Origin of the sequence: Pedobacter sp. ASV1-7 (assembly GCF_040203335.1) — a bacterium.
Lineage (GTDB): Bacteria > Bacteroidota > Bacteroidia > Sphingobacteriales > Sphingobacteriaceae > Pedobacter.
This window is the reverse complement of record NZ_JBEHBV010000001.1, coordinates 173015-230685: the sequence shown is the minus strand read 5'-3', so window position 1 is coordinate 230685 and position 57671 is coordinate 173015. Positions and strand designations below refer to the sequence as shown.

At 37.0% G+C, this 57671-nt stretch carries 53 protein-coding genes and 1 tRNA gene (2 of these 54 running past the window's edge); 23 read left to right on the top strand and 31 right to left on the bottom strand.

Going from position 1 to position 57671, the window contains the following annotated elements:
- Together ABDJ41_RS01070 and ABDJ41_RS01065 are read left to right on the top strand one after the other, a co-directional pair.
- Positions 1–884, top strand: the 3' portion of a protein-coding gene (locus ABDJ41_RS01070) for a DUF4407 domain-containing protein (RefSeq protein WP_349783881.1). The gene continues 199 nt to the left of window position 1, outside the view; 884 of the gene's 1083 nt are visible here — the last part of the coding sequence; the start codon falls outside the window, past its left edge; its stop codon occupies positions 882–884.
- Positions 884–1834 (top strand): M20/M25/M40 family metallo-hydrolase, encoded by a 951-nt coding sequence (locus tag ABDJ41_RS01065; RefSeq protein ID WP_349783880.1) that lies wholly within the window; start codon positions 884–886, stop codon positions 1832–1834. Before ABDJ41_RS01070 ends, ABDJ41_RS01065 begins: the two co-directional genes overlap by 1 nt.
- On the opposite strand, the gene ABDJ41_RS01060 is transcribed toward ABDJ41_RS01065, so the two are convergent.
- Together ABDJ41_RS01060 and ABDJ41_RS01055 are read right to left on the bottom strand one after the other, a co-directional pair.
- Positions 1831–2325: a GNAT family N-acetyltransferase gene (locus tag ABDJ41_RS01060; RefSeq protein ID WP_349783879.1), complete on the bottom strand. Its 495-nt coding sequence runs from the start codon at positions 2323–2325 to the stop codon at positions 1831–1833. The two genes, ABDJ41_RS01065 and ABDJ41_RS01060, sit on opposite strands and share 4 nt — an antisense overlap.
- Positions 2322–2885 carry a thiamine pyrophosphokinase gene (locus ABDJ41_RS01055; RefSeq protein ID WP_349783878.1) on the bottom strand — a complete coding sequence of 188 codons (564 nt, stop codon included), beginning with the start codon at positions 2883–2885 and terminating at the stop codon, positions 2322–2324. The genes ABDJ41_RS01060 and ABDJ41_RS01055 overlap by 4 nt, the downstream gene beginning before the upstream one ends.
- 219 nt (positions 2886–3104) lie before the next feature.
- Here ABDJ41_RS01055 and ABDJ41_RS01050 point away from each other — a divergent pair, with 219 nt between their 5' ends.
- The gene (locus tag ABDJ41_RS01050) at positions 3105–3854 is read left to right on the top strand and encodes a methyltransferase domain-containing protein (protein WP_349783877.1); all 750 of its coding nucleotides are present in this window, start codon (positions 3105–3107) and stop codon (positions 3852–3854) included.
- Entirely contained in the window at positions 3851–4813 is a 963-nt protein-coding gene (locus tag ABDJ41_RS01045) for a polysaccharide deacetylase family protein (RefSeq protein WP_349783876.1), read from the top strand. The genes ABDJ41_RS01050 and ABDJ41_RS01045 overlap by 4 nt, the downstream gene beginning before the upstream one ends.
- A gap of 7 nt (positions 4814–4820) precedes the next feature.
- Here the strand turns inward: ABDJ41_RS01045 and ABDJ41_RS01040 are convergent, their stop codons facing one another.
- Positions 4821–5729 (bottom strand): glycosyltransferase family 2 protein, encoded by a 909-nt coding sequence (locus ABDJ41_RS01040; RefSeq protein ID WP_349783875.1) that lies wholly within the window; start codon positions 5727–5729, stop codon positions 4821–4823.
- Between the two features lie 183 nt (positions 5730–5912).
- Between ABDJ41_RS01040 and ABDJ41_RS01035 the strand changes: the two genes are divergently transcribed.
- A complete protein-coding gene (locus ABDJ41_RS01035; RefSeq protein WP_349783874.1) occupies positions 5913–6896 on the top strand; it encodes a glycosyltransferase family 2 protein in 984 nt (327 codons plus the stop codon).
- 14 nt (positions 6897–6910) lie between these two features.
- On the opposite strand, the gene ABDJ41_RS01030 is transcribed toward ABDJ41_RS01035, so the two are convergent.
- Positions 6911–7102, bottom strand: a complete 192-nt coding sequence (locus ABDJ41_RS01030; RefSeq protein ID WP_349783873.1) for an MFS transporter — start codon at positions 7100–7102, stop codon at positions 6911–6913.
- Positions 7103–7109: 7 nt separating this feature from the next.
- Entirely contained in the window at positions 7110–8135 is a 1026-nt protein-coding gene (locus ABDJ41_RS01025; RefSeq protein ID WP_349783872.1) for an acyltransferase family protein, read from the bottom strand.
- A gap of 166 nt (positions 8136–8301) precedes the next feature.
- Between ABDJ41_RS01025 and ABDJ41_RS01020 the strand changes: the two genes are divergently transcribed.
- The gene (locus ABDJ41_RS01020; protein ID WP_349783871.1) at positions 8302–9336 is read left to right on the top strand and encodes an MAC/perforin domain-containing protein; all 1035 of its coding nucleotides are present in this window, start codon (positions 8302–8304) and stop codon (positions 9334–9336) included.
- Positions 9337–9395: 59 nt separating this feature from the next.
- On the opposite strand, the gene ABDJ41_RS01015 is transcribed toward ABDJ41_RS01020, so the two are convergent.
- A tRNA-Arg gene (locus ABDJ41_RS01015) sits at positions 9396–9467 on the bottom strand.
- A gap of 174 nt (positions 9468–9641) precedes the next feature.
- Here ABDJ41_RS01015 and ABDJ41_RS01010 point away from each other — a divergent pair.
- Positions 9642–11060 (top strand): DHA2 family efflux MFS transporter permease subunit, encoded by a 1419-nt coding sequence (locus tag ABDJ41_RS01010; protein WP_349783870.1) that lies wholly within the window; start codon positions 9642–9644, stop codon positions 11058–11060.
- Here the strand turns inward: ABDJ41_RS01010 and metG are convergent.
- A complete protein-coding gene (gene metG / locus ABDJ41_RS01005; RefSeq protein ID WP_349783869.1) occupies positions 11053–13161 on the bottom strand; it encodes a methionine--tRNA ligase in 2109 nt (702 codons plus the stop codon). The genes ABDJ41_RS01010 and metG overlap by 8 nt on opposite strands.
- 97 nt (positions 13162–13258) lie before the next feature.
- Here metG and ABDJ41_RS01000 point away from each other — a divergent pair, with 97 nt between their 5' ends.
- Positions 13259–14158 (top strand): S66 peptidase family protein, encoded by a 900-nt coding sequence (locus ABDJ41_RS01000; RefSeq protein ID WP_349783868.1) that lies wholly within the window; start codon positions 13259–13261, stop codon positions 14156–14158.
- 73 nt (positions 14159–14231) lie between these two features.
- Here ABDJ41_RS01000 and ABDJ41_RS00995 read toward each other — a convergent pair whose 3' ends face one another.
- The 7 genes from ABDJ41_RS00995 to ABDJ41_RS00965 all read right to left on the bottom strand — a co-directional run bounded on the left by ABDJ41_RS00995 (position 14232) and on the right by ABDJ41_RS00965 (position 28448).
- Positions 14232–14783, bottom strand: coding sequence for a lipid-binding protein (locus tag ABDJ41_RS00995; protein WP_349783867.1), 552 nt, complete (start codon positions 14781–14783; stop codon positions 14232–14234).
- A gap of 33 nt (positions 14784–14816) precedes the next feature.
- Positions 14817–16286, bottom strand: a complete 1470-nt coding sequence (locus tag ABDJ41_RS00990; RefSeq protein ID WP_349783866.1) for a SusD/RagB family nutrient-binding outer membrane lipoprotein — start codon at positions 16284–16286, stop codon at positions 14817–14819.
- Positions 16287–16298: 12 nt separating this feature from the next.
- The gene (locus ABDJ41_RS00985) at positions 16299–19520 is read right to left on the bottom strand and encodes a SusC/RagA family TonB-linked outer membrane protein (protein WP_349783865.1); all 3222 of its coding nucleotides are present in this window, start codon (positions 19518–19520) and stop codon (positions 16299–16301) included.
- 343 nt (positions 19521–19863) lie between these two features.
- Positions 19864–20964 carry a Calx-beta domain-containing protein gene (locus tag ABDJ41_RS00980; RefSeq protein WP_349783864.1) on the bottom strand — a complete coding sequence of 367 codons (1101 nt, stop codon included), beginning with the start codon at positions 20962–20964 and terminating at the stop codon, positions 19864–19866.
- Between the two features lie 7 nt (positions 20965–20971).
- Positions 20972–22468, bottom strand: coding sequence for a SusD/RagB family nutrient-binding outer membrane lipoprotein (locus ABDJ41_RS00975; RefSeq protein WP_349783863.1), 1497 nt, complete (start codon positions 22466–22468; stop codon positions 20972–20974).
- Between the two features lie 5 nt (positions 22469–22473).
- A complete protein-coding gene (locus ABDJ41_RS00970) occupies positions 22474–25632 on the bottom strand; it encodes a SusC/RagA family TonB-linked outer membrane protein (protein WP_349783862.1) in 3159 nt (1052 codons plus the stop codon).
- Positions 25633–25961: 329 nt separating this feature from the next.
- Positions 25962–28448, bottom strand: coding sequence for a M14 metallopeptidase family protein (locus ABDJ41_RS00965; protein ID WP_349783861.1), 2487 nt, complete (start codon positions 28446–28448; stop codon positions 25962–25964).
- 92 nt (positions 28449–28540) lie between these two features.
- Here ABDJ41_RS00965 and ABDJ41_RS00960 point away from each other — a divergent pair, with 92 nt between their 5' ends.
- Positions 28541–29842 (top strand): UDP-N-acetylmuramoyl-tripeptide--D-alanyl-D-alanine ligase, encoded by a 1302-nt coding sequence (locus ABDJ41_RS00960; protein WP_349783860.1) that lies wholly within the window; start codon positions 28541–28543, stop codon positions 29840–29842.
- A gap of 1 nt (position 29843) precedes the next feature.
- On the opposite strand, the gene ABDJ41_RS00955 is transcribed toward ABDJ41_RS00960, so the two are convergent.
- The 3 genes from ABDJ41_RS00955 to ABDJ41_RS00945 are packed head-to-tail and all read right to left on the bottom strand — an operon-like array spanning position 29844 to position 32912.
- Positions 29844–30317 carry a gliding motility lipoprotein GldH gene (locus tag ABDJ41_RS00955; protein WP_349783859.1) on the bottom strand — a complete coding sequence of 158 codons (474 nt, stop codon included), beginning with the start codon at positions 30315–30317 and terminating at the stop codon, positions 29844–29846.
- The gene (locus ABDJ41_RS00950) at positions 30304–31761 is read right to left on the bottom strand and encodes a PSP1 domain-containing protein (RefSeq protein WP_349783858.1); all 1458 of its coding nucleotides are present in this window, start codon (positions 31759–31761) and stop codon (positions 30304–30306) included. Before ABDJ41_RS00950 ends, ABDJ41_RS00955 begins: the two co-directional genes overlap by 14 nt.
- 2 nt (positions 31762–31763) lie before the next feature.
- Positions 31764–32912, bottom strand: coding sequence for a DNA polymerase III subunit (locus ABDJ41_RS00945; RefSeq protein ID WP_349783857.1), 1149 nt, complete (start codon positions 32910–32912; stop codon positions 31764–31766).
- Between the two features lie 164 nt (positions 32913–33076).
- Between ABDJ41_RS00945 and ruvX the strand changes: the two genes are divergently transcribed.
- The 8 genes from ruvX to ABDJ41_RS00905 all read left to right on the top strand — a co-directional run bounded on the left by ruvX (position 33077) and on the right by ABDJ41_RS00905 (position 41079).
- A complete protein-coding gene (gene ruvX / locus ABDJ41_RS00940; protein ID WP_349783856.1) occupies positions 33077–33490 on the top strand; it encodes a Holliday junction resolvase RuvX in 414 nt (137 codons plus the stop codon).
- Between the two features lie 30 nt (positions 33491–33520).
- Positions 33521–34156, top strand: a complete 636-nt coding sequence (locus ABDJ41_RS00935; RefSeq protein ID WP_349783855.1) for an O-methyltransferase — start codon at positions 33521–33523, stop codon at positions 34154–34156.
- Between the two features lie 2 nt (positions 34157–34158).
- The gene (locus ABDJ41_RS00930) at positions 34159–34839 is read left to right on the top strand and encodes a glucosaminidase domain-containing protein (protein WP_349783854.1); all 681 of its coding nucleotides are present in this window, start codon (positions 34159–34161) and stop codon (positions 34837–34839) included.
- Positions 34839–35750, top strand: coding sequence for a glucosaminidase domain-containing protein (locus ABDJ41_RS00925; RefSeq protein WP_349783853.1), 912 nt, complete (start codon positions 34839–34841; stop codon positions 35748–35750). Before ABDJ41_RS00930 ends, ABDJ41_RS00925 begins: the two co-directional genes overlap by 1 nt.
- A gap of 48 nt (positions 35751–35798) precedes the next feature.
- The gene (locus ABDJ41_RS00920) at positions 35799–36551 is read left to right on the top strand and encodes a hypothetical protein (RefSeq protein ID WP_349783852.1); all 753 of its coding nucleotides are present in this window, start codon (positions 35799–35801) and stop codon (positions 36549–36551) included.
- A 402-nt stretch (positions 36552–36953) separates the two neighbouring features.
- Positions 36954–37985 (top strand): DUF3078 domain-containing protein, encoded by a 1032-nt coding sequence (locus tag ABDJ41_RS00915; RefSeq protein WP_349783851.1) that lies wholly within the window; start codon positions 36954–36956, stop codon positions 37983–37985.
- Positions 37986–38067: 82 nt separating this feature from the next.
- A complete protein-coding gene (gene ffh / locus ABDJ41_RS00910; protein WP_349783850.1) occupies positions 38068–39402 on the top strand; it encodes a signal recognition particle protein in 1335 nt (444 codons plus the stop codon).
- A 138-nt stretch (positions 39403–39540) separates the two neighbouring features.
- Positions 39541–41079 carry a YifB family Mg chelatase-like AAA ATPase gene (locus ABDJ41_RS00905; RefSeq protein ID WP_349783849.1) on the top strand — a complete coding sequence of 513 codons (1539 nt, stop codon included), beginning with the start codon at positions 39541–39543 and terminating at the stop codon, positions 41077–41079.
- On the opposite strand, the gene ABDJ41_RS00900 is transcribed toward ABDJ41_RS00905, so the two are convergent.
- The 5 genes from ABDJ41_RS00900 to ABDJ41_RS00880 are packed head-to-tail and all read right to left on the bottom strand — an operon-like array spanning position 41076 to position 44502.
- Positions 41076–41345: a hypothetical protein gene (locus ABDJ41_RS00900; protein WP_349783848.1), complete on the bottom strand. Its 270-nt coding sequence runs from the start codon at positions 41343–41345 to the stop codon at positions 41076–41078. The genes ABDJ41_RS00905 and ABDJ41_RS00900 overlap by 4 nt on opposite strands.
- A 30-nt stretch (positions 41346–41375) precedes the next feature.
- Positions 41376–42809, bottom strand: a complete 1434-nt coding sequence (locus tag ABDJ41_RS00895; protein ID WP_349783847.1) for a COG3014 family protein — start codon at positions 42807–42809, stop codon at positions 41376–41378.
- 26 nt (positions 42810–42835) lie between these two features.
- Positions 42836–43429: a penicillin-binding protein activator LpoB gene (locus tag ABDJ41_RS00890; RefSeq protein WP_349783846.1), complete on the bottom strand. Its 594-nt coding sequence runs from the start codon at positions 43427–43429 to the stop codon at positions 42836–42838.
- Positions 43430–43456: 27 nt separating this feature from the next.
- On the bottom strand, positions 43457–43852 hold the full coding sequence (locus ABDJ41_RS00885; RefSeq protein WP_349783845.1) for a hypothetical protein: 396 nt from the start codon (positions 43850–43852) through the stop codon (positions 43457–43459).
- A 56-nt stretch (positions 43853–43908) separates the two neighbouring features.
- Complete coding sequence (locus tag ABDJ41_RS00880; protein ID WP_349783844.1) at positions 43909–44502, bottom strand: TlpA family protein disulfide reductase; 594 nt, start codon at positions 44500–44502, stop codon at positions 43909–43911.
- A gap of 179 nt (positions 44503–44681) precedes the next feature.
- Between ABDJ41_RS00880 and ABDJ41_RS00875 the strand changes: the two genes are divergently transcribed.
- Genes ABDJ41_RS00875 through ABDJ41_RS00865 form a run of 3 tightly spaced genes read left to right on the top strand, consistent with a single transcriptional unit; the run spans position 44682 to position 46665 of the window.
- Entirely contained in the window at positions 44682–45548 is an 867-nt protein-coding gene (locus tag ABDJ41_RS00875; RefSeq protein WP_349783843.1) for a TraB/GumN family protein, read from the top strand.
- 3 nt (positions 45549–45551) lie between these two features.
- On the top strand, positions 45552–46055 hold the full coding sequence (locus tag ABDJ41_RS00870; protein WP_349783842.1) for an RNA polymerase sigma factor: 504 nt from the start codon (positions 45552–45554) through the stop codon (positions 46053–46055).
- Positions 46045–46665 carry a hypothetical protein gene (locus tag ABDJ41_RS00865; protein WP_349783841.1) on the top strand — a complete coding sequence of 207 codons (621 nt, stop codon included), beginning with the start codon at positions 46045–46047 and terminating at the stop codon, positions 46663–46665. Before ABDJ41_RS00870 ends, ABDJ41_RS00865 begins: the two co-directional genes overlap by 11 nt.
- 3 nt (positions 46666–46668) lie before the next feature.
- Here ABDJ41_RS00865 and ABDJ41_RS00860 read toward each other — a convergent pair whose 3' ends face one another.
- The 3 genes from ABDJ41_RS00860 to ABDJ41_RS00850 all read right to left on the bottom strand — a co-directional run bounded on the left by ABDJ41_RS00860 (position 46669) and on the right by ABDJ41_RS00850 (position 49398).
- The gene (locus tag ABDJ41_RS00860; protein ID WP_349783840.1) at positions 46669–47973 is read right to left on the bottom strand and encodes a hypothetical protein; all 1305 of its coding nucleotides are present in this window, start codon (positions 47971–47973) and stop codon (positions 46669–46671) included.
- Positions 47970–48563 (bottom strand): RNA polymerase sigma factor, encoded by a 594-nt coding sequence (locus ABDJ41_RS00855; RefSeq protein WP_349783839.1) that lies wholly within the window; start codon positions 48561–48563, stop codon positions 47970–47972. Before ABDJ41_RS00855 ends, ABDJ41_RS00860 begins: the two co-directional genes overlap by 4 nt.
- 115 nt (positions 48564–48678) lie before the next feature.
- Positions 48679–49398 carry a DUF4397 domain-containing protein gene (locus ABDJ41_RS00850; RefSeq protein WP_349783838.1) on the bottom strand — a complete coding sequence of 240 codons (720 nt, stop codon included), beginning with the start codon at positions 49396–49398 and terminating at the stop codon, positions 48679–48681.
- 243 nt (positions 49399–49641) lie between these two features.
- Here ABDJ41_RS00850 and ABDJ41_RS00845 point away from each other — a divergent pair, with 243 nt between their 5' ends.
- Positions 49642–50106 (top strand): pyrophosphohydrolase domain-containing protein, encoded by a 465-nt coding sequence (locus ABDJ41_RS00845; RefSeq protein WP_349783837.1) that lies wholly within the window; start codon positions 49642–49644, stop codon positions 50104–50106.
- A gap of 92 nt (positions 50107–50198) precedes the next feature.
- Here ABDJ41_RS00845 and htpG read toward each other — a convergent pair whose 3' ends face one another.
- The 3 genes from htpG to ABDJ41_RS00830 form a co-directional block, all read right to left on the bottom strand.
- The gene (htpG, locus tag ABDJ41_RS00840) at positions 50199–52088 is read right to left on the bottom strand and encodes a molecular chaperone HtpG (RefSeq protein ID WP_349783836.1); all 1890 of its coding nucleotides are present in this window, start codon (positions 52086–52088) and stop codon (positions 50199–50201) included.
- 169 nt (positions 52089–52257) lie between these two features.
- A complete protein-coding gene (locus ABDJ41_RS00835; RefSeq protein ID WP_349783835.1) occupies positions 52258–53331 on the bottom strand; it encodes a class I SAM-dependent methyltransferase in 1074 nt (357 codons plus the stop codon).
- Positions 53332–53427: 96 nt separating this feature from the next.
- Positions 53428–54282: a helix-turn-helix domain-containing protein gene (locus ABDJ41_RS00830; RefSeq protein ID WP_349783834.1), complete on the bottom strand. Its 855-nt coding sequence runs from the start codon at positions 54280–54282 to the stop codon at positions 53428–53430.
- A 66-nt stretch (positions 54283–54348) separates the two neighbouring features.
- Here ABDJ41_RS00830 and ABDJ41_RS00825 point away from each other — a divergent pair, with 66 nt between their 5' ends.
- The gene (locus ABDJ41_RS00825) at positions 54349–55578 is read left to right on the top strand and encodes a M16 family metallopeptidase (RefSeq protein WP_349783833.1); all 1230 of its coding nucleotides are present in this window, start codon (positions 54349–54351) and stop codon (positions 55576–55578) included.
- 18 nt (positions 55579–55596) lie between these two features.
- Positions 55597–56157 carry a peptide deformylase gene (def, locus tag ABDJ41_RS00820; protein WP_349783832.1) on the top strand — a complete coding sequence of 187 codons (561 nt, stop codon included), beginning with the start codon at positions 55597–55599 and terminating at the stop codon, positions 56155–56157.
- Here def and ABDJ41_RS00815 read toward each other — a convergent pair.
- The 3 genes in view from ABDJ41_RS00815 to ABDJ41_RS00805 are tightly spaced (at most 55 nt apart) and all read right to left on the bottom strand, a layout consistent with a single transcriptional unit that may run on beyond the window.
- Positions 56154–56792 (bottom strand): peptidase associated/transthyretin-like domain-containing protein, encoded by a 639-nt coding sequence (locus tag ABDJ41_RS00815; protein WP_349783831.1) that lies wholly within the window; start codon positions 56790–56792, stop codon positions 56154–56156. The two genes, def and ABDJ41_RS00815, sit on opposite strands and share 4 nt — an antisense overlap.
- 55 nt (positions 56793–56847) lie before the next feature.
- Positions 56848–57093, bottom strand: a complete 246-nt coding sequence (locus ABDJ41_RS00810) for a NifU family protein (RefSeq protein ID WP_349783830.1) — start codon at positions 57091–57093, stop codon at positions 56848–56850.
- Between the two features lie 54 nt (positions 57094–57147).
- A protein-coding gene (locus ABDJ41_RS00805) for an Mrp/NBP35 family ATP-binding protein (protein WP_349783829.1) crosses the window boundary here: on the bottom strand, positions 57148–57671 show its final stretch. Its footprint extends 568 nt past the window's final position; the window shows 524 of its 1092 coding nt (coding positions 569–1092); its start codon lies beyond the right edge, outside the window — the gene reads right to left on this strand; its stop codon occupies positions 57148–57150.

Genomic DNA, 57671 nt, shown 5'->3' with positions numbered 1-57671 from the left:
TCTTTGGAATAATATGGGGACTGGCCATCTTCAACATGGATAGGTATATCGTTTCAAGTATTAACAAAAGCGCAAGTACAGGCAAACAGATCTTACAAGCTACACCGCGTATTCTATTAGCAATCATGATTGGAATAGTCATATCCCGCCCACTGGAACTTAAAATATTTGATAAGGAAATTAAAGAACGTCTTAAGGTTAGCTATCTCAATAATCAACGCTCAAATATCGACACACTCAATGCGGCTTTTGAAAACAAATACGCTATAGAAATAGGCAAGCTAAATGATGCTAAAGCACAAAGGGATTCAATGACTAGTGGCATAAAAGCTGACCGGCAAAAGCTGAACTTTGAAATATTTGGTAATAAAACCACAGAGACTTCGGGTATAATGGGCTATGGTCCATATGCTAAAAGAAAAGAAGCGGAATTAAAACAACGTGAAAATGATCTGGACACCTTAATTTCATATGTCCGTAACCTTGAGAAGTTTGTTGATGGCCGTAAAGAGTTTGATGGGCTGATGACAGAAAAATTATATACAGGAAAGCAACTGGACAGCTTAACCAATATAGCCGGTTTTGCTGACCGAAACTGGGGATTAGGGCAGCTCAAATATAATAGAGACGGCAGCAGAGATACAAGCACTGCATTGGCAGTAACATTTATAGGCCTTCTATTTATATTCTTTGAATGTTTACCTGTTTTTGTTAAATTGATGAGCAGCAGAGGTCCATACGATCATTCTGTTTTAAATATTGAAACGGCACAGATCTACGAATCTGATAAAGACAAAGACTTTGAAATCGCGGTGATCGATGGTGTACATGATACCCGTGTAAGTACTGAAATTGAAAAACGAAAAAATAAATTATACGAATAATGAAGAAAACCCTTTACACATTAGTTGCCTTACTTTTTACTCAGCTAACCTTTGCCCAGGACATCAATAAAATCATCACCAAAGAGTATGTGGATCGGTTAATTAAAACCTTGAGCAGTGATGAAATGGAAGGAAGAGGGCTATACAGTCCTGGAATAGAAAAAGCCGCTTCTTTTATTGAATCAGAGTTTAAAGCTATTGGATTAAAGCCCCTTGATGGCGAAACTGGATTCAGACAATCATTCGAAATAGAAGGAAAACCAGCATTTAATGTAGCTGGTATGATCCCCGGCAAATCCAAAGCTGCTGAACTGGTAATATTTTCGGGTCATTACGACCACCTAGGAATTGTAAAAGGTGACCTACAGGACAGCATCGCCAATGGTGCAGACGATGACGCTTCTGGCATTACAGCAATGATTGCTCTGGCTAAATATTACAAGAAATTAAATAACAATGAGCGTACACTGATTTTTGTGGCCTTTACAGCTGAAGAGATTGGTGGTTTTGGATCAAAGCATTTTTCTAAAAAACTAAACCCAGATCATGTAGTTGCTATGTTTAACATAGAAATGATTGGAAAAGAAAGTAAGTTCGGAAAGAATACAGCCTTCATTACAGGCTTCGATAAATCTGACTTTGGTAAAATATTGCAAAAGAATCTTGTCGGGACAGAATTCACTTTTCACCCAGATCCCTACATCCGCCAAAACTTATTTTATAGAAGCGATAATGCTACACTCGCAGCATTAGGTGTTCCTGCTCATACTATTAGCACTGATCAGATTGATACTGATGCATTTTATCATACTGTAAAAGACGAGTATAGTACACTAGACACTCAGAATATCTTGGCTACAATTAAAGCCATTGCTAAGAGTGCAATTACTATTATTAAAGGAACAGATACGCCAGGCAGAATACCGAGACTTGTAGAAAGCCACGACTAAAGTCGCTTGTGCATCACATAATCATTCATCAGGAAGCCGTTACCTATATCAAGGTCTACGGTTTCCTTTACGGTAAAACCTGCACCCTTATAAAATGTCACAGCTTTATTTTCCCGGTTCACATTCAACTCCAGTGACACACCTCCAGCTCTTTTGGCAAGATTCACTACCTCATTAATCAGCAGTTTTCCTACCCCCATGCCGTGAGTTTCAGGCAATACATATAATTTGTGAAGTTTGTAAATATGACTTGCCGAATCTATGATAGAAAAAACAGCAAAGCCTAGATCTTTCTCATCTTCCTCGGCCATTAAAAACGTATACCCCTGCTGAAGTTGCGACAACAACTCACCTCTATTATACATCTTTTTGAGCATATAATCAATCTGCTCCTGACTAATCAGGCTGCTATATGCATGAGGCCAGGTTCTGTAAGCAATATCCTGAATGCTTTCTATATCCTCTTCCTTTCCCTTTCTCAATAAGATCATAAAACTTCACTGATAAATAAATACGATGTGGTAAAAATAAACTCAACAAAACCATCATTAATAACCACAAAATCACCACTTTCTTCCTGCATCAGATTACTGGTTTCAAAGTAAGACATCACTTCAATTTTAAAGATGCTTCCTTTAGGCTTCCAAACCTTAAAACCAGATTTAATGGCATAAGCTTTTTCTGTCTCTGTAAAAACGACAATATTGATCTCATCAATATAGCTCCCCAGTTCTCTTAAATTGCTTTTGGTATCAATAACGTTTACTGCCTGATATTTTTCAGCAATAAGAAAATCAAGCACCGCATCCAATGGCTCAGTCTTCACATGAATTACTTTTGTGTTTTCCTGAATGCTATTTAAGTCAGAAGAATTTACAATAGCATCTACTTTTAACCCCATGCTGATTACCTTTTCATATTCTGCATCATTAACAATTAAAGTAGGACTCCATTCCAATAACTGGCCTAAGTACTCTTCATTAAATGCAGCTAACTCGTGAATATAAAGTGCTGGTTCTTGTTTCTCTCTGATGATATGGTGTGACGACATGAAACAAATATATTCTAATATAATTTTAATCAGAATTAAAATAAGGATTTATACGATTCCCTCTTGCATGTATCACATTTGAGATAATCTTGTTACAGTCTGAGATTCCATTTGAATAACTTCTTTTAATCAAAAAAAAATGAATAGTTTCACAGACTTAAACCCTATTGTTAATTGAAACGCTAACATTATTGCCTCTGACTAATAAATTATCAATTAATGAAAAGCAACTTAAAAGCTACATTAAAGAAATACGCACCTAATTTTATTAATAGGTTTGCGAACCGCTTAAATATGTATCCTGATTTTACTCCTGCAGAAGGTAAGATTAACTGGGGCGATTTTAAGTCAGTGAAACCCTTTAGCAATTATTTTGGGTTTGATCGTGGTGGCCCTATAGACCGCTACTATATTGAAAACTTTTTAGAAGCAGAAAAAGGTATCATTAAGGGTAATGTTTTAGAAATTGCAAATAATGCTTATACACTAAAATATGGCGGCGACAAAGTTACCAAAAGCGACGTATTACATGTCCACGAAGGAACAATAGGAGCCACCTATATCGCGGATTTAAGTAAGGCTGACCACTTACCGTCAACTCATTTTGATTGTATTATACTTACACAAACTTTACAATACATTTACGACTATACATCAGCATTAAAACATTGTTACAGGATGCTAAAAAAAGGTGGCACCCTGTTAATGACAGTTCCAGGCATCAGCCCAATTGAAAGGGGCGACTGGCATAAAAGCTGGTTATGGTCATTTAACGAAACTTTAATTAACAAGATTTTCACGGAACTATTTCCCTCTGAAAATTTTAAAATCCAAGGATATGGCAATGTATATGCCGCAATGTCATTTTTACATGGTATTGGGCTTGTTGAAGCAGATCAGGCAAAGCTTGATATCAGAGACACTTCATATGACATTGTAATTTCAGTCCGATTAAATAAAAATTCATGACTTTAAGCTCTTTATTCCCATCTATTAAAAAAAAATATGGTCGTCGCGGTATTGCATTAATGTATCATCGAATAGCTGATCTTGCATCTGATCCCTGGGATCTTGCCGTTAGTCCAGAGAACTTTGAAGCGCATTTAAAAGTATTAAAAGACCATAATGTAATTTCCATAAATGAATTGGCAGACATCCTTACCAAAAAGAAAAAAATGCCTGCAAATGCTATAACTATTACTTTTGACGATGGCTATCGCGACAATTATTTAGTTGCTAAGCCATTGCTTGAAAAATATAATACCCCGGCATGTTTCTTTATGACAACCGATTCCATTGGAAAACAAAAGGAGTTTTGGTGGGATGCTTTGGAACGCATTTGTTTGCAATCGCCTAATCTACCAAACAAACTAGTTCTTGAACAACCTATTAATATTTCATGGGATATTGGAAGCTCTGACAACAGTAATGTCCTTAGCCCATTTGATCTATATTTAAAACTTTGTGGAATTGTCAGGAAAATGCCTTCTAAAAAGCATCCGGCTTTTATCAAAACTCTCGAAGTTTGGGCAAACAACCCCCATGAAAGGCCTGAAAATTTTGCAATGGATAAAAAAGAGTTGCTAGATATGCAATCAAACAAGCTGTTTACCATTGGCGCCCATACCATGACACACCCTTTCTTACCATATTTCTCTTTACAGTATCAGAAAAAAGAAATACTGGGAAGCATTAAATATTTAGAAGAATTAACTGGCAACCCAATTAATTTTTTTGCATATCCGCATGGTGGCCACAACCAAAACACTTTAGAAATTTTGCCTGATTTGGGTATAACACTTGGATTCACTACCCATGCTGATCATTTCATCGCTGACGTTGATAAACATGCAATCCCACGTTTCCAGGTTAATAACTGGGATGGGGAAACATTTGCTTTTCACCTGAACAGCTGGATAAAAAATTAATGATACATTAGGATTTCTTTATTCTAAAAAATAATAGAACTGTTTTAATGATCAACTGAATATACAATCGTATATCATATTTTCTTAATGCCTGAAGCATGATTTTATTTGACTCAAGGGTTTCATGTAAAACCTTGGCCATTTCATTATACATAATACGGCAATACCATTTTCGCCAAAAAACCTGCCCCTGATTAAACCAATGTCTCTCTTTGGCATTCCTTAATCCACTTTTCTGTGTATCTAATATTTGTAAAGCAGTACTCAACATCAGTGCTGAGCCCTTAGAAACATTTGAATCATGGATAAAATAGGAGGCAATTAATTCAGTATGATGGGCGATAGGATAATTGCGCGCAACTTTTAAATATAAATCATAATCTTCACAAACCTTCAATGAGGTATCATATCGAATGGAATCGAATACCCAACGCTGAAACATTACAGCGGCAATCATAGCTATAAAGTTCTTTTGCAAAAGGTGGCAATAATGATCTGTCTCAACTTTACTCGTAACATCACTAGTCATCTGATCTTTATCATAGAAAAATCGAAATCCACCAGATACAAATGCCAGCTGCGGGTTCATTTGAATATAGTTTAGATTTATCATCAACGCATCTTTTAGCAACCAGTCATCAGCATCCAGAAAAATCAGGTACTGACCGCTACTTTCATTAATCCCGGTATTCCGTGCTGCAGAAAGACCTTGATTGTTTTGATATACATACTTAACATCTTTGTAACTTTGAGCTATTTCTTTAGTATTATCCTTAGAACCATCATCTACAACCACAATTTCGAAATGAGGATAAGTTTGTGCCAACACACTTTCTATTGCCTTGGACAAATATCTACCATGATTATAACAAGGAATGATGATACTAACCAGCGCTTCATTTTTTAAATTGATCATAGTTTACCACATTTGTTAATTGAAATCTTTAATTTGAAAGTTTTTGTATTGCGCATAGGGCAAAAGTAAAATAATCTTTTACTTTTACATACAAGAAGTATTCTACTACTAAAATATAACTATTTTGGTACTTAGACTATTGATATTGATAAATGTTGATACAAATCGATATATTAATAAATTATGCTTGAACGTACACCACAAGTACCTCCCCATATTGCTCCATTGTCTCCCGCTCTTAATCAGCCTAAATGGTCGGTTATGATCCCTTCTTACAATTGCATCCATTATTTGCGCAAAACTATTGAAAGTGTTTTGGAGCAGGCACCGGATGAGAATCAGATGCAGATCGAAGTAATAGATGATTTTAGCACAGATGGAGATGTTGAAGCTTTGGTAAATGAGATTGGTAAAGGCCGCATTGGATTTTATAAACAACCGCGCAATGTAGGTAGCTTAAGAAATTTCGAAACTTGTATCAACAGATCAAAAGGGAAGTTTGTACAGATTCTGCATGGTGATGATTTAGTTAAGCCAGGATTTTATGACCAAATTGGTAAGTTATTCGAAATGTATCCTGAAGCGGGGGCCGCATTTACGAGATCTTCTGACATTGATGAAAATGACAAATGGCTTTGGGACAGTAAGCAAATATTAAAAGAACCCGGAATCATTGACAACTGGGTCTTGAGACTTGCTGAAGAGCAATCTCTTCAAACACCTTGTATAGTAGTAAAACGCGAAGTTTATGAAAATTTAGGCAGCTTTTTTGCAGTGCATTACGGTGAAGATTGGGAAATGTGGACCCGGATTGCCGCAAATTACCCAGTTGCTTATTCCCCTGAAAAATTAGCCCTTTACAGAGTGCATTCCAGTAATATTACAAGTAATTCTTTAACTACTGGCCAAAATATTAAAGACATGTCCGCCGTAATTGATATCATTCAGAATTATTTGCCTGAAAATAAACGAAAAGAGCTAAAAAGAAAGGCAAGAATGAATTATGCGAACTATGTAGGCTTATTGTCTGACCGCATTTATCATACACAAAACAATCCTAAAGCGGCTCTTAAACAAGTAACAGAGGCCTTTAAACTACATCCAAGCAAAGATACATTATATAGAGTTTTTAAAATTTTATTCAAGAAGATAATACGATATAAATAAAACCAAATGGACTTCTAATGCCTGGCAAGATCAGTTTCCAACTGCTCCAGAGTACGTCCTTTCGTTTCTTTTACTTTACTCTTTACAAACAGGAAACCTAGAAAACAAATACCTGCATACAAGTAGAAGGGACCATATGTGCCCATAATTTCTGCTAAAATTGGAAAAGTGAAAACAAGGATAAAGTAAGCAATCCACAAAGACACTATAAATTTAGTTAGGTTGATAAACAGCTTCGGCAATTACTCCTTTTATTGGCGCCTCTTTCATGGCTACAGGATTTAATATTTGATTCTTAACTAATTTAGCTGCTTTGAGCGAATAAATAATGGGCACATGAACTAGATAAATCGAAAATGACCAGTCGCCTAATCTTTGTAGTATTTTGATATCCAAAACACTTTTAACCTTGGTTTGATTATAGGCGGCAGCAATTAGAATAAATGGAAAGAATGCAGCAATGATGATATCCATAGCTCCAAAATGCATCGCCAAAACTAAACCAGTTACTACAACGATAAAGAACCAATCTCTTTTAAACAAGTCTATGCCAGCACCTTGTTTGTAAAATGTAAAGAGCAACATTCCTACAAAAAAACCTGCCAGACACCGTAAAAAACCAAAATCTGTCATCACGGCTAATGTTGGTTCTCCATGGTTGATTGGGCCTAAAATGTATCGGATAAAAATGTAAAACAAAATGACTCCAAGGCCTGCAAGAATTTGTCCATTATGTCTTAGTCTAAAGAACAATGGTACTAAAAATGGAAAGATAACATACACCCACCACTCGGTGCTTAAAGACCAGGAGGGATTATTTAATGGTGGCTCTGGAAAAAAGGCAAACATACTTTGTACCAATAAGAGACAAGCTGGAAGTGCATTTAAGTTAAGGAGGTCATTTGCCTTACCTGTTAAATGTATAATCACCACAGCACAACCAAACATCCACATAGTCGTAATAAAATGCAAAGGATATATCCTGGCAAAACGCGCAGCCATGTATTTTGTATAGGTTCCCAGGGTGAAACTTCCTTTAAAAGATTTCCCGTATGCATAACAAATGATAAATCCACTTAAAATAAAAAAGAAATCGACCCAAAGCCATGAATTCGAAATAAACTCAGTATAACCAACAGGTAAAAATGGATTCAAAAAATTGCAATGAAAAAGAACAACAAGTAACGCTGCAATGCCCCTTAAAGGAGTTAAAGTAGTTATATATGATTTTGTTTTCAAGAGCTTAATTTGCCTATACATTATTGATAATCAATATTATCAAAAAAAAGTCATTATAGAAAGATAAATATATGTTTTGCCCCTTATCTAGCATAATGGGTAACATAAAGGATTGGTTTTCTAATAGTTTTCCATTAAGTTTGGAATGCACAGACAAAACACATCTATGAACAAAGCAATCCTGGCCTTTATCCTGCTGGCTTCCATAAGCGGATGCAAAAAAACTAGTGAAAACAATTTAAAAGAAGAAATCGGTGAGGTACCTAAAGTTGAAATTTCCGTAGCTAGGTTTGAAGACATTTCTAATGTAGCTGAACCTCAAGGTGATGCTATTTACAATTTATTAGGCTATGGGTATGATATTACAAACAAATATGCCAGTACAAGCTCGGTTAGGGCACAAGTAATTGATCTTCCTTTGTTTATTGCCAATAATGACAAAGAAGCATTTAGCCCAAGTAATGGCACTCAAAACTTTTCAATGTCATTTTACGGAACTAATGCCGAGGACCTTTCGGCCCAACTGTCCGAAAGATATGACGTCTCTAATGGATTAAATGTATTTAAATCAACTTTTGTATCTTCTTTTCCAGGAAGTAATGCCCTGTCAAAAAAATATGGTTATGGTTATTTTTCCTGGATTTTTATACGCAGAAAGTTAAGAATACAAGCGACTAAAGGAAGCAATAGCTTAACTACTATATTTACAGAAGATGTTAAAACTCTAAATGCGGAACAACTTGTAAAGAAGTATGGAACTCATATTTTGCAACGGATTCATATAGGCACTAGGATCAATATCCTTTATCAATCGGAAGTACCAGACAATTCCGAAAGAATATTGGCCATAAAAGAAGGGATGAACTATGCTATTAATAAAGTATTTGGCTTTTTTCAAAGTAATGGAGGCTTAATTAATGTTAAAGCTCTAAATACTAACTCTTCTATTAAATTAAGGTATGATATGATAGGTGGAGACATTAGTAAAGTAAAAGAACTCGATATAGTAGGAGTCAAAAGAATTGATTTTAATGAATGGAACAAAAGTCTTTCTGAATCTGACTACAGGTTCATTGACTTTGATAGTAATGGGCTGATTCCTTTATATGACTTAATTGCTGACAATACGAAAAAGAGAGTGGTAAAAGAATTTATTGTGAAGTATATATTAGAGAACCAAACGAAAACTTCTCTCCATTAATGCACAGATTAACATGAATACAAACAAAAAAAGAGAGCGTATTTGTTCTCTTTTTTATGTAGTCCCGAGCAGAATCGAACTGCTATCTAAAGTTTAGGAAACTTCTATTCTATCCGTTGAACTACGGGACCAAGGCGATCTTAACCTTTTTAAGATAGCAGCCGCAAATATAGGAATAAAATACTTGAGCCATAATCATTTTTTTATAATGGCTCATACAAAACAGATAGTATATAAAATAGCCTAACATTCTTTCTTTTTCTGTGTTTATTTAATAAACAACACACAAATTAATACGTTTGTGAATGCCCCATACCATTAACACTTACGAGAAAAATCTGCCTTGGATAGCCGCATTGGCAATTTTCATGCAATCTCTGGATGGGACTATTTTAAATACAGCATTACCTTCTATAGCGAATAATTTAAATCGTTCGCCAACTCAAATGCAATCTATTGTAGTTTGTTATACCCTAACACTTGCTCTGTTGGTTCCTTTAAGTGGATGGATATCAGATAAATACGGATCGAAAAAGATATTCATTTGGGCCATTGGCTTGTTTGCGCTGGGCTCCTTAGCCTGTGCAATTTCACAAACTTTACCACAGCTTATTGCTGCTCGAATGCTACAAGCTGTAGGTGGCTCGATGATGGTACCAGTGGCCAGATTAGCCATATTATACACTTATTCAAAAGATAAGTTATTAGGAATAATCAATTTTATTACCATTCCTGGTATGGTAGGCCCGATCATTGGACCAACTTTAGGCGGCTGGTTGGTAGATATTGCCTCATGGCATTGGATTTTCATTATCAATATTCCCATTGGCATTCTGGGAATCATTTGGGCACGTAAAACAATGCCAGACTATAAACACCTTACCAAAGGCTTCGACTTTATTGGCATGATTCTTTTTGGAGGTTCATTGGTCGTGCTCACCATTGGAATAGAACTAGGCTCAGAAAGTGTAATAGGGGGCTGGACACTAGCAGGAGTCTTTTTATTAGGATTTTTAATGATGAACGGCTACTACCGGCACTACAAAAGATCAAGTAATCCCATCATCGATCTGGAGCTGATCAAAATCAGAACTCTCAGGATCGGTGTTTTTGGAAACCTGTTTACTCGTTTGGGGATCGGAGGAATGCCTTTGCTTTTACCCTTGCTTTTTCAGGTCGGGCTCGGACATTCGGCCATGGCATCTGGAATGATGTTGATTCCAGTAGCTTTATCATCAGTACTGGTAAAGCCATGGGTAGTGCCAATAGTAAAGAAGCTGGGGTATAAAAAAACATTGATTACAAATACCTTAATTATTGCATTGGTAATTGGCCTGTTTGCACTCATTTCAAAAGACACTCCCTTACCAAACCTTATTCCGTTATTAGTAATTTTTGGGGCGGTGAACTCTATTCAGATGGCCTCTATGAATACATTGTCGTTGTCTGATCTGAACACAGAAACTGCCAGTGGAGGAAATAGTTTACTAATGGTGATGCAGCAGCTATCCATGAGTTTGGGTATCTCTGTTGCCGCCTTTTTATTATCTAAATATCAAAGTGAAATAACAGATATGTCAGCTTCCATAGTGACGGCCTTTAAGTATACTTTCCTAACTATGTCTGGATTAACAGCCATCGCCAGCCTGTTATTTTTACGATTACAGGCTGACGATGGCAATGCATTAGCGAATAAAGATACCGGTCCAGGTGAAATTACCTGATTACACTGCCATTATTATGTTTGTCTATTGGAGCGACAAAAGCAAGTTTGCCATCTGCATCTTCTGACATTAAGATCATACCCTGTGATACAATCCCTTTAATCTCACGAGGAGCAAGGTTAACGACTAAGCTAACCTGCTGACCGATCACTTCTTCAGGCTTATAGTATTCAGCAATACCAGAAACCACAGTACGCTGATCTATTCCTGTGTCGAGTGTCAACTTTAACAACTTCTTAGTTTTTTCAACCTTCTCTGCTGCAACAATAGTCGCCACACGAATATCAACAGCTGTAAATTGCTCAAATTGGATATTTTCTTTTGCAGGAGCAGCAACAGCCGAAGCGGCAGTATTATCTACTTTACTCTGATTCAATTTATCTATTTGTGCCTGTACCTCTTCATCCTCGATTTTTTCGAACAATAAAACAGGCTCATTCAACTGGTGACCTCTGTGTAAAAGGTTCATTTTACCAGCCGCTTCCCAAGTATGCCCGCCATAATTCAACATCTTCATCAGTTTATCTGCTGTGAAAGGTAAAAATGGTTCGATTAATATTTCAAGGTTGGCTGCAATCTGTAAACTGATATTCAGAATAGTACGCACTCTATCTTCATCTGTCTTAATTACTTTCCATGGCTCTGTATCTGCCAGGTATTTATTACCTAAACGTGCAACATTCATCACTTCAGTTAAAGCTTCTCTGAAACGATAGTTTTCAATAGAAGCACTAACTTTTGCTGGTGCAGCAGCTAATTCATCAATTACCAACTGATCTTCAGGAGTAATATGCATGCACATCGGTACTTTCCCATCAAAATACTTGTGAGTTAATACCACAACGCGGTTAATGAAATTACCTAATACCGCTACCAACTCATTATTATTTCTAGCTTGAAAATCTTTCCAGGTGAAGTCATTATCTTTAGTCTCTGGTGCTGTAGCCGTTAAAACATAACGTAATACATCCTGCTTATCTTTAAACTCAACAAGGTATTCATTTAACCACACTGCCCAGTTTTTGGAAGTAGAGATTTTTTGTCCTTCAAGGTTTAAGAATTCGTTTGCAGGAACATTATCAGCAAGGATATAATCTCCATGAGCCATTAACATCGCAGGGAAAATTATACAGTGGAAAACGATATTATCCTTTCCGATAAAATGTACCAGTTTAGTCTCTTCATCTTTCCAATAGTCTTCCCAATTACCTTCAATTGCCTCTTTTTGATTGATATAGTACTCCTCAGCTTTTGGATTCCAAATACCAAGTTTAGCATATTCGAATAACTCTTTAGTAGAAGATATATAACCTATTGGTGCATCAAACCATACATAAAGCACTTTGCCTTCAGCATCCTTAACCGGTACTTTTACTCCCCAGTCAAGATCCCTGGTCATCGCACGAGGCTGCAAACCTGCATTTAACCACGATTGACATTGGCCAAAAACATTTGGTTTCCACTCCTTATGGCTATCAATATATTTTCTTAACTGATCTTCATACTTATCAAGAGGTAAAAACCAGTTTTTTGTTTCTTTTCTTACTGGAGGTTCACCAGATAATGTAGACTTCGGATTGATTAAATCTGTAGCATTTAATGTACTGCCACAGTTCTCGCATTGATCTCCATAAGCATTCTCATTACCACATTTAGGGCAAGTTCCAGTGATATAGCGATCAGCTAAAAATGTTTGCGCTTTTTCATCGAAATACTGCTCTGTTATCTCCTCAGTAAAAACTCCTTTTTTATATAATGTTTCGAAAAAATCAGAAGCCGTTTGATGGTGCATTAAAGAAGATGTCCTGTGATAAATATCAAAAGAAACGCCAAATTCTTTAAAAGAATCGCCAATTATTTTGTGATATTTATCCACTACAACCTGTGGACTTACACCTTCCTTCTTAGCTTTCAGTGTAATAGGAACACCGTTTTCGTCAGAGCCACAAATAAATTTAACATCCCTTTTATTAGAGCGCAAGTATCTTACATAAGTATCTGCCGGCAAGTAAACGCCTGCCAAATGTCCTATATGTACTGGTCCGTTAGTATAGGGCAATGCCGCTGTAACGGTATATCTTTTTATCTTACTGTTATCCAAAACTATTTCTATTATTTTGGCAAAGATAAGTGTTTTACACAGGAATGGAATTAGCCTATAGTTATTTTGATTATTTTAGCTAAAATTAGATTTGCCAATGATTACCCAACCCCCATATTTAAAAAAAGGAGATAAAATTGCGATAGTTTGCCCAGCTAAGAAATTGCCGAGCAGTATTGATAAGGCGATAGACGTTCTTAAAACATGGGGACTGGAAGTTATCATAGGAGAAACTGTAAATGCTTCACACCATCAGTTTGCCGGTGACGATGCATTAAGGGCTGCGGACTTACAGAGATTTCTAGACGATCCAGAAATTAAGGCCATCATTGCTGGAAGAGGGGGATATGGTACCATCAGGATAATTGACGAGCTGGATTTTACCGGATTTAAAGCCAATCCGAAATGGATTGTTGGTTTTAGTGACATTACAGTATTGCTTTCACATATACTAGCCACATTAAATATACAAAGCATCCACGGACAAATGCCTTATACTTTTGATGATGCAACACCTGAATCATTAGCTTCACTACGTGGAGCCCTCTTTGGAGATCCACTTAATTATGAATACACACCTACATTACCTGGCAGAACAGGTAAGGCTAAAGGGGTTTTAATTGGTGGAAATTTAACGTTGATAGTGATGATGCAGGGCTCAGTTTCGGAAATAGATTATACTGATAAGATTTTGTTTATTGAAGATGTTGGAGAGCATGAATACGCCATAGACCGCATGATGCGAATGCTAAAGCGTGCAGGGAAACTTGCCAAATTGAAAGGCTTGATTGTTGGCGCTTTTAATGAACAATCTCCCGAGACTATTCCTTTTGGAGTCAGCACTGAGCAAGTGATATGGGATTTAGTAAAGGAATATGATTTTCCGGTATGTTTTAACTTTCCAGTGGGGCATATAGACGACAATATGAGTATGGCAGTTGGTAAGACTGCAAGATTAATCGTTGACAATAAAAAAGTAGAACTAACCCAATATTAAAGGTGAGACCTTCTTATAAACAAAAAAGGAGCTGCTTTTAAGCAACTCCTTTTAAAATTATCCATTTACCTCACTAAGGCCTTTCTGACGGGGGGAGGTCTTCCAGATAGCCGGTTCGATGATAGCCGCTAACCTTATAGGTAACCCCATTTACAATTAAATCAAATGTTATTAAATCTGCAGGACTATCTGATCCTGGACCAACAGTTCCATTGCTGGTTACTTTCCCATTAGCGATGCTGAATGTAGGGACATTAGTTGCATTGCTATTTATGTTTGTAATGTTTGATCCTGAAAAAGTCTGATTTGCTACATCCACATTCACTTTTCCCTTAACTCCGATCGGCAGTCCTGGCATTGAAGCCGATCCTCCCGGATTAGGTATATGAATATTATTTGAAGTTAAACCATTAGCCTGAAGCCACATTTGTGTGGACGAATCGTCCGAGGTATTAAACGTATACATGGTTATATAATAACCTGAGTTGTCATTTACTTTCACATGCCAATCGCCAGCCATAACCTGTACAGCTGTTCCCCCTGGTGGTACATCCTTTTTACAGGAGGATGCAATTGCAATCAATATAAAAACAACAATTGTATTTCTAAAAATATTCCTTTTCATCTTTAATGTTCTAAAATTCATGAATCTATTGAACTATTTTCCCCACCAAACCTTGGTTGTGGTTGGCACTTCTGCAGGTGTATTAGAGTTTCTGCTTTTTTCATCATCAGGAAATACAAATCTTCTAGGAAAATTCCCTGCACCCGTTACTCCATTTACTGAATAAACTAATCTACCTGCATAAAGAGTAGCATAGGTAGCGTCTGTAGAGTATACTGGACTTATTAAAGGATATCCAGTTCTATTCTGCTCAAAGAACGCTTCCAAAGCATGAGAACCAAACAGAGAAGCCCATTTCTGTACAATAATAGCTTCAATTTTTCCGTCTAAAGAAGCCCCGGATGGATACACATATGGACCCACGGTTATCAATGTCCCAGGTTCTAATCCAACTTGCTCAAAAGCAGCAGCAACCCCATTATCATACCTTGTTTTTGCACCTGCACCTCCGAAATAACGCTCTAGTGCTTCTGCCTGCATAAAATAAGATTCAGCTTTGCTAATTAACCAGGCAGGATCAGTAGCCTTTACTATGGGATTCGAAGCTCCATTCGTAACCGTATTATAATCTCCCTGGTGTGCTGCAACAACATCTTCACCGTAATAAGCAGTTTTTCTAGGGTCATTGTTTTTATTTAACCAGCTAATTAATGTTATGCTGGCTTTCAAGTTATCAGGTGTATTTAAACGCCTGAAATTATATTCAAAGAATGGATTACTTTTATTTGGAACGTCAACAAACACATCTGCTCCTGCGTTTAAATCCAGGAACTTCGCATTTGCCGAATACAAGGCTCTAATTCCAGCCTCAGCTTCGGTAGGCTTAGCATTCACCATCCGAAGGTACATTTTAAGCTTTAGGGTATTAGCTAACTTTTCCCAACTATCCATATCGCCGCCAAATATAAGATCTGTTTTGGCTTGCGATGCCGTTAAAGACCCCGATTTATAATCCTTGGCCAATGCTGCATCAATTTCGGCAATCAGAGATATATAAATCGTATATCCGTCATCAAACTTTGGCTGTATTATAACATCGGGCTGTAAAGCCTCTGAATATGGCACCTTATCAAAAAGGTCTACTAAAACCTGGAAGGTATAGGCTTTCATTACTGTAGCCATTAAATTATAGTGCCATTCCTGTGATTTAACAGCAAGTTCCAACGTTAACCTATAATCGTTTAATGCACCACTATACAATTCAGCATATGGTCTATTTATTAAAGTTGAAGTATTGCTTAAATCGTACGAGTCCACTGTACGGAACTGACTTGAGCCACTATTTTGAGTCCAAAATTGAGCCCACATCCCTCCTATAATAGATAAATCACCATTAACACGACCTATAGTTGACATCACTCCTGACGGAAACAAGGTTTCCATAGTTGCTTCTTCAATTCCAGGATTATTTGGACTACGATTGATGTCAAGTTTATTACAACTTGCAGCCACGAATAAAGCCGAGAGAATTAATATTTTCTTATAATCAAATATCTTTTTCATAATTGCAGACCGTTAAAATGTTACATTTAATGCAAGACCAAAGTTTCTTGTCGATGGCCCCGTTCTAAACTCCCCAAGTTCACTTGACAAATCATTTCCAAAGTTCGAAACCTCAGGATCAATGATTCTATTTTCTTTTGGCAACCAGGTAAGCAAATTTCTACCATAAGCACTGATTGAGGCTCTATCTGCCCCAATTTTGCGACTCACAGAAGCAGGAAGACTATAGCTCAGTGTGATTTCTCTAACCTTTAAAAAGGTTTTATCTAATATCCGATCCTTGTATGCTCTTGCCTTGCCTTGATTAGTGTAGAAGTAAGCGTAAAAATTATTTTCGCTAATTGCTGTAGTATTCTCGGCATAACCCGTAACATCTCCAGATGCATCTATAATCTCTATGACTGAATTTGGAACGATGAATGTTCTTCTATCATTATACAATGTATTCGGTGAATTCCCCACAAAATTCAACAAGTCGGCAGTACCAGAATAAAATACACCTCCTTTTTTGTAATCAAGTGCTATTCCTAGAGTAAAGTCCTTATATCTGAAACTGTTGTTTAAGCCCATGACAAAATCTCTTTGAGTACTACCATAAGAAGCATTATTCGGATCGACAAGTGGCATACCTGTAGAACTTACTATGACTCTACCATCGGGAGTAAGTTTTTCGACAGGAGCTTCTATCAATCCCAAAGGCTGACCAACTTTTGCAACAAGTTGAGCATCATAAGCTGTGTTGATTACTATTTTATCCAAACCATCAGGAAGTTCCAGTACCTGATTTCTGTTTCTGGTGAATGTATATAAGATATCCCAGGTAATATCCTCAGTTTTAACAGGTGTTCCATTTAGAGCAATCTCAATCCCTCTATTTCTTACCTTACCAAAGTTAACCACTCTAAAAGTAACACCTGTAGACGGTGCAGTTACAATAGGTAAAATCTGATCTTTCGTAACACGACTGTAGTAGGATACATCAATCCCTAAACGATTCTCAAAGAGTCTCAATTCACCACCAAACTCAGCTTCCGTGCTGATCTCTGGTTTTAAGAAAGTATTATTCAATGTATTTGATACCGAATATGCTGGCACACCATTTATAGGAAATGTAATGTTCCCAAAACCAAGAGCAACATCCGTTTTTGTCAATGTATTATAGACTCTATATGGATCGGTATCACTACCTGTTTTACCATAAGCAGCCCTTAATTTTAGTAAGCTTATTTTAGAATTTGAAAGATCTAAAGCCTGCGATAGTAAAATTGAAAGGTTTGCTCCCGGATAAAAATAACTTCTATTATCTGGTGGCAATGTAGAACTCCAATCGTTCCGGGCATTTAAAGTCAGATAAGCAAAGCTTTTATAGCCTAATGTTGCTGATCCATATAGACCAAATAACCTTCTTTCGCTACTAGTTTGAGTGGAGACCGGACTATTTGCTGAATTTTCAATCTGATAGAACCCTGGAATTGCCAAGTCTTCGACACCTGTATATAATACACGGGCTCCGCGATCATTAAAGTTTAAACCAATCAATCCATCAATATCAAAATCTGAACTAATCTTCTTATTAAACAACGCATTCACTTTAGAATCATACTCGAAGTACTTTTCAGAGCCTTCAATTACATTACCAACGCTTGCCTGTCTAACAACCTCCTCATCATTACCCCCACCAGCCCAGCTACCTGGCGTAGGGGCATTTTTGGCATTCCATATTTTATCAGTAATGTTATTTACATCAACCCCCTGCTGCAATTGAAAACTAAGCCAATCGGTTGCTTTTATTTTTAAATCAACATTCCCGTAAAAACGATCCCCCTTAAATGTAGAGCCATTTTCATATATAGAGTAATATGGATTTTGAGAAAATGGGCTAAAGAAACCATCTACATTATAGAATTTATTGTTGTAATCTTCAAATGCTTTAATTGGGAAATCTACAGGTATTTGTAGTATATCTTCATAAAAAGAAGATCCAATACCTGAGTTAGCCTGCCCCGTTTGCACGGCTCTTGTATTCTTACCTATATAATTTGCTGATGCAGATAAAGAAATAGCCTTATTAAATTTTGTTGAGCCATTAACACTAACTGAGTTTCTCTTATAGGTATCATTTGCTCCGGGCAAAATACCATTGCTATAGACGTTTCCATAAGAGAAGTGGAAAGTAGATGTTTCATTACCTCCACTCAATGAGATGTTATTGTTAAATTCCTGACCAGTATCAAAGGCATCTCTGAAATTATTTTTTATGGCAGAGAAGGGTTTCTCTTGCCTTACACCATCAATCTCAGAACCCCATGGCCTTATTTTGCCATCAAATTTAGCACCCCAACTACCATTTTCTGCGATATAAGCAAACTTGCTGAATCCTTGTCCGTATTGATCCTGAAGATCAGGAACAATAGAAACCTGCGTAAATGAGGCCGCAGTCGAGAAATCTACTTTAACTTTCCCTGCTTTACCCTTTTTAGTGGTAATCAAAATAACACCAGCAGAAGCTCTTGAGCCGTAGAGAGAGCTTGCCGCAGCACCTTTTAATATACTGATACTTTCAATATCATTGGGGTTGATATCATTCGCCGCATTACCAAAGTCGTAATTCTCTTTTAAGTCCCCAATACTGTTTAATGGTGATACCTCTCCTGGTCGGGAGTTATTAATGGGCACTCCATCTACAACGTACAGGGGTTGATTATTCCCGGCAATTGAGGAGAATCCTCTTAGGATAACCTTGCTAGAGCCACCAGGCTGACCTGCTGTTGTCGAGATGTCAACTCCTGCGACTTTACCCTGCAACCCCGAAACGATATTCGTTGGAGAAGCCCGATTAATTTCCTCCGATCCAACTTGAGTGGCAGAATATCCAAGTGTCTTTTTCTCTCTTGAAATACCTAAAGCCGTAACAACAACCTCGCCCAACTGCTTGGCATCAGTCGCAAGTGCCACATTAATAATATTAGAGGCTCCTAAAGCTACTATCTGCTGCAGGTAACCAATGGAAGAAAATTCGAGTGAAGCGGTTTGCCCTGATGGGATTTTAAGAGCATATTTACCATTTGCATCTGTTGAAGTCCCATTCTGGGTACCTGCAACCTTTACGGAAACACCAGGGATTGGCAAGCCGTCATCTTTCCCTGTAACCGAACCTGAGATTGTTCTATCCTGTGCCATTGCCGCTCCTGCAAGAAACATCAAGATGAACAAACTTTGTAAAAGTTTTTTCATTGGAATAGAAATTAGGTTAGTTAATAAAAAACCAACTTTAACGGGATGTCGTTTAGATAGGAATCAATGAGCGAGCAGCATTTCGCAAAAGCGGCTGACAAATAAACATTTGTTATATTAAAATGTTTTGTGACGGGGGATATTATTGATCTTTCCAGAAGAAAAAACTATTTTTAAGTTTAGAATTGAGCCCATTTATCATCAAAAATAAACTCATTTAAACTTTCCATAAGACACACTACACAACCTCTCAGAAAGGAGAAGCTGTTATAATTATAAAATAAATAAGGGTGCCATTTCTGGCACCCTTATTTATTAAAAACATTCGTAATTTATTTAGAAGTTACTTCAAATTAATAAGTAATTCATTTGCTGTGCCTAAACTAGTCTCAGCATTTCCGGAAACAGCCCCTAAAGTTATCTTTAAGGTTTTATTAATTCCATATCCTACTGGAATATCAAGATTTATATTAGTAGACGTAGAACCTGGACTGAAAGTTAGTGTTCCTGCTGTACGCAAAATATAATCCGTCCCGACATTTCCACCTGATATCGTAAAAGGTACAGTAACTGTAGTTGCACTTCGACCAGAAAGTTTAACTTCAAAATTTTTGTTTTCTGCTACAGTTACATCAACCGCTGTAGTATTTACAAAATCGACCTTTTTTAAATCATCTGAGACAGTAATTGTATAAGTAGCTTTATCTGCATCTATTGATGCTTCAGAGCCTGCCGGAGCAGAAGCCCCAGTAAGTTTAACTTCATAGATATTATCTACATTTACAGTAGAGTTATCATTTACTTTTATTTCAATAAAAGCGGTCTTTTCACCTGCTGCAATTATTAAAGGATTTGCAGATAGAACAGTTAAACTGTTAGCAGCATTTCCTGCCTTTGGAGTAACTGTATAAGACAATGTTGTTTGTGCTTTTAAAGGCGATGCAATTGTAATTGGCACTTTAATAATTTGCTCACTAACCGTTTCATTAATTGCAAGAGTTGCGTTTGTGAAACTAATTAAATTTTTCGTAATTAAAAGGCTCCTTACCTCATTGCTATTAACTCCCTTAGCCCCAATAGTGAGTTTTGTACTTCCTTTAGTTGCTTCAGTTATTTTAAAAGTCGCATTCCCAGAGGAATTAGCAGGAACGGCTATAGTAACATTAGCTGTAAGTGCATCTCTTGGAATAGTAACTGTGCCCGAAGTTGAGAAAGTCCCAGTTACATTATAGTTAACAGTTACGGGTTCTTGCACGGCTGTTTTTAAACGAACCTGAACAACAGCATTAGTTCCCTCCACGACTTTCAACTGAGCTTTATCAGAAATTTCCACATAAGGCGGCAACGAATTACTAAAATCATAATTATCACCTGGCCCTTTTTTTTCACATGCTTGCAACAAAAATGCAGCTGTTATAGAGAGTAAAACTATTATCTTTTTCATATACATATTATAAATCAAACCACATTTTTTCGTTATACTTGATTGTCGTTTTAGGGGCATTTGGATTTCTAGATATCTCATTTACGATAGGATATTCATAACGTCTAAATATTGGCCCCGCAGGAGCTCCAATAGGCAACGTCAACAATGGCACTTCACTTCCATCTGCTCCAGATCTTCTCCATTGAGTAAAAGCATCTAAACCTCTATCCATTTTGTCAACCCACTGTTGAGCGTGGATAGCTCTTACTGCTTCAGCCTGTGAGCTAAAATTACCCGTAGGATATTGATTTGAGAAGTTCTCTGCTAAAGTCGCCTCTACTCCAAAGAATAAGCAAGATGTTTTGATTGCTTTTTTGTACAACTCACTTGCTTTTGCAAGATTTACGCCAACTCCTAATCCTCTTGCATAAACTTCAGCCTCATTAAACAGTTGCTCTTGGTAAGTATACATAACTTCCGGTGCTGCCGGCGAGTGTAAGCTTTTAGCTATTCTAGGATTTACTGCATCAATTCCATCAGCTCCAGGTAAAACGCCTACATACCTCGTTGCCCCCGCAGGTTTATCAAAAAACTTAGGTAATCTAGGATCCGAAATTGCAAGTACAGGAGTAGGATCCATTATATCCGTTACAGGTTTAGTCGCAAAGAAAAAGTTATTTCCCCCGTTATACTGTAAACCAATTGCATATTTCGGGTTTCTCTTATTCGCAATATCCTGATATGGAATTAAAGCATTATCACTTGCGATATTTACCACACTAGTAGATCCGTCATTTATAATTGTTCCGATTGCCGTCGCTTTAGTAGGATCTTTATCCACCATTGTAAGTAAAGTCCGTAACTTGAGTGATTTTGCCAATTTTTTCCATTTAGCAATATCACCTTTATAAAACAAATCATACCCATCACCATTGGCTCCGATTTTCAAAGGGCTAGCTTCATCAAATTGTGCAAGGGCTTCATCAAGAATTGTTATTGTTCCTTCAAGAACAGTTTTTTGATCATCAAACTTTGGATAAATAATATTTTCATTCCAAGCCTCGGTAAAAGGAACATCTCCAAAAGTTGTTGTAATATCATAAACAACCATTGCTAATAAAACCTTACATTGCGCGGCCGCATTATTATTAGCCGGGCTTGATGTCTCAGATAACTTAATTGCCTGTTTTAAATTAGCCCCTGCTCTCACGTAAAGTGAAACCCACGTATTATTTAAAAAATTTGCTGAAAAAGTATATGTATCTGGACTTGGATCTCCTCCAGACCAGCCTGTAGGATTATTCCCTCCGCCGCCTAAAGATTGACTAGCAAGGCCTACTGGAATATATAAATCTCCGCTAGACCTTAAATTGGTATAAGCTACTGTTGCATATGAGAACAATAGTTTAGGGTCAACAGTTGGCGCAGTATTCGGACTTGTGTTGATGTCCAAATATTTTTTGCAAGATGATAGTGTTAACAACATTGTTAATACACTAAAAGTATATATAATTTTTTTCATAGTTATTAGATTCTAAATCTTAGATTAAAACCGAAAGTCCTTGTCGATGGAACTGAGTTAAACTCAACACCCTCGGCAACACTTTCTGTTCCGAAAAAGTTTGCTTCTGGATCTATATGGGGAACATTATCATGAATGATCCATAAGTTTCTGCCTTCTAATCCAATCTCAGCAGACTTTATAAACTTCGCATTTCTTTGCAGGAATTTTGAAGGTAATTGATAAGACAACCTAACCTCCCTAAGTTTAACATATGAAGCATCAAAAATATTCGCCTCCGTATTTGTAGTACTATACTGAGCCCAATATTCTTGCATACTTGTTACAGGAACAGTATTAGGAACAAATCCACCGCCAGCAGCTACCACACCTTTATCGATAAATATATTGCCCCTGTTCAAAAGCGTCTCTTCAGAAAGACCATTCGTTCTTAACGTAGATACAGAGTTAGAGAATATTACTCCCCCTTTTCTGATATCAACCAAAAAACTCAAGGATGCGCCTTTGTAAGAAAAACTATTATTAATACCACCCAACCAATCAGGGCTCATGTTTCCTAATCTCTTATCACTAACAGTTTTTCTTAATCCGTTAGCAGCGTCAATAATGGTATTCCCTGAAGGATCTCGGTTCCAGGCAACACCATATATACCGAATGATTTACCAGATTCAGCCTTAATAGACAATCCACTCCAGCCACTAGCTAATGAATACGATGCCAATTCTGTTGGCAACTCAACGGTTTGAACATTTCTAGAAAAGTTTACATCCATATTCCAAGTAAAATCAGCAGACCTTACAGGAACCAAACCTAATGTTACCTCTACACCACGATTTTTTACAGACCCGGCATTCCTTAAAGCAGTTGAATAACCCGTAGACTGAGGAAGTGGCAAGCTCACTATCTGATCGGAAGTGTTTGTATTATAATAAGTTACATCCAAATTAATGCGGCTATCCATAAATCTCAACTCAGTTCCAATCTCGAATGAAGCTTGATTTTGAGGTTTTAGATTTAAATTTGGTATGGCTGAAGGGCTGCTAAAAGCCAAAACCCCATTAAATGGAAAAGTAGAACCATAGCCATATTGAGCAAATGCCGCACTAATGGGTGTATAAGTAAATACTCCTTGATAAGGCTCAGTATCACTACCAACATTAGCGTAACTCGCTCTTAATTTACCATAATTAAACCAAGTAGTTTTAGGTAAAACCTCACTGAATACAAAACTAGAACTCACTGAGGGATAAAAATAGGATTGATTTTGGACTGGTAAAGTCGAAGACCAGTCATTCCTTCCAGTCACGTTTAAGAATAAATAGTCTTTATATGAAAGGCCAATATCTCCATAAACCCCTTGAATTCTACGCTTATTTGAAGTATTTGTTGTAACCACACTTCCTGCATTTGAGAAGTTATACAATCCATCAGCAGTCAATTGTTGTGCATCAGATAAATCTCTTCTATAAAAAGATTCAAAAACGTTATAACCTGCAATTACTTTTAAACTTAAGTCTTCTACAATTTTTTTCTCTGCTGTGACAATCAAGTCATTATTAATAATTCTATTATAAATATTTGCAGTATAAAAGTCCCCCGTAAGCGACCCAATTGTACCTTGTCTTGTAACTCCTCTTCTATACTCATTATAAAAATCAGTACCCAGGTTATTTGAAATTGTTAACCATTCGATTGGTTTATAAGAAACTATTGCATTTCCAAAAAAACGATCAACAACATTAGAGAAATTATTATTATTCACAACCCAGAACGGATTGTTTCCAGTTCTAGTTGGTGTTAATGCAATCTGTTGCTTAGTAACTGGATCGACATAATTGTTTCTCAATAGATTTACATCAATAGTTCTAGGCAACCCATAAACAATAGACTGCAGAACACTTGGATTATTCGAACTTTGTACTGGACGTCCATCTGCAGCAGTACGAGTGTAGTTTGCACTGGTCCTAATCTCTAACCCTTCAAAAATAGTTCTTCCTGCATTTAAGCTTAATGTATTCTTTCTTAGTTTTTCATTCGGAATAATCCCATCCTGTGTAGTATTTGTAAATCCAAAACGATAATCTCCAGATTCTCCTCCACCCTCAAACGACAGCGAATTCACATAAGTTTTTCCTGTTTCATAGAAATCCTTTACATTGTTCGGATAAGCTTGTAAAGTGATTTTCCTGCCAAGATAGTCAGTAAAAGTTCTGTCTTGAACCTCACTGATTTTTGGTCCCCAACCATTAAGACTTGCACTGTTTGCATTTGGATCTGAGCTATAAACTCCCTGCACACCCTGAGCATATTCATTTTGAAATTTAGGAAGCTTCAAAACATTATCAAACCGAGTTGAGGAATTAAACGACACTGATGCCTGGCCCTTCTTCCCCTTTTTTGTGGTAATAACAATCGCTCCGTTTTTTGCTCTTGCACCATATAGAGCCGTTGCAGCCGCACCTTTCAGCACAGTTATTGTTTCAATGTCATCTGAATTTAAATCTCCAGCTCTATTACCATAATCTGAACCTGCACTTCCTTGGGGTACACTGCTAGTCGAAATAGTATTAATTTGCTGAGAACTATTATCAACGGGCAATCCATCAATTACGAATATTGGTTGATTTGAAGTCCCAGTTGAGTTAAATGATGACGCACCTCTAATGATAATTTTAGATGATCCACCTACTGTTCCAGATTGAGATGTAACTCTCACTCCGGCGGCTTTACCAGCCAAAGAGTTGATAACGTTAGTTTCCCTCGCTTTAGTCAGTTCATCACCTTTAATTGTTGTAACAGAATATCCCAGCGATTTAGCAGTTCTTGTTATACCCATCGCAGTTACAACAACCTCTCCCAATTGTTTTGCGTCAGTAACTAGAGATACATTTACAACATTTGAAGATCCAATGGGCACTATTTGCGTAAGATAGCCTATAGAAGATATCTCAATTGAGGTCCGCCCAGCACCAACTACAAGCAGATATTTACCATTTGCATCTGTCGATGTCCCATTCTGAGTACCTACAACCTTAACGGAAACTCCAGGAAGTGGTAAGCCATCATCTTTTCCTGTAACCGTACCAGTAATCGTCCGATCTTGAGCCACCGCAGCTCCTGCGATGAACATCAAAATGAACAAACTTTGTAAAAGTTTTTTCATAAAAAATTAAAATTTAGGTTAGTTAATAATACCCAAATATATAACTATATGGTATGCACGCATAGCATCAGCATAACTGACATACAACTTATGACATTAAAATGACACAAATAATCAATAACAAGAGCACAAATAAAGGGCTTAATTGGAATATGACAATTGTTTTGATGTAAAAAACAGAATATTATTTTGACATCTCAAACCAACACGCTCTGTAACAAAATATTTAACAAACTTTAACGTTACAGATGTTCTTTTTTAATTAAGAGAACTTGAACACCGACAAATATCTAGTAAAACCCTAGATTTACCTAGTTAACCTTATAAAATCAATTAACCAGGAAAATAGAATTTGCAAACAATAACTTTCCATTATCCCAAAAAGACCGGAAAAGAGCATTTGCACCAAAATAGACTATCGTTCCTTTTCCTAATGGTTGCACACCAAAAAGCATCCCATTATTTAATTTTTTAATGACTCCTGCTCCAGCTATGCCTGCAACGTAGCTATCACCTTTTAAAACCCCGGTATTCCATCCAGATTTCAAAAATTCGTATAGTCTATCATCGGTTTTCAATGTATAATAATGACTACCAAGACCAGCAGAGATCGGGTGACTCAAGTCAATGTCAACCTTAAAAATAGCCCCAGGAATAACATTAGACAAATTAGCTCGCTTCCTACTTACATATTTAGGGACTTCCTCTAAGGAAATATCATCTTTTAAAAATTCTTTCTTCTGGATTTCAAAAGGTTTTCTGCCAACCGCACTTAATATTGCGTCTTCCAGTAAAATCAATTTTCCACCAATCTTTATCCAATCTTGCAATTTTCCGCCCAAATCTTCGCCATAATTTCCGTCAGGCAAAATCAAAGTATTCACTTTATTAATATCCAAAGCCCCTATATCATCAAGGCTAATTACCGTAATTGAGCATCTCAGCTCCTGCTCCAAAAAATGCCAAACCTCACCCATGCTTTGTGCCGACACTTCGGGATCGGCTACAACAGCAATTTTTGGGACATTCAATATGGGATAAACAGATGAACCAAAATCTTTACCTTGATCAACATATCCGCCCATTACTGGAAAAAATAAAGATTTATATGTTTTTTCAATCTCAGCGATTTTTGCAGGAAGCTCTTTAACCACTCGCTCATTTTCAGTCCTATATATGAGTAATGACCCTATGGGAAAAGATTTACCTCCTACTGCAAAGCTTTCTTCTGCAAGTCTTACCTTAATCCCCGCTGTTTGTAATGCAATAAGTGCCTTGGCATCGTCTACTGATTCCCAGGGCAAAAGCCAAGCATAAGGCTTCTGACCCGAAACAACCAAACTTTTAGGTATATCAAGAACATCATACTTCCCTTTAATAGATGTTTGACTTGCATAAGCATTTAAACCAAAAGCGTAGGGAAGCGCCCAGGCAGTAATATCATAAGTATTTGAATCCTTAACTGTCGTTTGTGGCTCAAAAAGCACATTAGCTAAAACAGCAGAAGGTTGTTCGAGATTTACAATAAGATCATTGCGTTCTATCCTAAAACTCCCTGTTTTTCTTGTTTCATAGTTATAACCACTTCCCGACCCTGTTCCTCCATATGCAAACTCCACTCCATTACGCCTTAACAGGTCAGAAAGACGTCTTATTTTACCTAAGTTCTGACCTTTAATTACATAGCTTTTAAAAACACCAGGTGGTTTAACCATGGCCGTTTCAAAATAGTTTTCAAATTCATTCACCAGCTTATCAGCATACTTGGATACCGTTTCTAATGTTGCCATTCCTGCTGTAAAATGATGATCTATTCGATCCTTCAATGTCAAAGTATCACCATCCAAGGTAAGAACCGCCAATCCGGCTCCTATCCCCCCTTGTTCATAAGTCATGCCGATGGCACCATTATATAAAGGATATGTGTCACCATAAGACGGATATAATAAATCAAACTGCTCTTTAGTAAAATACTTCCAGCCTTTCTGATCAAAGTATTTAGCATTATTTTTTCCAACAATAATCTGGAACTCTCTTTGCCAGAGAGTTATATCCTGATGAATCGGCTCTGCCGCAGGTGCAAAATAATAAGGTTCGTTATAGTTTTGTTCATGAAAATCGACATGTACCTCGGGCATCCATTCTTTATACAAGAGCAATCTTTGTTGGGTTTCAATTTGCGATTGCCAGGCCCAATCTCTGTTAAGATCAAAATAATAATGATTAGATCTGCCACCTGGCCAAGGCTCAATATGCTCTCTTGCCATTGGATTTGGATTAGGTTTTACTCCAACAACACTATTAAAGTAATTGACATACCGTTCCCGACCATCCGGATTTAAACATGGGTCAATAATAACTACGGTGTTTGATAACCAATTCTGAACATTAGATGTTTTTGCTTCCACAAGCGCATAAATGGTTCTCAAAGCAGCTTCAGTCGAGCTAGCTTCATTACCATGCACATTATAACTTAACCATGCAATAGCGGGCTGTTTAAACCCCTTACCTGAAATCTTCTCCGCTCGGCTTAGGCTTTTATTATTCCTTCTGATCAGCTCCAGCTTCTCCATATTGTTCTTAGCAGAAACAATACCGACGAGCAACTCTCTCCCTTCATAACTCTTGCCATAACTGACAACTTTAATATTCTTTCCCGACTTACCCAGATAATTAAAATAGTCCAAAACCTTATCATAAGGTGTAAACTTAGAGCCCAGTGAATAGCCTAAAAACTCATCTGGCGACTTTACCTGCCCCTTTACAGAGCTCCAACCTAGCAATAAAAACACAAAGAAAATCCGAAAGTCTTTCATAGCAAGGAAAAAATTATACCTAAAGTACTAAAGAATATTTTTTGTTTCTCTTACATCTGGTTATTTTTACAGCTTCACACATTAATATGCATATGTCTAGCATCGAAACCCTTTATCAACACTACCTTAGCCACCCAACAGTTTGCACTGATACCAGGAGTATTGTTCACGGTTGTTTATTCTTTGCATTAAAAGGAGAAAAATTTAACGCGAACACTTTCGCTGCCCAAGCTCTTGAACAGGGGGCTGCATATGCAATTATAGACGATAAAACCTATCAAAAAAACGAAAAGTGTATTCTTGTATCAGATGTGTTGACAACATTGCAGGATTTAGCTAGATACCACCGTGATCAACTGAACATTCCTGTCATAGGATTAACAGGTAGCAATGGTAAAACCACAACAAAAGAACTTATCAATGCTGTCCTTTCCCAGAAATACTCAACCTTTGCTACAAAAGGTAATTTAAATAATCACATTGGTGTCCCGCTATCTATCCTTTCTATTACTCAGCAAACAGAATTAGCCGTTATAGAAATGGGTGCAAACCATCAAAAGGAAATCGAATTTCTTTGTAGTATTGCACAACCTACTCATGGCCTAATCACTAACATCGGCATGGCTCACCTAGATGGGTTTGGCGGATTCGAAGGGGTGAAAAAAGGGAAAGCTGAACTGTTTGACTACCTTAAAAAACACCAGGGCATCACATTTGTCAACAGGAATAGTGCCTATTTAATGGAGATGACTGAAAAAACTGGATTAAAGAAAGTGATTTATTATGGCACGGAGGCAAGCAATACCATTTCAGGCAAGCTGATTAAATCAGATCCTTTTATAGAACTTTCATGGAATAATGGATCCGATTCATTCAAAACAGAAGTGCATTTAACAGGCACCTACAACTTTGAAAATATATTAGCTGCGATTTGCATTGGACACTTTTTTGAAGTTTCTCCTATTGATATTAATGCTGGTTTATCTCATTATTTGCCTAATAATAACCGCTCTCAAATTACTAAAACCGACACCAACACCGTTATCTGCGATTTTTATAATGCCAATCCAAGCAGTATGGCAGCTGCACTTAATAATATCGAATCATTAAGTAGTAATCATAAAACCGTTATTATCGGGGATATGTTTGAACTAGGTAAAGAATCATTTGCACAACATAAACTCATCATCCAACAAGCAGAAATGCTACATATTGACACCCTTATTTTTATAGGCAAACATTTTCAGGAATCTAAACAAGAACATAAGGGACATTTCTTTACAACTCCCGCAGAGGCCCAGGAATTTATTAGTAAACACCCTATAAATAATAGTTTGGTTCTATTAAAAGGATCAAGAGGAATGGCGCTTGAACAGCTTTTACCTTTATTATAAACTAGTTTATTACTGCTACCTTTATTCCTACGTCACTAATCTCAGTCAAAGGATTATCACGCATATTTTGTTCTAACTCTAGCTCATATTTGCCCGGGGAGGGGAATTTAAAGTTAGTGAGCAATGGAAAAGTATAAGAATATAAGTTCCCTGAACCTGAGCCGTTCCATTGCCCATCTGCCTGTGCTAATTTAAATTCATATCGCCTGTTACGCTTCTTTTGTGCTGTTTTCAAATTCAACAGTACAAAAATATTGGAATAACGATAGTCTGAAGTGTGTCTCAGCTTAAAGTAAATATTATATGCTTTATTGCTATCTGTGATATCAACCATAACTTTAACCTTATCAGCATAGCTCCAGTTTCGAGAAGGCATGGTATGATTTATATCTGCAATATTACTCGTATCACAACCGCCAAAGAATAACAATGCACTTATGGCAGCAAACAAAACAAAAACTTTACGACTCTTCATTCTTAGGCTTATCCGATTGCTTCTTTCTACGATTATTCCTATTCCTGTTATTTCGGTTTCCAGCGGGTTTTTCTGCTCCAGATTGCTCTGTTCCCTGAGCTGCTTTAGGTTTTGGCTGACCTTGAGATTTTGATTGTCCTTGTCCACCAGTATTTTCTTTTTTCGCTAGATCATGCTTGTTTTTACCTTGCTGAGGCGATTTAGGGCCTCTATTAGGCCGGTCTGTCCTGTCGGTTTGTTCAAGCCTTTCAGGGCGGTCTGTCCTATCAGCTCTTTCTGCATTCTTTTTATTCCGATTCTGATTGTTATTTCGATTCTGATTTCTATTCCCCTTATTACGAGGTTTATCATCCAAACGTGTTAAACTATCCTGTCCAACTACATTTTCATAATCAGGAATTTTATCAATCACCGCAGCAGGAGTTAACTCAACAGCTTCTTCTTTGAGATTAATTGGCTTTTGTCCTTTTTTATTCATGGCCATGATCTCTTTTACACGGTCAACTTTTAAAGGAATCCAGTCTTCCGCATTTGGATAACTAAACCACATTAATTTTTTAAATATATCTGTTTTTTGATGTCTCGCAATTCCTATTTCAGTCTGTAAACTTTCTATACGATCAGGAATATCTTTCAATGCATCCAAATAAGTATCCAATTCGTAGTTTAAACAGCACTTTAATTTGCCACATTGTCCCGCTAGCTTAAGGGTATTTAAAGATAAGTTTTGGTATCTCGCTGCTGCAGTAGAAACAGTTTTAAAGTTCGTTAGCCAAGTAGAGCAACAAAGCTCCCTTCCACATGAACCTATCCCTCCTAATCTACCAGCTTCTTGTCTCATACCGATCTGCCTCATTTCAATCCTGATACGGAAAGTTTCAGCCATTTTTTTGATCAATTCCCTAAAATCTACCCGACCTTCAGCAGTATAAAAGAATGTTGCTTTAGTCTTATCCCCCTGGTAATCAACATCACTTATTTTCATGGATAAGCGTAAATCCAGAGCCAGTGTACGGGCTTTATGCATGGTTTCCCATTCCATGGATTTTGCAACTTTCCATTTCTCTACATCTGCCTCTGTCGCTTTTCTATAAACTTTTCTTGTTACCTGATCAACGGTTGTCTTACGACGTTTCATTTGTATTCTTACCAACTCTCCGGTAAGTGAAACATGACCAATATCATATCCGCCCGTTGGCCCTTCAACAGCTACAAGTTCGCCAATTTCAAGATAAATGTTATCATTGTTTACAAAGAACTCTTTCCTTGCACCTTTAAATTTAACTTCTATTACCTGAAAAGGTTTATAATTTGAGGGCATGTCTAAATTCGACAGCCAATCGTAAACTTCCATTTTTCCGCATCCGCCAGTAGCACAAGAGCCATTACTTTTGCAGCCTGCGGGGGCACAACCGCCACCTGTAGAACAACTTCCACATCCCATAATTAATTATATATATGTTGAGTCCCTTTCGGGAACGTTTTAAACTTGATTATTTTAACCAATTGTAAAGATACATCTAAAAACAGAATTTTAGGGTTAGCATTTCGCTCAATATGATAATGCGCCTTTTCAAGTTCAGCAATAATCGCATCTGCCATGTTCAAATCCAATACATGCGTAGATAGTTTTTTAGCTGTTTCCAATGCTCTCACGGGTAATTTTACCAATTCATCAGCCCCACTAAGCAACAAACTACATTCACGTAAAAAGCTTATCCCATACTTTAAAAAGTTTTTCTGATTTTCACGTCCCCATGTTGCAGCCTGCTCTACAAAAGTTGTTAAATCCAACACGCGGTTCCCATATCCCATTCGCAACCATTCCGCGAATTTATCTGCATTTTCATTATGTGTATTGGCAACCAGGGATTTCGCTTCTATTAAATTTCCATCTGCAAGAAAACTATATTCCGTAGCTTGATTTTCAGGTAAGCCATGGCCTTCCATCAAATAAGTTTCTATTGTTGCGTAAGATAGCTTAGGAATTTTAACAATTTGAGTTCTCGATAAAAGCGTAGAAAGAATTTGTTCCTGATTGTTTGCAACCAAAATAAACAAAGTATTTTGTGGTGGTTCTTCAATGATCTTTAGTAAAGAGTTCCCTTCTTTATCTAAATACTCTGGAAGCCACATGATCAGCACCTTCGTTTCAGCCTCAAAGGCTTTGTAACTTAATTTTTTAATGATATCATGACATTCAGCAATATTGATATTCGCCTGTTTATTCTCAGCACTGAGCTTAGAACGCCAGATATCCATATCAAAATAAGCATCATCGAGCAACATACTTCTCCATTCCTCCAAAACATCCACAGCTGTTCTCACATCTTTGGAAGCAAAAAATGGGTAAGAAAAATGCAGATCCGGATGGATATATCTTTCATACTTACGACATGAAGAACATACACCGCAACTGTCATCAATCTGCTTATCTAAGCAATTGATGTACTGCGCATAAGCAATAGCCAAAAGCAAGGCCCCACTTCCTTCCGACGACAGAAACAGTTGTGCGTGACTAATCCTATTCTCAGCAACTGTTTGTATCAATTGCTGTTTTATGTTTTCCTGACCGATGATCTCTTTAAACTGCATTTGGTGCAAAATAACATTTTTTTAAGATATTTCCTTTTGCTATCCTTTTGCTATCCTTTTGCCCGGACCAATAAAAACGCAATATTGAAGCTGATTATAAACATAAGAGAACAACACCAGTGATTAACCTAAGCCCTTTAGGATTTTACTCTTATCTTTGCCTCATGCCCAGAATTATTGCCTTTGATTATGGAACCAAACGCATCGGAATTGCCGTTACTGATCCCTTGCAAATTATCGCAACAGGACTAGACACCATCCATCCTAAAGATATCATTGAATATCTAAAAAAATACCTGCTTGCTGAAGAAGTAGAAGCTTTTGTTTTGGGTGACCCAAAGCAAATGGATGGCTCTCCTTCTGAATCTGCACAACATGTAAAAGGATTTGCAACTACTTTAAAAAAAAACTTTCCTCATATCCCGCAATATTGGATAGATGAACGTTTCACATCAAAGTTAGCTCACCAGACAATTTTACAAAGCGGACTAAAAAAACAAGATCGTAGAAATAAAGAAAGAGTTGACACCATCTCTGCGACCATCATTTTGCAATATTTTATGGAACAGCACCGTTAATGAGAGCGTAATTGCGAATACAATTTAAATATGAGTTTAATTAATGACGATATGCAGCAACTGCTGCTCAACTACTGCGAGCCTGAGAACGCATTACTGCAAAAGATAGATAGAGAAACAAATCTTAAGGTTCTGATGCCAAGAATGCTCTCTGGACACTATCAAGGCCGCGTTTTAAGCATGCTTAGCAAAATGGTTAACCCTTCAAGAATATTGGAGATTGGCACATTTACAGGCTATGCCACATTATGTCTTGCTGAAGGATTGACCGAAAATGGAATCATATATACTTTAGACATCAATGAAGAATTAGAAGAAATGGTTCAGACTAACTTTGCCGCATCTGAATATGACAACAAAATAAAATACATTCTCGGTGACGCCTATGAAACACTAAACGACTTAAATGAAACATTCGACCTTGTGTTTATAGATGCAGATAAAAAAAACAATGGCACTTATTACGACATGATTTTTGACCGTGTACGTTCCGGTGGACTTATCATTGTTGATAATGTATTATGGAGTGGAAAAGTATTGAATACCAATCAAGACAAGGACACTAAAAATATCACTACATTTAACGATAAGATTTTAGCAGACAACCGTGTAGAAAAACTTATTCTTCCTGTTAGGGACGGATTATTTGTAATCAGAAAAAAGTAGATATGTTAAAAACAATATTATTTGTTTCATTACTATTTCTCTGCGTTAGTTTTAACACAAAAGCTCAAGCCACTGACGACTATATTGACACCTATGCAGACGAGGCTCAAACGCTAATGCGTGAATATAAAATCCCTGCAAGTATTATTCTTGCTATTGCTATTCATGAATCTGCTGCAGGAACAAGTAAAATTGCCCGTTACTTAAACAACCATTTCGGCATAAAGGGAGCCAATAGTAGTACTGAAATCCGCTCTGCTTATAAAGACTATCCTTCTGTTAATGAGTCCTACGAACATTTTCTGGATTTTTTAAAAAGCAGAACATCCTTCAACCATCTCTTTGAGAAGTATGACCAATACGACTATAAAAATTGGGCCAGAGGCATACAACGTGGTGGATATGCAAGGAGCCGAACCTGGGCTTCACAGATCATCGGAATTATTAAAAAGAATAATCTATACGAGTATGATGAGCGCCCCGATGATTATGTAGAAGTCATTGCACCAGAACCAGTAGTCCGTAAACCAAAATATACGACGGCCTCTAAAACTTACATTGTTAAACGTGGCGATAGCCTATACACCATTGCTAAGGCTCGTCGCACCACCCCTTCTGCAATCATGAAAAAAAACGGATTAAAAAGCGCTGCTATTAAACCCGGACAAAAACTTAAATTATAATGAACAACAAATTTCTAGCCCTTGCTATCCTATCAGTTGTATTTTTAAATGCCTGTAAATCCAGAAAATATAGTCACAATAACAAACAAATCGAAAAAGCCGCTAATAAAGCTAATCCGAATGCAAAATCATACACGACCTTAAATTATATAGAAAGCTTTAAAGACGTAGCCATTGAAGAGATGAATAAATACGGAATCCCTGCCAGCATCACTTTAGCACAAGGAATCCTCGAATCCGGAAATGGAAATAGCTCACTTGCTAAATATGCAAATAACCACTTTGGTATCAAATGTACATCTGATTGGAAAGGAAAAGGTTATTATAAAGACGATGACAAAGCAGACGACTGTTTTAGAGTATATAAGGACGCAAGAGAATCGTACAAAGACCATTCTGAATTTCTAAAAAGGAAGCGTTACAGCTTCTTGTTTGAATTGGATAAGAATGACTATAAAAACTGGGCCCGTGGTTTAAAACAGGCCGGCTATGCTACAAACCCTAAGTACCCAGATTTACTCATTAATCTGATAGATCGTTATCAGCTTTATAAATATGACCAACCTGAATCTGAAAAGGATAAAATAAAACGTGAAGACAGGGTATTTTCAGAAATCAATGCCAATATCCCTAAAGAGAAAGAAAAATTCGCACCAGTTGAAACGCCGCCGTCAAAGCAGGTTGTTAAAACACCAGATACTTTGCGCATCTCGACTCCGGTTGTTAAAGATAGTACTGTTCAAAACAACATCGCTCCTGTTTTTAAACCAAGCACTTACACCGTTAAACAAGGAGATACGCTTTACAACATATCTAAAAGATTTAACATTACAATAGATGAGCTAAAGTCATTAAACGGAATTACTGATACAGGAATAAAAATTGGTCAAACACTCACCTTAGTTAAATAATGTTAATATTATTACACAGATAGCCTTATCTTGTAGTTTTGTACTTGAATGAAGTTTTATAGCCTTTTACTCCTATTTTATTGCTTAACATTTAAAGCATTTGCACAGCAACCAACTGTGAGGGGCTTTGTTGTGGATAAAGATTCTAAACTTCGACTGGCAAAGGTTTACATTTACAACTCCGCTAATGACGAGGGAATTTATAATACACCTAAAGGAGAGTTTACTATTAAAGCTAAGCAAGGGGATACGCTATTTGCTGTTTTACAGGGCTATGCATTAGACACCGTCGTTATTCATAATCAGAATTCTATATATTTTCAATTGAAGTCTTTTGGTATTCCTCTTCGGGAAGTTGCCATTGTGGGTGATAAATTTACACCCATGCAACGCCATGAGAAAACGTTAAAAGAATATAAGTACGCGCTAGACAAAGGAAAGGCCAAAGACTTGCTAAACCTTGGCTTGGGTGGCGCAGGATTAGGTATAGATGCTATTTATAATCTATTAAGTCGTCAGGGCAAGAATGCACGTCATCTGCAAAAAATAATAGAAAGAGATTATCGTGAAGCAATTATCGATTATCGGTTTAAGCCTGATTTTGTAAAGCGGGTATTACAAATTGGTGATTTTGAAGCAGAAGACTTTATGCAGCAATATCGTCCATCATATGACTTTGTACTTAGTGCCTCTGATTATGCTTTTGTCGTTTACCTAAGAAATAACTACGCCAACTATAAACGTAATCCTGCAGCATTTAAACTGCCCCCATTGCCTAAAATAAATATAGAAAAGTTTTGAAAGCGTTCTTTTTAATCGTTTCAAAAATCCCTGCCAATGCAATGGCTGTTTATCCATTCATTCTTTTAAAGAATAAATTTCAGAAAGAGGATCTGGTATTGATAAATCATGAAAGGATACATCTTAGACAACAACTAGAATTACTGATATTGCCTTTTTATCTTTTGTATTTGATCAATTATGTAATCAACCTGATCAAATACAGGAATCATTCCCGCGCATACTTTAATATCTCATTTGAAAAAGAAGCTTACGCCTGCGATCAAAACCTTAATTACCTAAAAAGCAGAAAGTTTTTCTCCTGGATAAACTATTTCTAAAACAGCTCCTTTTAATGCCATTTATCCAATTAGTTTACTATTAAACTTTTAATACCTCAGTTTTTTGTTTTTCTTTGTACTGATGAAGAGTTTTTATGCCTACTTATTATTAGCTTTTACCGGTACTACCAGCCTTTATGCTCAAGAGATCGACACTGTGCCGATTAATACTAAGGGTCTTGATATTAAACTGAAACGTAGTCCACTGCCATCAAGAACAGGAACAATCCCTTTTAAACCAGTGGAAATAAGCCCAATTGTAGTAGATGCTAAGGTTAACTACTGGAAAACCAGAACCTCTGTCGGCATTAATGTAAATCAGGCAACCTTCTCCAACAACTGGAAAGGGGGAGGAGTAAACTCCCTGGCAGTTGCAGGTTTAGTAAACTACAAAGCAGAATATTCTAAAGATAGCTATAGCTATGTGAGCGAACTGATTTTAGAATATGGCAAGGTTAAAAACAAAGACCAATTGCAAAAGAAGACCCGTGACCGGATTTTTTGGGATCACAAAGCGGCAATTCAATTATCCAAAAACTGGTATTTCTTCGGTTCAATTAACTTCGAATCACAGTTTGACTCAGGTTTTTCTTATAAAACTGTAAATGGTAGGGAAGTTGCAACCCTAATATCCAAATTCATGTCACCTGGCTACTTGACAGAATCTTTCGGTTTTGAGTATAAGCCTAGTAAATATTTTTCTACTCGAATTGGTACTGGTAGTGCTCGGCAAACTTTTGTCTTGGACAGTACTATTTATGAGAGACCAAAGAAGACAGATGGCACTCCCGATTATAACAAACCTGTTCCACCAAAATATGGCGTTGATTTTGGTAAGAAATTTAAAAATGAGCTGGCTTTTCAGATTGTAATGAATTTCGAAAAAGAGGTTTTCACGAACACGATGCTTAAATCGAGATATCAGATGTTTATTCCTTATGACAGGTCAATGGTGAATATAGACCACCGTCTTGATGTTACTATTACCTCTAAACTGAACCGTCTGATGAATGTATCACTTTCTGGAGTCGGCTTGTTTGACCGCGACAATGATACTAAGATTCAAGGAAGCCAGACGCTGGCACTGGGTGTAACCTTTGTCTTCCCGCGCTAATACTTTTTTATTAAACCAGAATTTACCTCTAAAATTAATACCTTTGGGGCTACAAAAAATTGAACACTAAGCATTAAAGAAAATGTTTGAAAATTTACAGGATAAGCTAGATCGTGCATTTAAGGTTTTAAAAGGACAAGGTAGCATTACAGAGATCAACGTGGCAGAAACCATGAAAGAGATCCGTAAAGCTTTATTAGATGCCGACGTAAACTATAAAACTGCCAAAAGCTTTACCGATGAGGTTAAAGAAAAAGCTTTAGGTTTAAATGTACTTACGGCTGTTTCACCAGGTCAGTTACTTACTAAAGTAATGAATGATGAACTTGCAGCCTTGATGGGTGGAGAGGTTACCGAACTTGACCTGAAAGCAAACCCTACTATTATATTAATTGCAGGTTTAAATGGTGCCGGTAAAACTACCTTTACCGGAAAACTGGCTAACTTCCTTAAAAGTAAAGGGAAAAAACCAATACTTGTTGCGGGCGACGTTTACAGACCCGCAGCAGTAGACCAGCTACAAATCTTGGGTGAGCAGGTTGGTGTTCCTGTTTATGCAAACAAAGAATCCAAAGATCCTGTAGCAATAGCTCTTGAAGGTATTGCAGAAGGGAAAAAGAACAATAATAACGTGATCATCATTGATACTGCCGGTCGTTTATCGATCGACGAAAGCTTAATGAATGAGATCTCGGAAGTGAAAGCAAAAACACAACCGCACGAAATCCTGTTTGTTGTTGATGCCATGACCGGACAGGATGCGGTTAACACTGCTAAAGTATTTAACGATCGCCTAGATTTCACAGGGGTTGTGCTGACGAAATTAGACGGTGATACCCGCGGTGGTGCTGCGTTATCTATCAAATCCGTAGTAAACAAACCAATTAAGTTTATTGGTACCGGAGAAAAGATGGAAGCTCTGGACGTATTCTATCCAGAGAGGATGGCTTCCCGTATTTTGGGTATGGGTGACGTGGTTTCTCTTGTTGAGCGTGCACAACAGCAGTTCGACGAGAAAGAAGCGGCAGAACTTCAAAAGAAAATCCGTAAAAATAAATTCGACTTCAACGATTTCTACAACCAGATACAGCAGATCAAGAAAATGGGTAACATGAAAGATCTGATGGGTATGATTCCAGGTGTCGGCAAAATGATGAAGAATGTTGACATTGAAGATGATGCTTTTAAAAATGTTGAAGCCATCATCCAGTCGATGACGAAATTTGAACGTGAAAATCCGGACAGCATTCAACAAAGCAGACGCTTACGTATTGCTAAAGGTTCTGGAAATAAAATTGAAGAAGTAACGAAGCTGATTAAACAGTTCGAAGATATGCGTAAGGTAATGAAGCAATTCTCTAATCCTGCTACTGCAGCAAGGATGATGAAGAATATGCCAAAAATGCCACAGCGCTAGAATATAATAACAACCTAACCGATCCCGGCCAATAACAGGCCGGGATTTTTTTATGCCCTTTAAAATATAAACCCTCATTTCTTACCAACGTATTATCAAATCAGTATAGATTCACACGGTGACATTTAAAAATTAGTTATGCTGATAAAAACTTATGGGAGCGCGGTTTTTGGTGTAAACGCGTTAACCATAACCATTGAAGTAAGTATAGGCGGAGGAAATAGATATCATATTGTTGGCCTGCCGGATAATGCCATTAAGGAAAGCCTGAGAAGAGTCGAAAGCGCAATACAATCTGCAGGACTTAAAATGCCCAGACAGAAAATTGTAATTAATCTGGCACCCGCCAACATTCGGAAGGAAGGTTCAGCTTACGACCTCCCTATTGCCATAGGTATTTTAGCGGCTTCAGGGCAAATAGAAAGCCCGGAGGTGGATAAATACTTCATCATGGGAGAACTTTCCTTAGACGGAGGATTACAACCCATCAAAGGAGCTTTACCAATAGCAATACAAGCTCGTGTAGCAGAATTTAAAGGCTTCATTCTTCCAAAAGACAATTCGAGAGAGGCAGCAATTGTAAGTGACCTGGAAGTTTATGGCATGCAAAACTTAAAAGAAGTCGTCTCCTTTTTTAATGGTTCAGAAAAAAAAGAGCCTGTATTCGTCAATGCAAGAGATGAGTTTTTAAATCATACAAGCAATTATGAGCAAGACTTTTCTGATGTCAGGGGCCAAGAGAATATAAAAAGAGCACTTGAAATTGCTGCCGCTGGAGGACATAACTTAATTCTTATTGGGCCACCAGGTGCAGGAAAAACCATGCTAGCTAAGCGTCTCCCCACAATATTACCTCCATTAAGCATTCGTGAGGCTTTAGAAACAACTAAAATTCATTCTGTAGCAGGAAAACTAAATGCCACTGAATCATTGATGACAGAACGCCCTTTTCGCAGCCCTCATCACACAATTTCAGACATGGCTCTGGTTGGTGGCGGTGTCAATCCGCAACCAGGAGAAATATCTCTTGCTCATAATGGAGTCTTGTTTTTAGATGAACTACCAGAATTTAAACGAAGTGTCCTGGAAGTAATGAGACAACCTCTTGAAGACCGATGTGTAACCATTTCACGATCCAGGTTGAGTGTAGAATATCCAGCAAGCTTTATGCTCATCGCTTCTATGAATCCTTGTCCTTGCGGTTTCTATAATCACCCTGAAAAAGAATGTATCTGTGCTCCTGGTATCGTTCAAAAATACCTCAGCAAAATCTCTGGTCCTTTGTTGGACCGTATCGATTTACATGTAGAAGTTACACCAGTAAATTTTAACGAACTGACATCTGCTGCTGAGACAGAAAAGAGTGTTGACATAAGAAGACGGGTAATTGCTGCACGTCGAATACAGGAAAATAGATTCAGGGCTAATAACAACCTACATTACAACGCACAAATGAGTCCAAATATGGTGCGAAATATTTGCCAGATAGGTAATACAGGGCAGAATTTAATCAAATCAGCAATGGAGAAACTCGGTCTTTCAGCCAGAGCTTATAACCGCATTTTAAAAGTATCAAGAACCATTGCTGATCTTGCAGAAAGTGAAGAAATTAAATTGGAGCATTTAGCTGAAGCTATACATTACCGCAGCCTGGATCGTGATAGCTGGACCGGTTAATCCAGCAGATCATCGTCCTCATCGCTCTCCTCATCCTCTTCATCTGGCACATAAGCCATGATGGCTTTACCAATGGCATTTATTTCTTCATTATACTCAAATAGAGGTAAAGCTGTTTCATCATCTAACTTTAGCCATTGCTCTTCAGTATCCTTTTGAATCTGAACATATTCTTTCCCGTCTTTATAAACTACGTAAATATCATTGCCTTCTGGAAATATGGCATAATCAGTTGTTCCTATAGTAATGTCAAATGGTTCTTGCATTGTAATTTTTATTTATTGTCTTGAAAACGGCTAACGTAAAGTCGAATAGTTATAAAACTGAAGCTTTCCTGTTCCGGTAATTTCTATTGTTTTTGTTTCATCTGCTCCTGAAGCACTTTTTAGCTTCAGAGTAATAGTATTACTCCCTTTTTGTAAAGGAATACGTGTATAACTGATATTTGCTGGTAAAGATTGCCAGTTTCTGGTATCAGCCTTTTCTGAAAGCAAGCTATATAACTGCATCCCAACGCCAAGACCTTCCAGCAAAGAATTGTTCTTACCATCTTTACCACTCCCCTTAGCGCTTTGCCTAAGTGCATATTCTGCACTCTTTTTAACCGCCAAACGAGTCAGTACTTTCCCCATCTCTTTCATAAAACGCTGATCCAGGGTTTTAAAAGCCAGCTCATTAATATCTTCTGCTTTCTCAAATGAAACAGTTTGTTCTCCGTTATTTAAGGTCGCAGAACTATAATAGGAATTTCGCGCAACATACTTAGGATAGGTCGCCCTAAGACTTTCAACACCGTTCAAACTAAAATTGCTGTTGCTGTATTCATGATAAAAGGGAATAATGATAGTCCCTCCAAGATTAGTAAAAAACAAATCCCCATTGCTCCCTTTGATAAGTGAGAAAAAAAGCTCTTCTTGTTGCTTAACTGGTGCCATCCCATTCTCCCAAAAGAAAATCAATTCACCACCCTCAGAACTTTGAGTTTTGTTATACTTCATATTAAAAAGGCCTTCAAATCTACTCAATTCTGCTGCAAACCCATTATAATCTGCCATCCTCAAAACATCCCGCTTAAGCGCCTCAGGCATTTTTATCCCATAATAAGTCTGGTCTTTGCTTTTCAAATATACCTCTGCAGAATTTCTGTAAGCAATAAAGGCATTGTTGACATCACCATCATGTTCGTAAATTAATCCCTGTAACATTAAGGAGAATGCATCTTTAGAATACCGGTTTTCCTTATCATTAAACTTATCACCTTGTTCCTGTGATTGCAGTGTAATTCTCCTTGCTTCAACGATAGCATCTTCTGTTTTATTCAGATAAACGTAGTTTAATGCTTTATAATAGTGGATCATAAACTTTTCGAAATCTTCCCCCTTATAACGCTGAGTCATTGGATTCACTAAAGTCCCCACTACTGCATCCATTGCACCGCCCATTCCATTTTCAAGCAATTGATCGGCTTCATTAAAATATTGATTGCTTGCTTCAAAATCTCCAGAAAGATGACTTGCTTTCCCCTTTTCCATTAGGAATAAAAGCTTATTTCGTGGCTTTTGTAAAAGCTTATTCTTATCCAGCTCCTTTACTGCTTCCGCATAATTACCCGCAGAAATCTGTTTATAATAAGACGCAATCATATCATTGTAGCTGGAACAGCTAAAAAGAAAGAGCATCAGTCCTAATAAGAATGATGCTCTGAAAATATTCCTGCGAATTTGTACCATATTATATTTAGTCAGGAAAAAGCCGACTAATTTTTAACGTATTTAGCGATTTTCTTATCTCCAATCCATACCACTTCATTAGTCTGGATGTTTGTTAACTCTAAATTAACCTGATAATAAACTACTTTTTTACGTTTATGAGAATCTACGATAGAGTTAATAGATCCTTGAAGGATATAATCTGCACCATTTTCTAATCCGAATTTCTTCATTGTTGATACAGAAGCATTATCCTGCTGATCAGCTTTTTCTGCACGAAGTTCTTCTCTTTTTTTTCCTCCTTGCACTAATCTAACGCGTTCACTTTTAATAAATGACTGCTCTACATCCTTAACAAATGTTTCTGCATCAATGTGTTCATGACTTTTATTCTTTACTACGCCAACCACAACAACAGGCCTTTTCCCTTGCTTCTCTTCCAGGTGAGTAGACAACCATTTACCACCTAAAACAGTTTGAGTCATCTCTTCAGCTACCAGCCTCGAGTCTGTATTGTTCCAATTACCACTTACATCAATTGCCTGATCAGTATTTACCCTTGTAACCTGACGTGAACATGATGATATGATCACTCCTGAAACGGCAATCGCCGCGATAGTCATTATCTTTTTAATCTGCATATTTATGAATATAAATTTCTTTCTTGTTTACCAACCCCACGGGCGACTGTTTCCCCATCCATAACCAATATAACCTCCGTAGCTAAAGCGTCCACCAAAACCATAATTACCATAGCTTATCGAAGGATAAAAGTACGGACTGTTATAATAATATCCACTATTCAAATTCAATTGAAAGTTTCTTTCCCTTCTCAATTTTCTGCGTTCCTCCCTAGCTTCATACCAATCGTAAGCTTTATAGGTCTCTTGAACAGTCGTACCCTGATTTCGGGTTAAAGAATCAGCAAGATTCATATACCTTGCGCGACTTTCCTCATGTCTGGGATTCTGATCTTTCAAAAGATCTGTTTTTTGCGCATAAGTGTTAGTTGTAAAGCATAATCCTACAACACAACTCATTATAAAAATCAAATTCCTTTTCATCCTCATATTTTTTAATTAAACAAGACAAGAGTTATATATAAGACGTAAATCCAGGTCTAAATGTTACTCGCCTTTAACTGTTTTATAAATTCTATAAACTTATCACTTGCATAATTAGCCGCTCCAGCTTCATTATAAGAAACCCGTCCTTTCTTATCAAATACTACTGTAGTAGGTAGCGACCCCTTAAAAATTACTTCGGGAATATTACTAGCAACCTGATATACCGGCAATCCATATCCTTTTTTATCCATGTACTTCTGTGATTTTGCAAGATCACTATCAGCATCTACCATAATAAAAACGACATCTTTATCATTCTTAAACTGTTCGTAAAGCTTATTTACAGAAGGCATTTCAGCCAGACAAGGAGGGCACCAGGTAGCCCAGAAGTTTAAAAACACTACCTTATCTTTCAAGCTTCCTAAATCCACAATGTTTCCTGAAGCATCTTTAAATCTAATCCCTGAAAGGTCTTTTACCTCTGTAAGCGCAGTATCTTTCGGTTTTTCTATACCGGGATTAAATAACCCAATCTCCATCAAACCTCGGATCATTAATGCTTTTGCAGATGGCACAAAAATAAGCACCAGTAAAAAGCCAATAAATAAGGCGTTTATAATATTCTTTTTATTCAAAATTCTTCTCATCAATCGTAAGTGCTTTTTGTAAAGTTACGAGAATATCTTCTGAAGCCCCTAGTATAGGAGCGCTTTTGACATTCCATTGTTAAAAATATTTTTTGTTAAATCCTGTAACGAATATTCCTAACTACATACTTACTCTATGAAAACAAATAAGAACCTATAAAACTTAAAAATATTATATTATGAAAAGTCTAATAAGCACCCTCGCAGTTATTGCAACACTTCTATTTACTATTCATTTAAAAGCGCAGGAAAAGCAGGCAACAAAATCGCTATTATGGGAGATAAGTGGCAAAGGACTAACTAACCCTTCATATATTTATGGAACCATCCATATGATGTGCGAACCAGACTTTAATATTAAGGATAAAACTAAAAAAGCTTTTGAAAAAGCGGAAGAACTTGTAATGGAACTAAACTTTACAGACCCGGCAGAAATAGCCGAGCTTCAAAAATCTATGACGTCGCCTATCCCCTTAAGTAAAAAACTGAGTCCTGCACAATACAAATTGTTAGATTCTGTTCTGGCCTTAAAGACGGGGATTCCTTTAAAAACAATGGATCAATTAACATTAACTGCCTTAAGTAGCTTCGTTATAACAAAAACACTCCCATGTACAGAGATTAAATCATACGAATTTGAATTTGCTAATTTAGCGAAGAAACAGCAAAAGCCTTTTGGTGCACTGGAAACAGTTAAACAACAAACGGAGTATTTTTCAAATGCATTTACAGATGACATGCTGGTTGAGCAAATTGCTAATTTTGACGATTATAAATCTGTATTTGTAGAAATGATTGAAACCTATAAAGCAGAAGACCTTAATAGACTAGATAAAATATTAAAGGATAAACGATTTGGCAGTACCAAAGAAAGTGATAAATGGATGCTACAAATAAGAAATGCGAATTGGGCAAAGCAAATACCTGAAATGATGAGAAACAAAAGCTGTTTCTTTGCTGTAGGAGCCGGTCACCTACCTGGGAAAAAAGGCATCTTAAGCTTACTGAAAGCGCAGGGTTATACTGTTAAACCCATATTGAACTAAGATTTGAAAACAAGAGAAAAAGAATTTCTTGAACAGATAGAAACCCACAAAGGAATCATACATAAGATTTCAAGGATGTATATGGATGATGAAGATGATCAGAGAGATCTTTTTCAGGAAATCATCTGTCAGCTATGGAAATCGTACGACTCCTTTAACCATCAAAGCAAGTTTTCATCATGGATGTATCGGGTAGCTTTAAATACCGCTATTGTTTATTTCAAAAAGCAAAAACGAAAAGAAGATCTTTATGCAACAATTGGTCAGGAAATAGAAATTCCTACAGATGATGCAGAAACAAAAGAGATACAAATAGCTCACTTTTATAAGGCTTTACAGCAACTGGATAAAATAGAGAAAGCATTGATGTTCTATTTCCTTGAAGATTATTCGCACAGGGAAATAGGAGTAAATCTGGGGATTAGTGAGGGAAATGCAAGAGTAAAGCTAAACAGAGCAAAAAATAAATTAAAAGAACTTATAAAAAAACAAGGATATGAATTTTGATGATCTAAAATCTGCCTGGAATAAAGAATCCAGCTCAAACATAACAATACCAGATAAAGTTGAAGAACTTAAGCGAGCCGAATTACCGCTTGATAAGATTAAAAGGAACATGAAAAATGAACTAATTGCACAAATTGCAGCGATTATCTTGCTTGGATTTTTCCCACAAATCTTCAATTTCAAACCAGTCCTTTATACTCCATTTTACGCAGTATATATATTACTTGTGATAACCTCAATCTACTTCTTCACCCGTTTTTACTTCTTCTACAAAAGAATCAGTAATGTATCCTTAAGTACAAAAGACACCTTATACGAAGTTAACTACGATATTAAACTCAATATGGAATTGTATAAACTATTTTGCTATATGATGTTCCCATTTATGATTGTTCAGGTAAGTCTTTTATTAATCAATAGTGAATACGACCGCTTTATCAAGTTGTTTGAAACCAGTATATCCAATGGCTCATTTTATTTGTATTTCACAATTGTAACAGTAGTAACTTATACCTTTTTACACTTTTGCGCTATTTATTGGTTAAAATCCTATTATTCAAAATATGCCACAGAAATTGAGAACATATTAAAGGAACTTAAAGAAGAATAAGCTTTAAAAATCAAATTTTATCCTTACACCTGTGCCTATCAGGTACAGGTTTTCTTTTGTAAACTCTTTCATTGGCAACTTCATAAATGGCTCTACCGAGAAAGCTTTGCTTCCAGAAATTGGTTGTTTAAACCCAAAAGAAACATTGTAAAATCCTAAATACTTACCTCCTCTGATTTCTCCTGACGGAACAGCTTCAGAAACTTCCCTTGTCTGAAACAATGCTTTAAATCCTGTATTCCCAATCTGCTCAGTGGCTGGAGCATACTCAACACCACTCTTTAAATAGTTGTTATTTTGTTTTTGATTTAAAACAGCGAAAGCAGATACCCCAAAATTGGTGTAAAACTTTTTAGACAGATAATACTTAATCCCTAATGGAATATCTATTCCTACCAGATTTGCATCAACAGATTTCAAGCTTTTAGTTTCCTGAACCATGGCAACTGCCCCAGCTGGTGCGTCCATAGCCCTGTCTCCACTTCCCATATTTTTTGTTGCCCCTATTTCATTATACGAGATGCCAGAGCTGATTGAAACCTTATCGGACAATGCATAATCCATACTCACACCATATCCCATATTCAGCTTTTTAGCATTACCCATAGAAGGTGCTACCATCAATCCCATTTCCCATTTGTCTGCCTTTCTATCGGTAGATTTCAGTGCGGCAATAGCACTATTAGACTTTACTTCTGCATCCAGAAACTCCTGGAAACTACGTGGTCTCTTCTCTTTAGCGGTATCAACCTCCTTCACTGTTAATTGGGCAATTCGTTCTGAAGAAACTGCTTTGTTCTGATCATCCCTTTTATTAGAAACGCCTATTGAATCTACAATTATTGTCTTCCCCTGCGCAAATGAATTTGCAGGTTCTACCATAGGAATCGTTGATTTCGAAGTAACAGGCTGATTTAATTGAACGATTAAGGCGTTACCCGGAACATTGTTCCTTATTCTTTGCTCAACAATATTCCTATTCTCTGTTAACTCCTTTTTTAAATTTTCAACAGCTGGGGCTGGTGTTTCTGGAGTCAAATCCGGCGCTACTCCTATCGTTTGTTCAGACTGATCATTTTTCACATGTTGCCCTGTATTTTTATTCTGGATATTACCTCCAGTATAAAACAAAGCAAAGCCAATTAACACAACAGCAGCAGCACTACTTAAACCCGCCATCCAGATCCAACTGATCTTCTTTCTCTCCCTTTTCTCAAAACGCTCCCATGCACCAGGTGTATAAACCTCCTCGTGTTCCGTTAAACATTCTTTTATGTGAGCAAATAGCTCGTCATCTACCGGTTTCATATCCTTCGGGTATTTTGAATTGTTGTCGGATCATATGAATTCAACAGGGAGTTTTTATAAAGTTCTCTCAACTTGTTCTTTGCTCTTGTTAAATAAACCCTACATGAGCTTTCGGGCATTGATAGTATCTTTGAAATCTCTTCATGTGAATAGCCTTCAATTTCATACATATTAAAAATCAATTTATGTGTCTCAGGCAACTGATTTAAAAGCCTCATGATGTCCTGTACATTTAACTGTGAGATTACATTCAGTTCGGTAACTGGCTGCTGCTCTTCAACAATATCATCAACATATAAAAAAGTCCTTTTACTCCTTAAAAAATCTATTGCCGTACGGGATGAAATTCTGGCAATCCAGCCTTTGAAGGCCTTTAACATCTGATCGCCTGATTTTGGCGAATTGAACTGACTTATACTCTTAAAAACCTTAATAAAACTATCGTTAACCAACTCTTCTGCATCATTTCTATCGTCCACATAGCGTAAAGTAACACCCATTAAATAGCCATAGAATGATTTATACACCATCTCTTTACTCTTACTGTCGTTCCTTAAACACCCCGCTATCGCGTTCTCAAAATTGAGCATTCTTTATTTCAGCAATTAAGGGTTAGGTTATAAATAGTCCATCGGCATATTTATCTAAAATTTAAAAGAGGATATCCTGTTATATAAACAGAATACCCTCAAATATAGGTAGATATTATTTGTGTGTGTAAATTGCTGCGCCTAATTTTAAGCTATCAATTGTTGCTGCTGAGTTACCTTTAGCATAAATGGTATAGATTTTACCTCTTTCAATCTTAACGTTTGGCAAAGTAGTTATAACTGCATCTCCTTGTTTAATATTGAAAGTAATGCTTTCTCCCGGATCAACGGCAGTGAAATCTGTATACTCATAAAATGCTTTTTCAGTAAATAAATCTGTATCCTTTCCTGCAATTCCAAGTTCAAGACCAGCACCAACTCCACTAGTAGCCGCCTTGTATAAGTTAATAAAACGAACTTTTGCTTTATCCGCTGCTGGAGCACTTAAATCATCTTCTGTTCTTAAAAATCTTTTTTCATTTGTTTGTAAAGTATCTAGAATAAAAATAGAATACCCTATACCCGGAGCCATATTAAATCTTTCATGAGCAATTGCTTTATTGCCATTTCTACGAGCTACACTTACAGTTCTCGTTCCCGGAAAAAGGTTTAAGTAATCAATCTTATCATTAAATTTTAATGCTTTTTTATTGTTTACCCTCGTCACATCAATATAAAAATCTAAAGACATCGTATCTGGAAAAGCATCAATAACAGAAAGACCTGCAACTTGCTGAGGCTCGTACTTATCTTTAGAACAAGCAGCAAAAACTGCTGATACAGCAACAACAGCAATAAAAGTTTTAAATAGTGTTTTTAAATTTACGTTTTTCATCTTCATCTCTTTTTAAAAGGCACTTCGTTAAGAAGTATATGTTTTTCATTATAAATAACTATGGGTTAATGGCCATTAACACTCTTTTACTTATAAAACGAGACTTACTTTAAAAACGCTACAGTCGACCTTATTTTTATTCAAACCCGAATTACAAAGCTGAATACCGGTAAATAATTATTATCCTTAATTTTGATCCAGAATAAATATTGTAATTTTAACTAACAACATAATCCATAAAAAATGCAAGAAGCAAATTCACTAAATCAGGTTGCAGAATTCCATAAAACATTTAAGCACCCAATAAAAGAAACACCAGGGATTCCAGCTATTGAAAGAGCAAACTTAAGGGTTTCACTATTAGCAGAAGAGCTTAATGAATTGAAACAAGCCATTGAAACAAATGACTTTATTGAAGTAGCAGATGCACTTTGCGACCTGCAGTACGTACTCTCAGGTGCAATCCTTGAATTTGGCCTGGCTGATAAATTCAAGTCTCTATTTGATGAGGTACATCGCTCTAACATGAGTAAAGCCTGTAAATCAGAAGAAGAAGCCAACCAGACAATACAGCATTACAGAACAACACAACAATGCGACGCTTACCACAAAGAAGAAGATTCTTTATTTCTGGTATACAGATCCAACGACAATAAAACCTTAAAATCAATTAACTACTCACCAGCTGATTTACAAAGCATCCTGTAGGTAACAGAAATAAAAAAGCGTGATGCAATATAATGCACCACGCTTTTCGTCAAGAAAAAATTACCTTCTCAGAGAATGGTTATTTTTTATCCTTAAATCAATTCTACACTTCTGCTAACAAAAGCCGTTAAATCCGCACCAGTAAGCATACCCTGCGCAAGCAATGCCAAATCTACTGCCTGTTTAGCAAGCAAACGTTGCTCATCCTCATTATCAGTAGCAATGATCTTTCCGATCAGCTTATGGTTTCCATTGATTGCCACTTTGTAGCTATCCGGCATATTGCCATAAAAGCCCATTCCACCGCCCATTGCTGCCATATCTTTCATACGACGCATAAACTCATCCATAGTAACCGTAACTGGCAACTCCTCAGGGTTCAGACCTACAATCTCAACCTGATATCCTGGCTTATTAATCGCTTTATCAAATATTTCTGCAACCTTTTTAGACTGATCTTCTGTCAATACCGATTCTACGTTCTCATCCTTATCGATCAGCTTACTCGCAACACTGGAATCAACGCGTTTTAAAGCCGTTTTTTCAAGTTTCTGCTCTAAGTGTTGCACGAAGTGGTTATCTATCGGAGAATCCATTAATAACACGTCGTAATCCTTCTTGTTGGCCGATTGGATAAAACTATCCTGTTTAGCCGGATCGTTTGCATAAATGTAAACTACCTGTCCATTTTTATCCGTTTGGGTACCTTTTACCTTTTCCCGATATTCTTCAAAAGTGAAGTATTCTTTTTTTGTATTCGTTAACAATGCAAAGTCTTTAGCTTTCTCATTGAATTTCTCTTCGCTAACCATACCATACTTCACAAACAGACCAATATCACTCCACTTTTCTTCATAAGCTTTACGGTCTTTGTTGTACAGCTCTTGTAACTTATCCGCTACTTTTTTCGTGATATAGCTATTGATCTTTTTCACATTGCTATCTGCCTGTAAAAAGCTTCTTGAGACGTTTAAAGGAATATCTGGTGAGTCAATTACCCCATGCAATAACATCAGGAACTCAGGAACGATGTCTTTTACCTCATCAGTAATGAACACCTGACGTGAAAATAACTTGATTTTATTGCGTTGCATATCAAAGTCATTCTTCACTTTAGGGAAATACAATACTCCTGTCAAATTAAAAGGATAATCCACATTCAAATGAATCCAGAACAATGGTTCTTCTGAAAAAGGATACAGTTGCTTATAAAATGAAAGATAATCCTCATCTGACAAATCTGCAGGTGCCTTTGTCCAGATAGGGTTTGTAGTATTGATGATATTGTCAACCTCTACGCTTTTAGTTTTAGGCTTTCCTTCCTCATCTTCGCCATCTGGTTCTTGTTCTGTCTTTGTACCAAACTTAATTGGAACAGGTAAAAACTTACCATATTTATCCAAAATCTCTTCAAGTTTATATTTACCTAAAAACTCTTCAGATTCAGCATTTACATGTAAAATAATTTCCGTACCTCTTGTAGTTCTGTTACCTGCAGTAATCTCATATTCAGTACTACCATCACATACCCAACGCGCAGGCTCTGCACCATCCTGGTAAGAAAGTGTTTGGATCTCAACCAAATCAGCAACCATAAATGCAGAATAGAAGCCTAACCCGAATTTACCGATGATTTCATTTGCGTCTTTTGCATCTTTAAATTTCTCAACAAACTCACTAGCTCCTGAGAAAGCAACCTGGTTAATATATTTTTTGATCTCCTCTGCTGTCATTCCCAAACCATTATCTGTAATTGTAATGGTCTTTTTCTCCTCGTCTACAGCAACCTCAACTAATGGATTACCCAGCTCACCGCTATATTGTCCAAGCGCAGCCAGGCGTTTAATTTTTTGTACCGCATCAACGGCATTTGATACAAGCTCTCTTAAAAAGATCTCGTTGTCTGAATACAGGAATTTCTTGATAATCGGGAAAATGTTCTCCGTATGAATGGAAATACTTCCTTTTTCTTCTATGCTCATATATAAACTCATTTTTAAGTACATAACAGCCTTAACAATGGCCATTCCAAACCAAAAATCTTGTCAAATTGACAGTTTCATAAATAAAATATAATGTGTTAAAAATGAAAAAGGACTGCATCTTTTCATGCAATCCTTTTACAACATTTACTTAAATTTCGAGGCCACTCTACTCTTTTATTTCAAAAACTCGGTTAAATGGTGTCTCGGTGACCCTTTTAAAATGTTTAAAGCCGCCATTTTTCACGACCTTTTCCAATTCTTCATCTGCAGCTACAGTACCAAGCGCATACCCTCCGGTAGCCAAAGCATTTGGAGTACAACACAAAACTGATGCTGCAGAATAAACCCTTCCGACAGGATTGAAATTTTCTTCTGTTTTTCTTCCAGCCATTGGCTCAACAGCCATGATTACACCATCTTTTCTAAGCATCTTTTTACAATGTTTCAATACACCTACAGGATCTCCCATATCATGTAAACAATCAAAAAAAGTAATAAAGTCGAACTGTTGACTATTAAAATCTGCAGCTCCAGAGACCTGAAAAGTAACATTTTTCAATTTTTTCTCTTTGCCATGAGTCCTGGCCTTTTTAATAGATGGTTCATGGTTGTCGAATCCAAAGAAGTGTGATTTAGGAAAAGCCTCAGCCATAAGTATGGTTGATACTCCATGACCACATCCTAAATCGGCGACTGCTATCCCAGACTCTAATTTATTTACCATGCCATTAATCGCAGGCAACCAGCTATTCAGTAAATTGCCAAGATACGAAGGTTTAAAAAAGCGTTCTGTTCCATCAAACAAGTCATGATGGTGTTCACCCCATTTCATCCCTCCACCTTTAAGAAAGTTACTTTTTATTCGATCCTCAGCTTTTATTAGCCCATTTATAATTTGAAAGCCCCCTGCTACATAATAAGGACTTTCTTCTTCTGTTAGCGCTACAGCATGTTCATCCGGAAGCATATATTTCCTGGCTTTTGCATCATACTCAATATATCCCCCCGCGGCCTGATTAATTAGCCATTCACGGACATATCGTTCACTTGTACCCGTACGATCTGCCACTTCTTCACTCGTCAGTGGACCTGCATATGCCATAGCTTTATAAAGTCCCAATTGGTCTCCTATAAAAGCAAGAGAAACACCTAATGCACCCCCAAAATCAGTAATTACCCTACCAAGAAAATCTTCAACTTTCTGAACGTTAATTTCACTTGATACCATAGTATTATTCATGACTTTTAGATATTAAGTTTACAATCAATTAACTATACAAAATTAGGAGAAATTACAGCCAATAGCTTGTAGATAAGTCGGCATTTCATGTATAGATCAGCGTTTCTTCTGAAGCTCATGAGGTGTATATCCCGTATGTTGTTTTATAAAATGACTAAAATGAGCCTGATCTGAAAAGTTAAGCATGTATGCAATTTCTGTAATACTTTTTTCTGTTGAACTTAACAACATCTTTGATTCCAGCAATAACATGTCCCTAATAACTTCTCTTGGCGATTTATCCATAATTCTTTTTACAACTTCCGACAAATACTTAGTTGTAATATTTAGCATCATTGCATATTTGTTGACTGCTCTGATTTGGATAAAATTCTTCTCTACCAAATGCTTAAAACGGTTTGCCAGATTCAATCCTCTTAGTGCATTTCCCTTCCTATTCTTTGTAAACGGTCCGAAAATTGCCCTTATTCGTATTAAAAGAATATGAATAAAACTGCGTAAAAGGGCTTCCTGCTCAGGAGAGGAATGATGATATTCACGAATAATATCTTTAAAACATCTTTGCAATAATATACTTTGCTGCGTGGTTATATTTATAATATGCTCAGCTTCAAGATCAAAAAAAGAAAAATCATCGGAGATAGCCTTGTTAAGCAACGGCTGAATAAACTCAGTTTTGAAATGGACGTAATATCCTCTGCATTTGTTCAGGTTTAATGAGGAATAAGCAAAATCTTCCGGTATCACAACCAGATCATTTGCCTTTAACCAACGATAATCTGTTCCAAAATGAGCATCATGACTTCCCTCGAGTAATAAATAAATAAAATTAAACTGTCGACGAATAGCCCCGACTCCATACTTGGATGTCAGATTATGCTGCATATCTTCAAGAAGGCCAGGTATCACCATCCTATCAATATCACAGCTACCACTTTTAGCCTTATCCATTTGATTATTCCCCTTTCCGGATGACCTAATCAAATTTAGCTATTTCTTCTGTACCTTTGCCCATTAATGGAATACAATGTTCATACTTTGCCTAATGGCATCCGATTACTTCATGTACCTTCAGCATCTGCAATATCACATGCCTGTATCATTATAAATAGTGGTTCCAGAGATGAGAAATCAGAACAATCCGGCCTTGCTCATTTTATAGAGCATCTGGTATTTAAACGTACAGAGAAACGTAACACCAATCAGATCTTAAACAGATTAGAAAGTGTAGGTGCAGACTTAAATGCCTATACAACTAAAGAATACACTTGCATTCATGCGTCTTTCCTAAACCCATATCTTGATAGAACATTAGAATTGTTCAATGATATTATATTTCATTCTACCTTCCCCGAAGATGAGTTAGAAAAGGAAAAGAGTGTTATACTAGATGAAATCGCTTCGTATTTAGACCAACCTGAAGAAGCCATTTACGATGATTTTGAAGATCTTGTTTTTGCTGGACACCCATTGGGCAGAAACATCTTAGGTACTACAGAAAGTGTAAATAAGCTCAACAAAAAAGATATAAAAGAATTTATTAAGGAAAACTATCATACAGATAAAATTGTAATTGCAGTATTAGGGAATTACGCTTTAAACAAAGTGGTAAGAATTGGCTCTAAGCACTATGCAGAAATTCCTGCAAACCTGCATATCCAAACCAGAGTTGCTCCTTCTTTGGTTCCTGCAGTAACCCAGACTTTTCAAAAACCTATTCAACAAGCCCACGCCATAATGGGTGCACAAGCTTATTCCTTGCACCACCCTTATAAAACAGGGCTTTTACTATTAAACAACTTACTTGGTGGTACCGGAATGAGTTCTATATTGAACTTACAAATCCGTGAAAAGTATGGAATTGCCTATACGATCGAAACAGGTTATAGTCCATTAAGTGACACCGGAATTTTTAGCCTTTACTTTGGAACAGACAAAGAAAAAGTAGCCCGAGCATGGTCGCTTATTCTAAAAGAATTTAAAAAAATTAAAGACAATCCACTATCCGAAGTTCAACTTCAAAAGGCAAAAAACAAGTTTATCGGTCAAATTGCATTAGGTGAGGAAAACCGCATCGGGCTGATTGTTGCCATGGCTAAAAGCCTGATTGATTACGATAATATTGATTCCTTAGAAACTGTATTTAAAAAGATTCAGGATGTCAGCACTACTGATATGGCAAATATTGCGAACGAAATATTAGATGAAAGTAATCTTACGTCCCTAACTTTTTATCCTTTAGGGTAAAGTTTGTATTTTTGTACCATGAAATTACCCATTATAGCCTACGGAGATCCAGTCCTTAAAAAAGTTTGTACACCTATTGAGGAGAACTACCCAGATCTGAAACAACTGATCAGCAACATGTTCGACACGATGTACAATGCACATGGCGTTGGCTTAGCTGCTCCCCAGGTAGGGTTACCTATACGCTTATTTATTGTTGATACAGGTGCAGACGAAGATGACAAAGATAAATTCAAGAAGGTATTTATCAATGCAGAAATCATTGAGGAAACAGGTGAAGAATGGGCTTTCAATGAAGGCTGCTTAAGTATTCCAGATATCAGGGAAGACGTTATGCGTAAGCCTAACATACGCATTAGATACTATGATGAAAACTGGGTACAACATGAAGAAGCAGTTACAGGAATGCCAGCACGTGTTATACAGCATGAATACGATCATATCGAAGGAAAACTATTTACAGATACATTAAGCCTGTTGCGCAAAAGAATGCTCAAAAGCAAACTGGAAGCAATTTCTAAAGGAAACGTTAAGGCTGATTATAAGATGCGTTTTCCGCAGCAGAACAGGAAGCGTTAGTTACTTTCGCTTCTTGCTTTATCTCCTTTAAATATAGACTGCATCAGTTTGCCCCATGCAAAAGGATTTAATAACGGATTGGTTTGAACCATGTTCTTGTTTAAAGCACGATCGTGGTTTAACCTATTATTGATGCTTTGAATCTCTCCTCCATCCCTTGGAAGGGTCATGATTAAACCACTAAGACTTGAAGGAGAAAGGTTCCTTGCTGCAATTACATAATCATCATCTGCAATCTTCATTGACATAAAATCTCTGGTAAACTCTTCCACTGTAGCCCATGGATAAACACGCACAGTGGGCAGATTTATTATTTCCGCTTTCATTTTAATCATCGCAGTATATTTGCTATCATTAATCTGTGAGGGAATAGCCAGCAATAAGTCCTTATAACCAATAGCTGAATACAATATTGTATCTCCGGGATGAGCAATAAAGGAGAAATAACCTTTATAATTAGCAGCATAACGCTGCTCTTTATTCGTTAAGTTTGTCACCGTAACATAAGGCACCACCGTATTACTATCCACATCGGTAATAATCCCTGTAAATTGAATCAAAGGTTTCTCTCCTGTATTTTGTGCAAATACAGAGGAAGCAAAAAGAAACAATATAAAGGTTAATGCATACTTCATGTTACAAAAATAGCTGTTATAAATAAAACGGCTAGTTAAATTGTGTTAAATCATTTTAAACCGGCTCAGCAAGGTTAATTGCTTCAACCGCAGTAATTTCAGGTACGGCCTTAAGAATAGCCTGCTCAATTCCTGCTTTCATGGTCATAAAACTCATTTTGCAAGATCCACAGTTCCCCAATAATTTCAATCTAACTACATTTTCCGCCGTAATCTCTTCTATAGCAACATCCCCACCATCGGCGATTAAATATGGTCGGATAGTTTCTAATGCCTGCTCTACTTGTTCTGTTAAATTCATTTTCGGTAAATTAAAATATAAAAATAGTGATTTTTTTCCTCATTTAACAGCTTTTCAAACTGTCAAAGAAAGATCGCCCGTTGTTTGAGCATTATTTATAGCAATTTGTTGGGCTACTTTACCTGCAATTTCAGCAAAAGAAATCGCCACTTTATTTGTACGATCCAATGCTGCCGGTACCCCTTTATCACCTCCTTCACCAATACTCTGTACAATTGGGATCTCTCCAAGGAAAGGCACAGAAAACGACTTTGCAAGCTCTTTACCGCCGTCTTTCCCAAAAATGTAATACTTATTTTCAGGCAACTCTTCAGGAGTAAAATAAGCCATATTTTCTATTACTCCCAAAACAGGAATGTTAATCCCCGGCATCCTGAACATAGACAACCCTTTGCGCGTATCAGCCAAAGCAACTTGTTGTGGAGTTGTTACAATCACAGCACCAGCAATCGGAAAGCTTTGGGTAATTGTGATATGAATATCACCAGTGCCCGGCGGAAGGTCTACAATAAGATAATCAAGCTCACCCCAATCTGCATCATTGAAAAGCTGCTTTACAGCATTTGAAGCCATTGGCC

What these genes read in the sequence shown, in the direction of transcription:
- ABDJ41_RS01060 (WP_349783879.1), bottom strand. Translation starts at nt 2,325, where the DNA reads ATGATCTTATTGAGAAAGGGAAAGGAAGAGGATATAGAAAGCATTCAG.
- ABDJ41_RS00980 (WP_349783864.1), bottom strand. Translation starts at nt 20,964, where the DNA reads ATGAAAAAGATAATAGTTTTACTCTCTATAACAGCTGCATTTTTGTTG.
- ABDJ41_RS00825 (WP_349783833.1), top strand. Translation starts at nt 54,349, where the DNA reads ATGGAATACAATGTTCATACTTTGCCTAATGGCATCCGATTACTTCAT.
- ABDJ41_RS00955 (WP_349783859.1), bottom strand. Translation starts at nt 30,317, where the DNA reads ATGAAGAGTCGTAAAGTTTTTGTTTTGTTTGCTGCCATAAGTGCATTG.
- ABDJ41_RS00995 (WP_349783867.1), bottom strand. Translation starts at nt 14,783, where the DNA reads ATGAAAAGGAATATTTTTAGAAATACAATTGTTGTTTTTATATTGATT.
- ABDJ41_RS00815 (WP_349783831.1), bottom strand. Translation starts at nt 56,792, where the DNA reads ATGAAGTATGCATTAACCTTTATATTGTTTCTTTTTGCTTCCTCTGTA.
- ABDJ41_RS00970 (WP_349783862.1), bottom strand. Translation starts at nt 25,632, where the DNA reads ATGAAAAAACTTTTACAAAGTTTGTTCATTTTGATGTTCATCGCAGGA.
- ABDJ41_RS01010 (WP_349783870.1), top strand. Translation starts at nt 9,642, where the DNA reads ATGCCCCATACCATTAACACTTACGAGAAAAATCTGCCTTGGATAGCC.
- ABDJ41_RS01040 (WP_349783875.1), bottom strand. Translation starts at nt 5,729, where the DNA reads ATGATCAATTTAAAAAATGAAGCGCTGGTTAGTATCATCATTCCTTGT.
- ABDJ41_RS00985 (WP_349783865.1), bottom strand. Translation starts at nt 19,520, where the DNA reads ATGAAAAAACTTTTACAAAGTTTGTTCATCTTGATGTTTCTTGCAGGA.
- ruvX (WP_349783856.1), top strand. Translation starts at nt 33,077, where the DNA reads ATGCCCAGAATTATTGCCTTTGATTATGGAACCAAACGCATCGGAATT.
- ABDJ41_RS01000 (WP_349783868.1), top strand. Translation starts at nt 13,259, where the DNA reads ATGATTACCCAACCCCCATATTTAAAAAAAGGAGATAAAATTGCGATA.
- ABDJ41_RS00925 (WP_349783853.1), top strand. Translation starts at nt 34,839, where the DNA reads ATGAACAACAAATTTCTAGCCCTTGCTATCCTATCAGTTGTATTTTTA.
- ABDJ41_RS00865 (WP_349783841.1), top strand. Translation starts at nt 46,045, where the DNA reads ATGAATTTTGATGATCTAAAATCTGCCTGGAATAAAGAATCCAGCTCA.
- ABDJ41_RS01065 (WP_349783880.1), top strand. Translation starts at nt 884, where the DNA reads ATGAAGAAAACCCTTTACACATTAGTTGCCTTACTTTTTACTCAGCTA.
- ABDJ41_RS00830 (WP_349783834.1), bottom strand. Translation starts at nt 54,282, where the DNA reads ATGGATAAGGCTAAAAGTGGTAGCTGTGATATTGATAGGATGGTGATA.
- ABDJ41_RS00900 (WP_349783848.1), bottom strand. Translation starts at nt 41,345, where the DNA reads ATGCAAGAACCATTTGACATTACTATAGGAACAACTGATTATGCCATA.
- ABDJ41_RS01020 (WP_349783871.1), top strand. Translation starts at nt 8,302, where the DNA reads ATGAACAAAGCAATCCTGGCCTTTATCCTGCTGGCTTCCATAAGCGGA.
- ABDJ41_RS00880 (WP_349783844.1), bottom strand. Translation starts at nt 44,502, where the DNA reads ATGAGAAGAATTTTGAATAAAAAGAATATTATAAACGCCTTATTTATT.
- ABDJ41_RS00990 (WP_349783866.1), bottom strand. Translation starts at nt 16,286, where the DNA reads ATGAAAAAGATATTTGATTATAAGAAAATATTAATTCTCTCGGCTTTA.
- ABDJ41_RS00960 (WP_349783860.1), top strand. Translation starts at nt 28,541, where the DNA reads ATGTCTAGCATCGAAACCCTTTATCAACACTACCTTAGCCACCCAACA.
- ffh (WP_349783850.1), top strand. Translation starts at nt 38,068, where the DNA reads ATGTTTGAAAATTTACAGGATAAGCTAGATCGTGCATTTAAGGTTTTA.
- ABDJ41_RS00895 (WP_349783847.1), bottom strand. Translation starts at nt 42,809, where the DNA reads ATGGTACAAATTCGCAGGAATATTTTCAGAGCATCATTCTTATTAGGA.
- ABDJ41_RS00950 (WP_349783858.1), bottom strand. Translation starts at nt 31,761, where the DNA reads ATGGGATGTGGAAGTTGTTCTACAGGTGGCGGTTGTGCCCCCGCAGGC.
- ABDJ41_RS00975 (WP_349783863.1), bottom strand. Translation starts at nt 22,468, where the DNA reads ATGAAAAAAATTATATATACTTTTAGTGTATTAACAATGTTGTTAACA.
- ABDJ41_RS01055 (WP_349783878.1), bottom strand. Translation starts at nt 2,885, where the DNA reads ATGTCGTCACACCATATCATCAGAGAGAAACAAGAACCAGCACTTTAT.
- ABDJ41_RS00860 (WP_349783840.1), bottom strand. Translation starts at nt 47,973, where the DNA reads ATGAAACCGGTAGATGACGAGCTATTTGCTCACATAAAAGAATGTTTA.
- ABDJ41_RS01035 (WP_349783874.1), top strand. Translation starts at nt 5,913, where the DNA reads ATGCTTGAACGTACACCACAAGTACCTCCCCATATTGCTCCATTGTCT.
- ABDJ41_RS00945 (WP_349783857.1), bottom strand. Translation starts at nt 32,912, where the DNA reads ATGCAGTTTAAAGAGATCATCGGTCAGGAAAACATAAAACAGCAATTG.
- def (WP_349783832.1), top strand. Translation starts at nt 55,597, where the DNA reads ATGAAATTACCCATTATAGCCTACGGAGATCCAGTCCTTAAAAAAGTT.
- ABDJ41_RS01045 (WP_349783876.1), top strand. Translation starts at nt 3,851, where the DNA reads ATGACTTTAAGCTCTTTATTCCCATCTATTAAAAAAAAATATGGTCGT.
- ABDJ41_RS00855 (WP_349783839.1), bottom strand. Translation starts at nt 48,563, where the DNA reads ATGCTCAATTTTGAGAACGCGATAGCGGGGTGTTTAAGGAACGACAGT.
- ABDJ41_RS00835 (WP_349783835.1), bottom strand. Translation starts at nt 53,331, where the DNA reads ATGAATAATACTATGGTATCAAGTGAAATTAACGTTCAGAAAGTTGAA.
- ABDJ41_RS00875 (WP_349783843.1), top strand. Translation starts at nt 44,682, where the DNA reads ATGAAAAGTCTAATAAGCACCCTCGCAGTTATTGCAACACTTCTATTT.
- ABDJ41_RS00810 (WP_349783830.1), bottom strand. Translation starts at nt 57,093, where the DNA reads ATGAATTTAACAGAACAAGTAGAGCAGGCATTAGAAACTATCCGACCA.
- ABDJ41_RS01050 (WP_349783877.1), top strand. Translation starts at nt 3,105, where the DNA reads ATGAAAAGCAACTTAAAAGCTACATTAAAGAAATACGCACCTAATTTT.
- ABDJ41_RS00845 (WP_349783837.1), top strand. Translation starts at nt 49,642, where the DNA reads ATGCAAGAAGCAAATTCACTAAATCAGGTTGCAGAATTCCATAAAACA.
- ABDJ41_RS00930 (WP_349783854.1), top strand. Translation starts at nt 34,159, where the DNA reads ATGTTAAAAACAATATTATTTGTTTCATTACTATTTCTCTGCGTTAGT.
- htpG (WP_349783836.1), bottom strand. Translation starts at nt 52,088, where the DNA reads ATGAGCATAGAAGAAAAAGGAAGTATTTCCATTCATACGGAGAACATT.
- ABDJ41_RS00915 (WP_349783851.1), top strand. Translation starts at nt 36,954, where the DNA reads ATGAAGAGTTTTTATGCCTACTTATTATTAGCTTTTACCGGTACTACC.
- ABDJ41_RS00885 (WP_349783845.1), bottom strand. Translation starts at nt 43,852, where the DNA reads ATGAAAAGGAATTTGATTTTTATAATGAGTTGTGTTGTAGGATTATGC.
- ABDJ41_RS00890 (WP_349783846.1), bottom strand. Translation starts at nt 43,429, where the DNA reads ATGCAGATTAAAAAGATAATGACTATCGCGGCGATTGCCGTTTCAGGA.
- ABDJ41_RS00920 (WP_349783852.1), top strand. Translation starts at nt 35,799, where the DNA reads ATGAAGTTTTATAGCCTTTTACTCCTATTTTATTGCTTAACATTTAAA.
- ABDJ41_RS00905 (WP_349783849.1), top strand. Translation starts at nt 39,541, where the DNA reads ATGCTGATAAAAACTTATGGGAGCGCGGTTTTTGGTGTAAACGCGTTA.
- ABDJ41_RS00965 (WP_349783861.1), bottom strand. Translation starts at nt 28,448, where the DNA reads ATGAAAGACTTTCGGATTTTCTTTGTGTTTTTATTGCTAGGTTGGAGC.
- ABDJ41_RS00850 (WP_349783838.1), bottom strand. Translation starts at nt 49,398, where the DNA reads ATGAAAAACGTAAATTTAAAAACACTATTTAAAACTTTTATTGCTGTT.
- ABDJ41_RS00935 (WP_349783855.1), top strand. Translation starts at nt 33,521, where the DNA reads ATGAGTTTAATTAATGACGATATGCAGCAACTGCTGCTCAACTACTGC.